Origin of the sequence: Streptomyces sp. NPDC088785 (assembly GCF_044750685.1) — a bacterium.
Classification (GTDB): domain Bacteria; phylum Actinomycetota; class Actinomycetes; order Streptomycetales; family Streptomycetaceae; genus Streptomyces.
Genome location: NZ_JBIVKH010000004.1, coordinates 451,495 through 509,165, shown reverse-complemented (window position 1 = coordinate 509,165; position 57,671 = coordinate 451,495). Strand labels below are relative to the sequence as shown.

Below are 57,671 nucleotides of genomic sequence, written 5' to 3'. Positions count from 1 at the left end.
ACGCATGAGGTCCCTGGAACGGCATCGTGACGCGGGCGCCTACGCCCTGGGGGTTCTCGACCCGGCGGACCGGTTCCGCTTCGAGGACCATCTGGGCGACTGCGCCGCGTGCACCGCACAACTCGGTGAACTACGGCCCACGACGGGCCTGTTGGCGCGGTACGCCCGGGCGACGCCGCCGTGCGTGGAGTGGTGTGCGCGGCCCGCGCCGACGCTCGTCGAACGGGCGGTGGACCGGCTCGCCGCCCTGCACCGGCGGGCGCGCAGGCGGGCGTGGGCGGCGGTGGCCGTGCTCGCGCTGCTCGTGACGGCGGCCGGGGCGGGCGCCGCGCTGCGCTCCCCGGCGGCGGGAGGCGGCGGGCTCGCGCTGGCCGGACGCGACCGCGCCTCGGGGGTGTCGGCCCGGCTCACGGCGGGCGGGCGCGCCTGGGGCAGCGAGGTCGCCCTGGTGGTCCGCGATCCGGGCGGGCCGCGGGTGTGCCGGCTGGTCGCGGTGGGCCGCGACGGGTCGGAGCAGACGGTGGCGGGCTGGGCGGTGCGCGGGGGCGGGGAACGGGTGGCGGTGACGGGCGGGGCGGCGCAGCGGCCGGACGCCATCGCGCGGTTCGAGGTGCGGGCGGTCGGCGGCGAACGGCTGCTGTCCCTGCCGGTGCCTTCGTGACCGCCGGGTCGCGCCTGCGGCGGGCGGCTACTTCAGCAGTCGGGACATCCGGCGGTCGGCCAGCGGACGGCCGCCCGTCTGGCAGGTCGGGCAGTACTGCAACGAGCTGTCGCTGAAGCTGACTTCACGGATGGTGTCGCCGCAGACGGGGCACGGCTCACCGGCGCGCCCGTGCACCCGCAGGCCGCTCTTCTTCTCGGCCTTGAGGCGGCCCGCGGCGATCCCCCGGGAGCGTTCCACGGCCTGCGTGAGGGTGCTGCGCAGCGCCTCGTAGAGGGTGTGGACGTCGTCGGGGGTGAGGGTGGCGGCCAGCTTGAAGGGGGACATCCTGGCCGCGTGCAGGATCTCGTCGCTGTAGGCGTTGCCCACGCCCGCGATCAGCCTCTGGTCCCGCAACGCGCCCTTGATCTGCCGCCGTTCGCCGTCGAGCAGTGCGGCGAGGGCCCGTTCGTCGAAGGTGTCGGCGAGCGGGTCGGGGCCGAGGCGGGCGATGCCCGGGACGTCACCGGGGTCCCGGACGACGTACACCGCGAGTTTCTTGGTGGTGCCGGCCTCGGTGAGGTCGAAGCCCTCCCCGGTGGCGAGGGCGACGCGCAGCGCGAGCGGGCCCTTGCCGGGGCGGGGCGGGCCGTCGGGGAGCCGGTCCCTCCAGTGCAGCCAGCCGGCCCGCGCCAGGTGGGTGACGAGGTGCAGCCCCCCGGCGTCGATGTCGAGGAACTTGCCGTACCGGGCGACGGCGGTGACGGTGCGGCCCTCCAGGGCGGTGGGCGCCGGGTCGTAGGTCTTCAGGACGCTGATCGCGACGGGCAGGACGCGCACGATCTCGCGTCCCGCCAGGTGGTCGGCGAGGAAGTCCTTCAGGGCCTCGACCTCGGGCAGTTCCGGCATGGGTTCCTCCTCCTGTCAGCCGCGGGCGCGCACCACGAACTCGCACCACACGCACTTGCCCCCGCCGCGCGCCTCGACGCCCCACACGTCGGCGAGCCGGTCGACGAGGAGCAGGCCGCGGCCCGAGACGCCGTCCTCGCCCGCCTCGCGGCGGCGGGGCAGGGCGCTGGAGGTGTCCTCGACGTCGACCCGCAGCCGCCGGTCGGTTCCGGTCAGCACGCGCAGGGTGACGATGGCGGGGCCCTCGGTGTGCATGAGGGCGTTGGTGACGAGTTCGTCGGCGACGAGTTCGATCTCGTCGGCGCGGTCGGCCGCGCCCCAGGCGCGGACGGCGGCGCGGATCATGTGCCGGGCGGCGGTGAGGGCGCCGGGGTCGCCGGGCGGCACGTGTTCGGTGAGCCGGCCGCCGGGGCGGGCCGCGCCCGCGCCGCGGCGGCGCAGCAGCAGGAGCGCCACGTCGTCGTCGCCGCCGCGGTCGTCGACGGAGCCGCACAGCCGGTCGGCGAGCTGTTCGATGTCGGAGGGCCCGTTGCCGACGAGCGTGGTGAGGATCTGGAGTCCGTCGTCGAGGTCGGTGCCGGGCTGCTCGACGAGTCCGTCGGTGCACAGCAGGAGGGTCTCGCCGGGGTCCAGCTCGACGGTCGTGACCGGGTAGTCGAGCCGTCCGAACTCGGCGGACAGGCCGAGCGGCAGCCCGCCCTCGACGGGCACCTTGCGGCACATGCCGTCGGTGCGGCGCAGCAGCGGATGGAGGTGGCCCGCGCGGACGAACTGGACGACGCCGGTGGACAGGTCGGTCTCGGCGTACAGGCAGGTGGCGAAGCGTTCGGTGTCGAGTTCGTGGAGGAAGACGGAGGCGCGGGCCATGACGGTCGCCGGGGTGTGGCCCTCGGCGGCGTAGGCGCGCAGCACGATGCGCAGCTGTCCCATGACGGCGGCGGCGTGCGTGTCGTGCCCCTGGACGTCCCCGATGACGGCGCCGACCCGGCCGCCGGGCAGGGGTATCACGTCGTACCAGTCGCCTCCGATGTCCCGGCCTAGGGACGCGGAGCGGTAGCGGACGGCGATGTCGGCGCCGGGCACGTCGGGGATGGTGCGGGGCAGCATGGCCTGCTGGAGCCCCTGGGCGAGGTCCTTCTCCTGCTCGTAGAACATGGCGCGCTGGAGGCTCTGCGCGATGCTGCTGCCGAGGGCGACGAGGACGTTGCGCTCGGACTCGGAGAAGCCCTTGCGGTCGTGGTAGAGCAGGCCGACGACGCCGATGGGGCGGGCCTGTGCGATGAGCGGCAGATAGGCGGCGGAGCGGATGCCGAGGTGGGTGATGTGCGGCCACAGCAGGGGGTACGAGGCCGCGAAGTCCTCCGGCGAGTCGATGAACCGGGGGGTGAGGGTGCGCACGACCTCGCTCATCGGGTACGGGTCGTCGATCCGGGTCACGTGGGTGCCGGGCACGAAGCTGCCGCGCGGGCCCTCGGCGACGAGGTGGATGCGGCCCGCGCGCACCAGGCCCATGACGAAGCTGGTGGCTCCCAGGTGTTCGATGCCGTGGGTCTCGCGCAGCACGTCGATGACGTCGCTGACGGTGCGGGCGTGCGCGAGGGCGGCGGTGGTGTTCTGCACGACGCTGGTCTCGCGCCGGCGGACGGCCGCGCGGGCGGCGCGTTCGTGCTGGACGGTCGCGTCGTTCAGCTCGTCGGTGGCGTCGCGCACGACGCCGACGATGCGGCGCGGGCGGCCCTGGTCGTCGCGGCGGATGTAGCCGCGGGTGTGGGTCCAGCGCAGTTCGCCGTCGCGGGTGCGGATACGGAAGTACGCCCCGTAGTTCTCCTCGCCGCTCTTCAGCGCCTGGGAGACGATCGCGTCGAGGCGTCCGGCGTCCCGCTGCGGGACGCGCACCCCGAGGCCCTCGGGGCGCCCGTCGTACTCGTGCGGCAGCAGGTCGAACACGTCGTGGGCGTTGCCGTCCATGTGCATCAGGCCGCTGGCGAGGTCCCATTCGAAGCTGCCCATGCGCAGGCCGCGTCCGTACGCCTCCAGGAATCCGCGCGACGTGTCGTCCTCGGGGAGCTCCCTGCCCGGGGAGCCCACGGGCTCCTCGCCGCCCCCGCTGTCCGCGTCCATGACGCCACGCTAAACGCAGGCCCGGGGGGCCGCACGTCTGCGCACGGTCACGGTGAGGTGCCGTCCGGGGCGTCCGGGACCAGGCCGCCGCCGTCGGGCCGGTCGGGGCTGTCGGGGACCGTGTCGGGGCCGGTGTCCTCGTCCGGGGTGCCGCTGCCGGAGGTGTCCCCGGTGGTGCCGGTCGACTCGTCGGTGCCCGGGGTGTCGGAGGTGGGCACGTCGCCGGAGCCGTCCGGGGACGCGTCGGTGCCGGAGCTGGTCGGGCGGGAGGTCCGCGGGGTGGGTGTGGGGCAGCCGGACGGCGCGGGCGAGGGTCTTTCGGTCGTGGTGGCCGTGGGGCAGGCGGTGCCGGAGGTGGTCCCGCTCGGGGTGTCGCCGGCGCTCCGCGACGCCGAGGTGCCGGTGCCGGGCGAGGTCGCGCCGGGCGACGTGCTGCTCGGGGCCGTGGCGGTCGGGGCGGGGGACGTCGTCGTGGGTGTCCCGGTCGGCGTGCGGGTGGGGGCGGGCGGCGGGACCAGGCGGTCCTGGTGTCCGTCGTCGCCGGTCCTCCGCTCGATCCAGGTGTGGTCGACGACGTTCACGAGGGTGATGTGCTGGATGACCGTCGGCGCGGGGGTCACGACGACCACCCTGGTCGGCTCGTAGCCGTGCCACGGCTGCCCCTGCCGGCTCGGACCGCCGCCGAGGGCGCGGGGCTGCCGCAGCGGGTTGCCGCAGGCGCAGCGCACGCGGGGCGCGCCGCGTCCGTCGACCATGACGGCGGTGCCCGTCTGGAGCACGGACTGGAATGTGGTGGCCCGGCCGTCGCGGTAGCCGTGGTTGGTGACCCGCGTGTCGGCGCGCAGCACGACCGGGGTGAGGCCGCGCAGGAAGCCGGGGACGTCGGCCCGGGAGACCCCGGCGGCCTCGGCGAACGCGCCGGCCCTGGCCCGGTCGGCGGTGAGGAAGCGGACCTGCTTCTCGACGTCGCAGCTGCCCAGCGCGCGGGTGCCGCCGTACAGGCCGGGGGTGGCGCCGGAGATCTCGCGGGCGCCCTGCCGCCCGGCCGAGGGGGTGCCGGTCGGGGAGGGTTGCGGCGTTCGGGTGACGGGCGGGCTGCTCGCGGGCGTGGCGGCGGTGGAGTCGGTGAAGGGGTCGGGGCCCCGGGCGGCGACGGGCTGGAGGAACAGCTCGCCCTTGCTGTCGGCCGTGTTCTTCGCCCCGTCCCCGGAGCAACCGGCGAGCAGCAGGGCCGCCGCTATGCCGAGGGCCGCGACGTAGGTCCTGGTTCTGATCCGTGCGCGCACGCAGCTCTCCCACCTGTGCACCGGCGATGTGTCCCTCCCTGTCTGGGCCCGGCGCGCGCGAGCCGCAAGTCGTGCCCGTCGCGGGGCGCGGGCCGGCCGCTGTGTACGTCGTGGCGTTCGCCGGGGCGGCGCTCCACTTCCGGGCGCTGATCGGGGAGCGCGGGATGCTGCCGGTGCCCCGGTTCCTGGCGACGACGAGGTCGCGCCGCCGGTGACGGTGCTGTTCCTGCTGCGGTGGGTGCTGTTCCGCCTGGGGTTCGGGGCCGGGCTGATCAAGCTGCGCGGGGACGCCTGCCGGCGGCGGCTGACCTGTCTGTACTTCGATCACGAGGGTGCTGGCCGCCGCGCTACGTGCGGGCGCGGGTGTTCCGCTACCGGTACGCGAGCCGGAGCGAGCGGCGGGCGTCGGGGGCCTGGTGGGAGCGGACCTATGTGCGGGAGTTCCCGGCGCCGACGCGGTTGAGGTAGATCCGTCCGGCGGTGCGCGCGAACACGTCCTCGTCGTGGCCCCCGACCAGCTCCACCGCCGTGTCGACGACCTGCCGGTAGGTCGCGGCGAGGGTGCACACCGGCCAGTCGGAGCCGAACAGGACGCGCGGGGCGCCGAAGGCGTCCAGGACCGTGTCGGCGTAGGGGCGCAGGGTGTCGGCGGTCCAGGTGGCCGGGTCGGCCTCGGTGGCCAGGCCGGAGAGTTTGCAAGCGGTGTTCGGCAGCGCCGCGAGCGCGCGGATCCGGGCCCGCCAGGGGTCGAGGCGCCCGGCCGCGATCTCCGGTTTGCCCGCGTGGTCGAGGACGAAGGTGAGGTCCGGGTGCTCGGTGGCGGCCCGGACGCAGGCGGGCAGCTGGTGGGCCCGCACCAGGAGGTCGCAGACGAGTCCGGCGTCGGCGACCGCGGCGAGGCCGCGCCGTACGTCGGGCCGCAGCAGCCAGCCGGGGTCCGGCTCGCCCTGCACCGGGTGGCGGATGCCCACCAGGCGGTCGCCGCCGGGGAGTCCGCGCAGCCGGGCCAGCTCCTCGGCGATGTCGGGCCGGGTGAGGTCGGTCCAGCCGACGACGGCCGCGACGAGCTCGCCGCCCGCGGCCAGCGCCAGCAGCTCGGGGGTCTCCTCGGCGACCGGCACCGTCTGCACGAGGACGCTCGCCGCGACGCCCGCGGCGCGGGCCTGCGGCAGCAGCTCGCCGAGGGTGAAGTCGCGGCGGATGGGGGCGAGTTCGGGGCCGGTGATCCAGTCCTGGTCGCGTACGGCGAGGTCCCACACGTGGTGGTGGGCGTCGACGGTCCCGGTCATGGCAGCTCCCAGACGACCGGCAGGCCGGCGTCCGCGCCCTCGGCGGAGTAGTCGTGGACCACGTCGAGGAGTTCGCCCATGCGGGCCTGCCAGGCGATGTTCACCGGCAGCCGGTCCAGGGCGGCCAGCAGGCGGGCGTAGTCGGCGCAGTCCAGGACGTGGAAGAGGTCGGTGCCGCTGCGCCAGATCGTCCATCGCTCGGCGCCCGCCGCGCGGATCGCGGCGACGAGTTCGGCGGGGACCTCGCGGTGGGCGGCCTCGTACGCGGCGACGCGGTCGGCGCGGACCGTGGTGTGCAGGGCGACTCTCACGCGGGCCGCTCCTCTCCTGGGGGCGTGGGGGTGGGTACGGCGGCGGGGAGCAGGTGTGCGGCGCGGGCCTCCTGCCAGAACGCGGCGGGCACCGGGGCGGTGAACTGGCGTACGGTGTCGGCGACTTCGGCGGCGGAGCGGGTGCCCACGAGGACGCCGGTGACGGCCTCGTGCCCGTACGGGAAGGCGAGGGCGGCCGCCCGCAGGGTGATGCCGTGGCGCCGGGCGAGGTCCTGCCAGGCCAGGGCCCGCTCCACGGCGTCGGCCGGGGCGAGGGCGTAGTCGAAGGTGGCGCCGGGCCCCGGGTCGGCGAGCAGCCCCGAGTTGAAGACGCCGCCGACGACGACGGACACGCCGCGCTCGGCGGCGGCGGGCAGCAGCGCGGGCAGGGCCCGCTGGTCGAGGAGGCTGTAGCGGCCCGCGCAGAGCACCACGTCGACGTCGGTGTCCCGCACGAACCGGGTGAGCATCGCGGCCTGGTTCATGCCCGCGCCGATGGCGCCGACGAGGCCCTCGGCACGCATCCGCTCCAGTTCCGGGTAGGCCTCGCCGAAGGCCTGCCGGGCGTGGTCGTCGGGGTCGTGGAGGCAGACCACGTCGATCCGGTCGAGGCCGAGCCGCTCCAGGCTGTCCTCCAGGGAGCGGCGCACGCCCGCCGCGCTGAAGTCCCAGACGCGGCGGTGCGCGGCGGGGGTCGCGAAGCCGGCGGCGCTGTCGTCGGCGGCGCCCGCGCGGGCGGCGGGCTCCAGGATGCGGCCGACCTTCGTGGACAGGGTGTACGAGCCGGGCGGGCGGGTGCGCAGGAAGGCGCCGACGCGGCGCTCGGACAGGCCGACGCCGTAGTGCGGCGCGGTGTCGAAGTAGCGGACGCCGGCGTCCCAGGCGGCGGCGAGCGCGGCGTGCGCCTCGTCGTCGCCGACCGGCGTGTACAGGTTGCCGATCGCGGCGGCGCCGAACCCGAGGCCGGTCACGGGGACGCGGGTGCGGCCCAGGGTGCGGGTGCGCATCGGGGTCACTGTCCCGCCGGGCGCAGCCGCAGTCCCTGCATGCCGCCGTCGACGGCGAGGGCGGTGCCGGTGGTGGCGCCGGAGAGCGGGCTGGCCAGGTAGGCGACGGCGCCCGCGACCTCGTCGGCCGAGACCAGGCGGCCGGTGGGCTGGCGCGCTTCGAGGGCGGCGCGTTCGGCGGCCGGGTCGTCGGCCTTGTCGAGGAGGCGGCCGATCCACGGGGTGTCGGCGGTGCCCGGGTTGACGCAGTTGACGCGGATGCCCTCGCGTATGTGGTCGGCGGCCATGGCGAGGGTGAGGGAGTACACGGCGCCCTTGGAGGCGGCGTACAGGGCGCGTTGCGGCAGGCCGGCGGTGGCGGCGATGGAGCAGGTGTTGACGACGGCGGCGTGCGCGGAGGCGCGCAGCGCGGGCAGGGCGGCGCGGGTGACGCGGACCATGCCGAGGACGTTGACGTCCAGGACGCGGTGCCATTCGGCGTCGTCGTTGTCGGCGACGGTGCCCTGGGCGCCGATGCCCGCGTTGTTGACGAGGATGTCGAGCCCGCCGAGGTCGGTGACGGCGGCGGCCACGGCGGCCCGTACGGTCTCGTCGTCGGTGACGTCGGCGGCGTACCCGCGCAGCGGCTCGCCGACGGTGGTGATGTCGCGGTCGAGGACGGCGACCTCGGCGCCGCGGGCGAGGAGGAGTTCGGCGGTGGCGCGGCCGAGGCCGAAGGCGCCGCCGGTGACGAGGGCCCGGCGGCCGGTGAAGTCCTTGAGGGGGGCGCTCATGCGGCGGCTCCGTTCGGGTGGGGGGCGTGCTGCCCGGCGCGGTCGCGGACCCAGAACGCGCCGTCGGGGAAGGTGTATTCGGCGATGGACTCGGCCCGCATGGTGGCGGAGAAGCCGGGTGCGGCGGGTGCCGTGTAGTGGCCGCCGGCCATGACGACCGGGTCGACGAAGTGGTCGTGGAGGTGGTCGACGTACTCGATGACGCGGTCGTCGGTGGTGCCGGACAGGGCGACGTAGTCGAACATCGACAGGTGCTGGACGAGTTCGCACAGGCCGACGCCGCCGGCGTGCGGGCAGACGGGGATGCCGAACTCCGCGGCGAGCAGCAGGATCGCCAGGTTCTCGTTGACGCCGCCGACGCGGGCCGCGTCGATCTGCACGATGTCGAGGGCGCCGGCCTGGAGGAGCTGTTTGAAGACGATGCGGTTCTGGACGTGTTCGCCGGTGGCGACCTTGACCGGGGCGATCGCGCGGCGGATGGCGGCGTGGCCGAGGACGTCGTCGGGGCTGGTGGGTTCCTCGACCCAGTAGGGGTCGAACTCGGCGAGCGCGCGGGTCCATTCGATGGCCTCGTCGACGTTCCAGCGCTGGTTGGCGTCGATGGCCACGCGGATGCCGGGGCCGACGGCCCGGCGTGCGGTGCGGCAGCGGCGGATGTCGTCGGCGAGGTCGGCACCGACCTTCAGTTTGATCTGGGTGAAGCCCTCGGCGACGGCCTCGCGGGCGAGCCGGTCGAGTTTGTCGTCGCTGTAGCCGAGCCAGCCGGGGGACGTGGTGTAGCCGGGGTAGCCGTGGGCGAGGAGGTCCGCCGCCCGGCCGGTGGCGCCCTGGCGGCCGGCGCGGAGCAGTTCCAGGGCGCGCCGGGGGGTGAGGGCGTCGGCGATGTAGCGGAAGTCGACCTGGGAGACCAGCCACTCGGGGTCGGCGTCGCAGAGCAGCCGCCACAGCGGCTTGCCCGCGCGTTTGGCCGTGAGGTCCCACACCGCGTTGACGACGGCGCCGATCGCCATGTGCATCACGCCCTTCTCCGGTCCCAGCCAGCGCAGTTGGCTGTCGCCGACGAGGTCGCGGTGGAGGGTGCCGGGGTCGGCGCACAGCTCGTCGACCGGGCGGCCGACGACGTGGTGGCGCAGGCTGCGGATGGCGGCGACCTGGACGTCGTTGCCGCGGCCGATGGTGAAGGTGAAGCCGTGCCCCTCGTGGCCGTCGGCGGCGTCGGTGCGCAGCACGACGTAGGCGGCGGAGTAGTCGGGGTCGGGGTTCATGGCGTCGGAGCCGTCGAGTTCCCGGGAGGTCGGGAAGCGGATGTCGAAGGTGTCGACGGCGGTGACCGTGGGGACGCGGGCGGTGGTCGGTGGCACGGAGGGCCTTTCGGGGTGCGGGGGCGGGGATCAGTCCTGGGCCCGGCCGGACGTGAGACGGGCGATGATCAGCGCGAGCAGGATGATTCCGCCGTAGATGGCGTCGATCCAGAAGGACTGCACCTGCGCCATGGTCAGCATGTTCTTGACGACACCGAGCAGCAGGATGCCGGTGAGGGCGCCGAGCAGGGATCCCTTGCCGCCGTCGAGGCTGATGCCGCCGATGACGGCCGCGGCGAAGACGGTGAAGATCCAGTTGTTGCCCTGGTTGGCGCCGATGGCTCCCACGTAGCCGGTCTGCATGATGCCGCCGACGGCGGCGAGCGCGCCGGCCAGCACGAAGACGCCGAGCATGACGCGGTCGACGCGGATCCCGGCGGCGCGGGCCGCCTCCCGGTTGCCGCCGATCGCGTACAGGGAGCGGCCCCAGCGGTGGTACTTGAGCAGCAGTCCGGCCACGAGGTAGCAGGCGCCGGCCACCCAGACGGACAGCGGGATCCTCAGGAACGTGGTGGTGGCCAGGGTGAAGAACGGGTCGGGCAGGCCGAAGAGGGTCTTGCCCTTGGTGGCGCCGACGAGCAGGCCGCGCAGGATGATGAGCATGGCGAGGGTGACGATGAAGGCGTTGAGCCGGAGCTTCACCACCAGGACGCCGTTGACGGCGCCGATGGCCGCGCCGACGACGAGGATCGCGGGGATCGCCAGCCAGGCGGGGAACTCGGTGCCGAAGCCGGACCGCGCCGCGGGCAGGAGCAGCAGGGCGCCGACCGCGGGGGCGATGCCGACGACGGATTCGAGGGAGAGGTCGAACTTTCCGCTGATCAGGACGAGGGACTCGGCGAGCACCACCATCGACATGGCGGCCGACGCGCTGAGGATGGAGATGAGGTTCGCCTCGGTGAAGAAGGCGTCGTTCAGGACCGAGCCCAGGACGAGCATCAGGATCAGGGCGGGGACCAGGGCGAGTTCGCGGGCCCGGCGCAGCAGCGCGGTGCGCGGCGTGCCGCCCGGGCTCGCGGAGCGGCCCCGGCCGGCCGGGGCCGTCGGGGCGTGGGTGTCGGCCACGGCGGGTTCCTTCCCTGCGGGGCGTGGGGCGGGGGCCGGGGCGGCGCCCCGGGGTCCGAGGTCAGTCACGGCCCACCCCTTCGATGGAGGCGATGAGTGCGTGGTCGGACCAGCCGGCCGCGTGCTCGGCGACGACGCGGCCGTGGAAGAGCACGAGCACCCGGTCGCAGCGGCGCAGGTCGTCGAGTTCGTCGGAGACCACGAGGACGGCGGTGCCGTCGTCGCGGGCGCTGTCGACGCGGCGCAGCAGCGACTCCTTGGACTTCACGTCGACGCCGGCGGTGGGGTTGATGAGGACGAGGAGGTGCGGGTCGGAGGCGAGGGCGCGGGCCATGACGACCTTCTGGGCGTTGCCGCCGGACAGGTCGGAGACGGGCTGGTCGGGGCCTTCGGTGTGGATGTCGAGGCGGTCGATCAGGTCGCGGGCGACGCCGCGCCGGCGGTCGGTGCCGATGAATCCGCCCCGGCCCAGGCGGCCGAGGACGGACAGGGTGGCGTTGTCCCCGACGGTCATGCCGGTGACGAGGCCCTGGCCGTGCCGGTCGCGGGGGACGCAGCCCACTCCGGCGGCGAGGGCGGCCGGGACGTCGCCGAACGGCAGCTCGGCGCCGTCGAGCCGGGCGGTGCCCGCGGTCGGGGTGTGCAGTCCGGCCAGGGACTCGGCGAGCGCTATCTTGCCGCTGCCGCTGGATCCGGCGAGGCCGACGACCTCGCCGCGGCGCACGGTCAGGTCGACGCCGGTGTACGTGTCCGAGGTGAGCCCCTCGACGGAGAGGACCACCGGGGCGTCCACGCCGTCCTGTTCGACGACGGCCTCCGCGGCGGCGGCCGCCTGCTCGGCGACCGTCTCCCCGGCCATGGCCTCCACCAGGGCGGGGCGCGGCAGTTCGGCGACGGGTGCGGTGGTGATCCAGCGGGCGTCGCGCAGCACGGTGACCGTCTGGCACACCTCGTAGACCTCTTGCAGGTGGTGGGAGATGAACAGGAAGGTGACGCCGGAGTCCTGGAGGGCGCGCATGCGGGCGAAGAGCCGCTCGATCTCCCTGTTGTCGAGCTGTGCGGTGGGCTCGTCGAGGACGATGAACCGGGCGCCGCCGCTCAATGCCCGGGCGATCTCGACCATCTGCCGGTCCTCGACCCTGAGGTCGGCGGTGCGCGCGTCGGGGTCGACGGGGATGTCCCAGGTCCGCAGCAGCCGTTCGGCCTCGGTCCGCAGCCGCTTCCAGCTGAAGAAGCCGTGCCGGGACTCGGGCTGCCGGTTGATGAACAGGTTCTCGGCGACGGTCAGTTCGGGGACGACGGTGGGCTTCTGGTAGACGCAGGCCACCTTGGCCCGCCAGGCCGTGCGGTCCGCGAGCGGGGGCGCGGGCTCGCCGTCGAACAACAGGGTTCCCGCGTCCGGTGCCTGAAGGCCCGTCAGGACGGTGACGAGGGTGGACTTTCCGGCGCCGTTGCGGCCGACCAGCGCGTGGGACTCGCCGGCGCGCACGGTCAGCCGGCCGTCGGCGAGGGCGACCGTGGGCCCGTACCGTTTGGTGATGCCGCTCGCCTCGACCAGCGGCGCGGTGGAAGCCGTCATGTGACCGTGTTCCCCCACAGCTCGGGGTCGTCGACGTTCTTCTTGGTGACCAGCGGGGCGGGCAGCTGGTCCTCCAGGGTGCCGTTCGGCAGTTCGACGATCGTGGAGCCGTGATCGGTCGGCCCGGGCCGGAACGTCTTCCCGCGCATCGCCGCCCTGATGTAGTACATGCCGTACTTGGCGTAGGCGTCGGCGGGCTGGGAGACGGTGGCGTCGATCTGGCCCTTGCGGATGGCGTCGAACTCCTGCGGGATGCCGTCGTTGGACACGATCGCGATGTGCCCGTCCGTGCCCGCCTTCTTCAGCAGGCCCTTGGACTTGAGTGTCTGAAGGGTGGGCGCGAGGTAGACGCCGCCCGCCTGGAGGTAGATGCCCTTGATGTCGGGGTTGGCGTTGAGGAGGGTGTCGAGCTTGGAGGCGGCGGTGTCCGACTCCCACTTGGCGGGGATCTCCAGGACCTTCAGCTTCGGGTACTTCTTCCTGACGCAGTCGCGGAACGCCTTGGACCGGTCGCGGCCGTTGACCGACGCCAGGTCCCCCATGATCTGCACGACCTTGCCGGAGGTGACCTGTCCGCCGAGGTAGTCGCAGGCCTTGTCGCCGTACGCGACGTTGTCGGCGCGCACGACCATGGCGACCTTGCCCTTCTCTGGCGCGACGTCCACGGCGACGACGGGGACGCCCTTGCGCTCGGCCTGGTCGAGTCCGGCGGCGATGGCGGCGCTGTCCAGCGGGGCGACGACGAGCCCCTTGACGCCCTGGTTGAGCTGGTTGCCGATGTCGGTGATCTGCTGCGAGGGGTCGCTGTTGGAGTTCACCGTCTTGAGCGCGTCGACCTTCTCGGCCTTCGCCATCTTCGGCACGTAGTCGTTGTACGACTGCCAGAACGGCGAGGTCAGGAGCGGCAGGATCACGCCGACCCGGCCCGTGCCGTCGCCGCCCGCCCCGCCGGAGCCCGCCGCGTCGTCCTTCGTGCTGCCGCAGGCGCTCAGGGCGAGGGCGACGCAGCCCGCGACGGCCGCCGCGCGCAGGGTCCGCCCGCTCGGTCCGCGGGCGGCTCTCGAACTCTTCGTGCCTTTCGTGGTGCCAGTCATCGGACCGCTCCTCGGCTCCGGAGGTCAGGGGGGACCGGCCGGTTCCTGCCCGTCCAGACACCGGCCGCGCCCAGAGATTTATCAGACCACTTCGCTCCCCCAACACCCTCCGGCGGCATTTTTCTCGGCTTTCCGCCCCCCAGAGTCGCGGAAAGGTCGGACCACCTCGGTAGTGGTCGTACCACTGGGCTGGTTAGACTGCGCGGCATCCGGCAGCGGACCCTGCGTGGGAGGACGACGTCATCGTGGAGCGGACCGCACCCCAGCGGGGCACTGTCACCGACCGGGCCATCGAGCAGATCAAGGCGATGATCGGCGGCGGCCGCCTGGAGCCGGGCCAGCGGCTGCCCACGGAGCGCGATCTGGCGACGCGGCTGGGCATCTCGCGCTCGTCGATGCGGGAGGCGATCCGGGCGCTGACCGTGCTCGGCGTCCTGGAGGCGCGGCACGGCTCCGGCATCTACGTCACCCAGCTGGAGGCCGGCGACCTGCTGGAGACCTTCGGGGTCGTCGCCGACCTGTCGCGCGGGCCGCAGCTCGTCGAACTCCTGGAGGTGCGGCGGGTCCTGGAGTCGACGGCCACCGCGCTCGCCGCCGCCCGCATCACCGCGTCCCAGCTCGCCGAGGTGGAGGAACACCTGGCGGCGATGGAGGCCACCGACGACCCCGAGGAGATCCTCTCCCACGACCTGGCCTTCCACCGGGCCATCGTGGCGGCGGCCGGGAACGGGACGATGGCGGCGATCCTGGAGGGGCTGTCGTCACGGACGTTCCGGGCGCGGGTGTGGCGGGGCTACCAGGAGGAGGGCGCGTTCGAGCGGACCCGGCGGGAGCACTCCCGGATCCACCGGGCACTGGTGGCGCGCGACCCCGAGGCGGCGCGGGCCGCCGCCGCGGCGCACGTGGGCGAGGTGGAGGCCTGGTTGCGGGGTCGACTGGGCTGATCCCGGCGACGCGCCCTAGCCCCGATCCTCCCCCGGCGCCGCCGCGGCCAGCGCGGCCAGCATCAGGTCCAGCGCGGTCTCGAACGAACTCCCCGCCATCGACGGCAACTCCGCGCGCACGGCGGCGAGATGCGGATGCCCGGCGGCGGACAGCTCCGTGTACACCCCGGCCCACGCCCGGTCGTCGGCCTCCCGCCGCTCCACCGGCAGGGCCAGGTGCGCGGCGTCCAGCGCGGCGTGCCCCAGCACCGTGTCCACGAACGCCGCGTAGTGCCGGACGGCGTCGGCGCCCGCGAACCCGGCTCGCCGCAGCAGCCCGATCCCGGCGTCCACGGCCCGGAACTCGTGCGCCCGCCGGGTCACCCGGTACGCGGCGAGCGCGGCGACCCGGGGCTGTTCCCGGTATCCCCGGTGGATCCGCAGCGCCATCTCGCGCAGCGCGTCCCGCCACGGCAGGGCGTCGGGCTCGAACCCGGCCATCGCGTCGCCGATGATCCGGTCGGCGACGGCCAGCAGCAGATCGTCGGTGTTGTGGAAGTACCGGTACAGCGCGCTCGGGTCGCAGCCCAGAGCGGCGCCGAGGCGCCGCACGCTCAGCGCGTCGGGCCCGTGCTGCCCGACGAGCCGGAGCGCGCAGTCGACGATCACCTCCTCGGACAGCAGCACGCCCGACCTGGTCGGTCTGCGTCGGCGTCGTTCCGTGGGAATCCGCCCGTCAGCCATGGTGTGCGCCCCTTCCTCCCGGTCCCGCTCCCGGCCCCGCCGGCCTTATGTCAACACCATTGACGCAACGTTGACAAGGCCGGTTTGATCGCAGCCTCCTCCCACACCTCCCGTTCTCCGGTCCCAGGAGTCTGTCCATGAGAAGTGAACCGCCAGGCCTGCGTCGTTCCCTCGGTGTCGTCGACGGTGTCGCCATCGCGGCCTCCAGCACCGCGGCCACCACGAGCATCGGCATCGGCATGGGCTCGCTCGCCGCGACCGTGGGTCTCCAGGCGCCGGCGATCCTGCTCGTCGCGTTCGTGCCGATCCTCGGCATCGCCACCGCGTACGCCCGGCTGAACCGGGTCGAGCGGAACATGGGCAGCGGCTATGTGTGGGTCGGCCGCTCGCTCGGTCCCTGGCTGGGGTTCCTCACCGGCTGGGTCACGCTGGTCGGCACCCTGATCTTCATGGCGTACACGAGCGCGGTGACCGGCTCGGTGTTCCTCCAGTTCGCGAACAAGGCCCACCTGGACGCGGTGGGCGGCCTGCGGCTCGACCCGAATTCGACGGCGCTGTCCACCGTCGTCGGCCTGGTCGTCCTGACGGCGGTGACGGTCACGGCGGTCACCGGGGTGCGCAAGGCGACGCGGCTCCAGGCGTGGCTGCTCGTCTTCGAGTACGCGGTGCTGCTGGGCTTCTGCGGCTGGGCGCTGGTCACCGGCTCGCACGGCTTCTCGTGGGCGTGGCTGAACCCGTTCGCCGTGCACGACGGCACCGGGTTCGCCCAGGGGCTGGTCCTCGCGGTGTTCTTCTTCTGGGGCTGGGACGCGGCGTTCAGCGTCACCGAGGAGACCACGGACGTACGGGACGCGGGGCGCGGCGGCTTCATCGCCCTGTTCACGATGCTGGCGCTGTTCCTGTACGGGTCCGTGGCCTTCCAGCGCGAGATGTCGCTGCCCGAGCTGATGGAGCAGGGCCCGCAGGCGCTCACCTATCTCGGCGCGAAGCTCGCGGACGAGCCGTGGGCCGGCCTGCCGCTGCTGGCGCTGCTGTTCTCGGCGGTGGCGTCGTTGCAGTCCAGCGTCATCCCGACGGCCCGGGGCCTGCTGGCGATGGGCCGGGACCGCACGATGGGGCAGGTGTGGACGAGGATCAGCCCGCGCTACGGCTCCCCCGCGATCGGCACGGTCCTCGTCACGGCGGTCTCGGCGGCCGTGGCCCTGCTGGCGCTGGCCATCCCGAAGCTGAACGAGATGATCCTCGCGGCCGTGAACTCCATCGGTCTCGTGGTCGCCCTGTGCTACGGGCTCACCGCCCTCGCGTGTGCGGTGCGGTTCCGCGGGATGCTGGGCACGGCGCCGCGCGAGGCGCTGCGGGCGGTCGTCGCGCCCGGCCTGAGCGGGATCGCGCTGCTGGGCATCGGCCTCTATCTCGGGCGCGACTACGCGACGATGAGCGACCACTTCGCGCTCAGCCCGGACAACGGCTGGTTCATGCTGTCGGTGCCCGCGGCGATCCTGCTGTCGGGGCTCGCGATGGCGGCCGTCGCCAAGTACCACCGCCGCTCGCCCTACTTCGTCACCGGCCGGGGCACCGACGCCGACGCCGTCCCGCTGGCCGCGACCGAGACCCCGTAGCACCCGCGTGGCACCCGCGACGCGCGAGACCCCTGGAACCCGTACCGAAGCAAGGAGTTGCCGCACATGCCCGACCCCACCACCACCGCCGATCTCGTTCTCACCGGCGGCCCGGTCCACACGGGCGCGCCCGCCCGGTCCCGGGCGACCTCCGTGGCCGTGCGCGGCGAGCGCGTCGTGGCCGTCGGGCACGACGAGGTGCGCGAGCTGATCGGCCCGCGCACCGAGGTCGTCGAGCTGGCCGGCAAGCTGCTGGTCCCGGGCTTCCAGGACGCGCACGCGCACCCCGTCGGGGGCGGCCTGGAGATGGGGCAGTGCGACCTGAGCGGGGCGACGACCCTGCCCGAGTACCGGGAGACGATCACCGCATACGCCCGTGCGCACGGCGACGCCGAGTGGATCACCGGGGGCGGCTGGGCGATGGAGGCGTTCCCGGGCGGCCTGCCGACCGCCGCCGAGCTGGACGCCCTCGTCCCCGACCGGCCGGTCTACCTGGTGAACCGGGACCACCACGGCGCCTGGGTCAATTCCCGGGCCCTGGAGCGGGCCGGCCTCGACGCCCGTACCCCCGATCCCGTCGACGGCCGGATCGAGCGGCATCCCGACGGCAGCCCGACGGGCATGCTCCAGGAGGGGGCCGCGAACCTGGTCGGCCGGCTGGTGCCGGCCGTCACCCGGGAGGAGCGGGTCGCCGGGCTGCTGCGCGCCCAGGCGCTCCTGCACTCGCTGGGCGTCACCGCCTGGCAGGACGCCCTCCTCGGCGAGCACGCCAACCTCAGCGACCCCACGGACGCGTATCTGGCGTGCGCCGACGACGGCACCCTGACCGCGCGGGTCGTCGGCGCCCTGTGGTGGGACCGGGCGCGTGGCACCGAGCAGATCGAGGAGCTGCTGGCCCGGCGCGTCGCGGGCACCCGGGGGCGGCTCCGCTCGACGACCGTGAAGATCATGCAGGACGGGGTCGCCGAGAACGGCACGGCCGCGCTGCTCGGCCCGTACCTGGACGGCTGCGGGTGCGTGTCCGACAACAGCGGGATCAGCTTCGTCCCGCCGGAGGACCTGAAGAAGTACGTCACCGAGCTCGACGCCCACGGCTTCCAGGTGCACTTCCACGCGCTGGGCGACCGCGCCGTGCGCGAGGCGCTGGACGCGGTGGAGGCGGCCCGGCGGGCCAACGGGTGGACCGGCACCCGGCCGCACCTCGCCCATCTCCAGGTGGTGCACCCGGACGACGTCGGCCGGTTCCGGGCGCTGGGCGCGACGGCGAACATCCAGCCGCTGTGGGCGGCGCACGAGCCGCAGATGGACGACCTGACCATCCCGTTCCTGGGCGCGGAGCGGGCCGGGTGGCAGTACCCGTTCGGGGCGCTGCTGCGGTCGGGGGCGACGCTCGCGGCGGGCAGCGACTGGCCGGTGAGCAGCCCGGACCCGCTCCAGGGCATCCATGTGGCGGTGAACCGGGTGGCGCCGGACGCGCCCGCCGGGACGCCGGTCTTCCTGCCCGGGGAGCGGATCGGCCTGCTGGACGCGCTCACCGCGTACACGGCGGGCAGCGCGTACGTGAACCACCTCGACCACGAGACGGGCACGGTCGCCGAGGGGTTCCTGGCGGATCTGGTGGTGCTCGACCGCGATCCGTTCGCGGGGCCGCCCGAGGAGATCGGCGCGACGAGGGTGGAGCAGACCTTCGTAGGGGGCCGGCGGGTCTTCGGCTGAGGTGCGGGCCGGGCGCCGGCGGGGCCCGGCAAGACGCGCGCCCGCGCCCCTCGTCGTCGGGGGGTGCGGGCGTGGGCGTGCGTCCCGGGGCGGCGTCGCCCCGGAGGTCAGTCGACGCTGGGCAGGATGTGCGGCTCGGCGAGGTCGTCCTCGTAGCCGGCCAGCCGGATGGGCGCGGACCTGGCCCAGACGTCCAGGCTGCCGAGCTTCTCCGGCCCGCGGCCGGCGCGCTCCATGCGGTCCTTCGGGCGTTGTTCGAGATTCGTCGTTTCTGGTGTCACCGCGCACTCCTCGTGTGTCGGGTAACCCGCTCCGGCGTGACGGGCCCAGCATCGTGCGGGGCACCGGACGCCCGATCAGGTGTGAGTAGAAGGCCAGTTCGGGCGCGGTGGCGCCGGTTGCGCTGGTGGGATCGGCCGTGGTGACCGGCCTCTCCCCGGACGGAACCATGGGTACGGGTGGAACCCACGTGCGGTAACCGTCCGGCTACAGAGTAACCAAATGAGCGGGGGTCCGCTCGATGGCGCTGCTTTCCGGCGTCCTCTCGCGGGTCGCCGGGTGTTCATTCAGCCATGCCGTTCCGTTCCGGCGCGACCGGATTTGCCTCCGGCCGGGCTCCGGTCCGGGGCGCGCGGGTCAGGAGGTGGGGGCGGGGCGGTCGGTGTTGATGGTGCGGCCGTCGTCCTGGGTCGGCTCCGCCGACGGCTGCGAGGTCACGGCCGGATCGCCGGTGGGCCGGGCGGGGTCCGGCGGGTCCGGGGCCTGCCCGTTCGGCGGGGGCGGGCCGGTCGGGCTGGCGGTGGCACCGTTCGCCGCCTCGTCGGCGATCGCGTCGAAGTCCACGTCACCCGTGTTCTCCAGCATCGTGATGTGGTCGAGGACGGTCTGGTTGGCGTCGGTGGCCAGTTCCCGCACCAGCGCGTTGCGGGTGGTGTGGCGGATCTGGGCCAGCAGCGCGAAGACCTTGCCGTGCGCGTCCCGCAGCAGATTGGCGAACTTCCGCTCGTAGTCCTTGCCGCGCGCGGCCGTCAGCTCGTCCAGCCAGCCCTGCTGCTGCGCGTTGGGCTGGTTGGGGAGTTCCACGCCGAGCTTCGCGGCCACCGAACGCACCCGCTGGTCGAGGTCGGTGTGCCCGACGACGAGGTGGTCGCCCGCGTCCCTGATCGCCCGGGTCGGCGCGCGCTCCATGGCCTGCTGACCGGCCGGGATCTCCCACAGCCCGGCGAGCCTGACCCGCACGACGAAGTCCCGGTCGCTCGCCGACAGCGGGCCCCACCGGGTCGCCACGGTGCCCGCCTGCAGGTTCGCCTGGCCGGTGCCCGAGCGGCTGGCATACGACCAGATCGGGAACGCCAGGGCACCGACGGTGGCGAGCAGCGCGGCGAGGATGAGGGCGGTGCCGTTGACGCGACGCAAGCGGTCCTCCCGGAGACCGAGTCCGGCCGCCCGGACGGCGGGCCGGTGGTGACACGGGAAGATACGCACGGGACGGGCCCGGTGTTCAGTGCCCTGCGGGGTTCACGGGGTTTCACAGGGGTCGGGGGCCGCTGTCCGCTCCCTCGGGGGAGCCCGCCGCCCCGCACTCCCCCGCGCGGGCGGGCCGGACCGTGCACGGGCGTTCACGTGCCGTTGACCGGTCGGTCAGCTGCGCATGGTCTGCTGCCGGACGAGCCTCGGAAGATCCTCGGGAGGAGTCGTCCATGGACCGGATCACCCTGCGCACCGTCGACGCGTTGATGGCCGCGCTGCACGCCTGCCGGGGCGCGTGGGACACCCCGGACCGCAGCGGCGACCCCGTCGATCTGCACGACCACGCGCTCCAGACGGCGGCGCTGCTGCGCCGCTCCCACCCCAGCGACAAGGAGTTGCAGGTGGCGGGCCTCGTCCACGACCTGGGGCACCTGCTGCGCCCCGGCGACGACGCCGGGCACGCGCGGACCGCGGCCGACGCGGTGCGCGGGCTGCTGGGCGACCGGGTCGCGCACCTGATCCGCCTGCACGTCCCGGCCAAGCGGTACCTGGCCGCGGTGGAGCCGTCCCGCGCCCTGTCGCCGCAGAGCGCGCTGACACTGGCCGCGCAGGGCGGCCCGATGACGCCCGCCGAGGTGGCCGCGTACGAGGCGGACCCGCACGGGGCGGCCGCGGTGGAGCTGCGTCAGGCGGACGACGCGGGCAAGGTCGTCGGCCTGGACGCGGGCCTGCTGGAGGACTGGCGTCCGCTGCTCACCCTGGTCGCGGAGCAGCACCGGCGGCCCGTGCCGCTGCGGGCCCGCTGAAGGGACGGGCGGGGGTCGCGCGCATCCCACAGAACCCCCACCGACCCCCCACGGTCACCACACCGCTGACTGATCGTCACACGGGCGCCGGCCGTGAGACCGTACGCGCATGACGTCGCAGCGCTCCCTGACAGGCCGGGCCGCCGTCGTGACCGGCGCCTCGCGCGGCATCGGCCGGGCCGTCGCCGAGGAACTCGGCCGTGCGGGCGCCCGGTTGTGCGTCACCGCGCGCGACCCCGACGGCGTGCGGGACGCCGTCGCGGCGCTGCGCGCCCAGGGGGTGGACGCCGTCGGCGCGGCGGGCACGGTCGCCGACCCCGCGCATCTGTGGGAGGTGACGGAGCGGACCCTGGACGCCTTCGGCCGCGTCGACATCGTGGTGAACAACGCGGCGACGAACCAGCCCTACGGCCCGCTCATGGACGCCGACCCGGACGCCTGGCGCGCCGCCTTCGCGGTCAACGTCGAGGCGCCGCTGCGCCTGGTGCAGTGCGCGTGGCGGGCCTGGATGGGCGAGCACGGCGGCACTGTGGTGAACGTGTGCACCGAGGGCGCCGCGCACGTCGGCCCGAACGTGGGCGCCTACGGCACGAGCAAGGCCGCGCTGCGCCACCTGACGGCGCAGCTGGCGGGCGAGCTGGGACCGGCGGTGCGGGTCAACTCCGTCTCCCCCGGTCTGGTCCGCACCGAACTGGCCCGCTTCGTGTGGGAGGGCGCCGAGGAGGCCGTCGCGGCGGGCCTGCCGGCCGGCCGGATCGGGGAGCCGCCGGACGTGGCCCGCGCGGTGCGCTGGCTGGTCTCCGACGAGGCGGCGTGGATCACCGGCGCCGACCTGGTGGTGGACGGCGGCACGCGCGTCCGGGCCGCCTCGACGACCGGGGACGCGCACGCCGTGCAGCGGAGGCTGCGTCACCACTTCCCGGGCGCGTAGTCCTTCAGGAAGACGCCGTACACGTCGTCGCCCGCCTCGCCGCGCACCACCGGGTCGTAGACGCGGGCGGCGCCGTCGATCAGGTCGAGCGGGGCGTGGAAGCCCTCCTCGGCGAGGCGCAGCTTGTCGTAGTGCGGGCGCTCGTCGGTGATCCAGCCGGTGTCGACGGAGGTCATCAGGATGCCGTCGGTCTGGAACATCTCCTGGGCGCTGGTGCGCGTCACCATGTTCATCGCGGCCTTGGCCGCGTTGGTGTTCGGGTGGCCCGCGCCCTTGTAGCCGCGGCCGAAGACGCCCTCCATCGCCGAGACGTTGACGACGTAGGCGCGTCCGCTCCTGGCGTTCTTCGCGGCCTCGGCCATGGCGGAGCGCAGCTTGCTGATGAGGATGAACGGCGCGGTGTAGTTGCACAGCTGCGTCTCCAGCAGCTCCACCGGGGAGATCTGCTCGATGCTCTGCACCCAGGTGTTGCTGTCGACGACGTCCGGCACCAGGCCGCCCGCGTCGATGGCGGTGCCGTCGAGGTGCCGCTCCACGCTGGCGTTGCCCGCGACGAGCGCCAGGTCGGCGACCCGCTGCGGGTCCATGCCGCCGGTGCCGATGGGCAGCGCGGCGATGCCGTCGACGGCGCCCGAGTTGAACGCGCCGATGACGGAGTACGGGGGCAGTTCCCCGGCGGGCAGCGGGGCGCTCTCGCCGTCGACGAGGGCGGCGTACGCGGACGGCAGCCGCCGCACGGTCTGCGTGGCGTTGTTGATCAGGATGTCGAGCGGGCCGGCCGCGGCGACCCGGTCGGCCAGCGAGACGGCCTGCGCGGGGTCGCGCAGGTCGATGCCGACGACCTCCAGGCGGTGGATCCAGTCGGCGGAGTCCTCCATCGCCGTGAAGCGGCGGATGGCGTCCTTGGGGAAGCGGGTCGTGACGGTGGTGTGGGCGCCGTCGCGCAGCAGCCGCAGCGCGATGTACATGCCGATCTTGGCGCGGCCGCCGGTGAGCAGGGCGCGCTTGCCGGTCAGGTCGGCGCGGACGTCGCGCTTGTCCCGGTTCAGCCGGGCGCAGTCGGCGCAGAGCTGGTGGTAGAAGTAGTCGACCTCGACGTAGCGGGTCTTGCAGGTGTAGCAGGAGCGCGGGCGCTGGAGTATCCCCGCGATCCGGCCCGCCTCGGTGACGGACGACGGGAGCAGGCCCTCGGTCTCGTCGTCGATGCGCTGCGCGGAGCCGGTCGCGGTCGCCTCGGTGACGGCCTTGTCGTGGGCGGTCTTGGCGGCGCGGCGCTCCTGGCGGCGGCGCTGCTTCACGGTCCGGTAGACGCCCGCGGTGGCGCGCCGGACCTCGATCGCGTGCGGGTGGTCGACGTCGATCCCGTCGAGCTCCGCCAGGACCGAGAGGCAGACGGCGAGGCGCTCGGGGTCGATGCCGGGACCGTACGCGATCTCGTCGCCGGCCCCCGGGGCCTCATGGTTCTCTGTCACCGTCATCGCCGCTGCTTCCTGGAGTCCGCGTGCCGCGCGAACCGCGCACGCTGCCGAAAGCGGAATTTTACGTAGCGGTGCCGGGTGTCTCCAAACCCGTTCCCGGAACGGGTGCGCAGGCCGCCGTCAGGGCCGCGACCTCGGCGGTGATCGCGCGGGCCAGCCGGTCGAGGTCGGGCACGGCCTCCGCGTCGGCGACGAGCCCGTACTGCACCCTGCCCCGGTAGGTGGAGACGGCGACGGCCAAGGACTGGCCCTGGGCGAGCGGGGCCAGCGGGAAGACCTCGGTGAGCGGGCAGCCGCCGAGCCGCAGGCCGATGCCGGGCAACGGGACGCTGGTGACCAGGAGGTCGAAGAGCAGCCGCGCGTTGCGGCCGACGAGCGCGCCGCCGAGCCGGTGGCCGAGGGGCGGCACGTGGTCGGCGAGCAGGGCCACGGCCCCGGCGCCGCGGTGCGGGCCGCGGTCCTTGTGCCGGTCCATCGCGGTGCGCACGGCCCGCAGCCGCTCGACGGGGTCACGTTCGGCGACGGGCAGTCGCAGCAGGTAGCCGGAGAGCCGGTTGCCCTGCGGGTGGGCGGTGCGCGGGCGGCGGCGGGAGACGGGGACGAGGGCGCGCGGCTCGACGCCCGCGCTGCCGTCGCCGCGCTCGTCGAGCCAGCGCCGGACGGCTCCGGCGACGACCGCGATCAGGACGTCGTTGACGGTGCCGCCCGCGCTCTTGCGGATCCGGTGGACGTCGTCGAGGTCGAGGACGACGCCGGCGGTGCGCCGGGTGCCGGTGGCGCCCGCGGCGAGGGCGGGCGAGGTGCGCACGTCGAGGGTGGCGCGGGCCACGGAGGCGCCGATGGAGACGGCCTGGGTGGCGGCGCCGGCGACCGCGCGCACGTGCTCGGGGTAGCGGCGCGGGTCGAGGTCGCCGAGGCTGAGGGCGCGCAGGCCGGGGAGCGGCAGGCGCAGGCCGCCGCGCGGGGCGGGCAGCGGCTTCGGGGCGCGGGCGGCGGGCAGGTCGGCGGGGTCGAGGAGGGCGGCGGCCAGGGCGAGGGCGCGCAGCCCGTCGGCGAGGGCGTGGTGGAACTTGAACAGCACGGCGAAGGAGCGGCCGTCCGCGGCGGGCAGGACGTGCGCCTCCCACGGTGGTCTGCCGCGGTCGAGGGGGCGTTCCATGAGGGCGCCCGCGGCGGCGTGGAAGTCGGTGACCGGCTCGGCGATCCGCACGTGGTCCAGCGGGTCGAGGTCGGTGACGGGGATCCGGGCGGCGCCGCCGACCGGGACGAGCACCCCGGCGATCCGCATGCGCAGGCCGGGCACGGCGGGCGCGCGGACGGCGAGCAGTTCCGCGGCGTGCCGGGCGGCGTCGGGGGCGTCGGCCTCGAACACTCCCAACGCGCCCAGGTGCATGGGGTGTTCGGCGGTCTCGATGTTCCAGAACGCCAGGTCGAGGGGGGCGAGCAGATCCGGGCTCTTCGCAGTCATGGAGTGCTCTCGCGTCGACGATCGGGGAACGGTGAACAGGGGCCGGGGGCCGGGGGCCGGTGAGCAGGGAACGGGGAGTCGCAGTCAACAGCCCACGGTCGATTACGGTCAAGTACGATCCCGGCACGCTCAGTTAACAACAGGTTAAGACCCGCCACGCGCGCGTTCTGTGCGCGTGGCGGGTCTCGTGCGACGGGTGTGCCGCGTCCGGGTCGGGTCTAGTGCGTCACTTCACCACCGGGGGCGCCGCACCGGCGCCGGTGCCCCAGGCCGAGGGCCGGGCGCCGACGGTGAACGACAGCTCGCTGGTGCGGCGCAGGTCCGCGGTGGTCAGGTACGTCCTGCCGTAGGCCGCGCCGCCGACCCGCGCCGCCTGGATGTAGCGGTCGGTGTCCGAGGTGCCGGGCGCCCGCACGGTCAGCCGGCCCCTCGGGTAGTAGCGCCGGTCGAGCGTGAGGTCGACCCGCTCGAAGACGGGCGTCGACAGTCCCCAGGTGTCCGTGCCCGGCTGCACCGGGAAGATCCCGATGGAGGAGAGCACGTTCCACGCGGACATGGTGCCGAGGTCGTCGTTGCCGGTCATCCCGGTCGGCAGGTCGGTGAACAGGGTGAGGGCGCCGTGCACGACGTCGGTCGTCTTCCACGGCTGCCCGGTCGACAGGTACGTGTAGGGCGCGATCAGGTCGGGCTCGTTCTGCGGGTTGTACTTGTCGGCGTTGTAGTAGTCGTACGGTCCGTTGACCCACACCTCGCGGGCGGTCCTCGCCGGGTCGGCGACCAGCTGGTCGTAGGCGAAGAAGGAGTCGAGCCGCCGGTTGGCCGCGTCCTCGCCGCCGATCAGCGCGACCATGCCGGGCAGGTCCTGCGGGACGAGCCACTGGTACTGCCAGCTGGTGCCCTCGTGGAAGCCCTCGCTCCGGGCGGGGTCGGCGGGGCCGGTGAAGTTCCCTGCGGCGTCGCGGGCCCGGAAGAAGCCGGTCGAACTGTCGTAGATCTTGCGGTAGTTCTGGGCCCGCTCGGTGTACCGGCGCGCGTCGGCGGTGTGGCCGAGTTCCCTGGCCATCCGGCCGAGCATCGCGTCGGCGAGGGCGTACTCCAGGGTGGCCGAGGCCCCGTGGTCGTAGTCGGAGTCGCCGGGCTTCGCGTGCGCGCGGTCCTTCAGGTACGGGGCGAACCCGTCGGCGAGGTACTCCTTGTTGGCCTCGCGGCCCACGGGCGCGGAGTCGGCCGGCGGCACCCCGTCGGCGTTCTTCTTCAGCGCCCGGTACGCCTCCTCCTCGTGGCCCGCGAGCAGGCCCTGCTCATAGGCGTTGGTGAGGAAGGGGGTGACCGGGTCGCCGGTCATGATGTTCGTCTCGACGGTCCCGTAGCCCCACTTGGGCAGCCAGCCGCTGTCCTTGTCGATCCGGATGACGGACAGCGCCATGTCCCGCGACTCCCGCGGCGCGAGCAGCGACAGGAGCTGCGCCTGGGTGCGGTAGGTGTCCCACAGGGACCAGTTCTGGTAGTAGGTGAACCCCTTGGCGCGGTGGATCCGCTGGTCCCAGCCGGTGTAGCGGCCGTCGGCGTCGCTGCCGACGTTCGGTGCGAGGAAGGACCGGTAGAGGGACGAGTAGAAGGTGCGGCGCCGGGTGTCGTCGCCGCCCTGGGCGCGCACGTCGCCGAGCCGGTCCTCCCAGGCGTCCCGCGCCGCGTCGCGCACCTTGTCGAAGGAACGGCCGCCCTCCGTGCGGAGGTTGAGCGCGGCTCCCTCGGCGTCGACGTAGGAGATGGCGGTGGTCGCCTCGACGGTGCGGTCCCTGCCGGTGTCGAAGCGGACGTAGGCGCCGGTGCGGTCGGCGTCCGCCTCGGCGGTCGTCGCGCCCGCGGTGACGGTGTCGCCCCGCCAGGTGCCGGACGCCGTGAACGGCCGGTCGAAGCGGGTGATGGTGTACACGGTGTACGGCTTGGTGTCCTGGCAGAAGCCGCTGCCGGTGATGGCGGTGCGCACGGTGCGGCTGTCGAGGATCTCGACCTCGGTGTGCACCGTCCGGTGCAGCGACTGCCCGGCGTTGATGAGGACGTTGGCCTTGTCGGTGGCGGGGAACGTGTACCGCTGGACACCGGTGCGCCGGGTGGCGCTCAGCTCGGCCTCGATGCCGGTCTTCAGCCCCACCTTGTAGAAGCCGGGGGACGCCGTCTCGTCGTCGTGGCTGAACTCGGCGGCGTAGGAGGCGTAGTCGGTCGAGGTGATGTCGCCGGTCGTGGGCAGCACGGGCAGGTCGCCGCCGAGACCGCAGCCGACGCCCGAGAGGTGGACGGCGGAGAACCCGCGGATGTGGTTCTCGGAGTAGTCGTACCCGGTGTTGTGCCCGGTGTCCGGCGACAACTGCACCATGCCGAACGGCACGGCGGCGCCGGGGTAGGTGTTGCCCTCGTTCTCGGTCCCGATGAACGGGTTGACCAGGTCGGTCAGCCGGCCGGCTCCGCCGGTGACGGCCTGGGCCGCCGGGGCCGCCAGCCCGGTCCCCAGCAGCACGGCCGCGCCGAGGGCTCCCAGGGCGCGGCGGACGCGCGTGCCCCTCGGGCGTGTTCTCGTCGTACGGGTTCTCATGCGGGCCCTCTCGACAACGTTGTCAGCAAGCGCGGTCATTCTTCGTCGGAGCCGACGGCCCGTCAAGACGTCAGACGCCACAGGTGGTCCTCCGTCCCGTTGTCGGCGAACTGCACCACCTGGGCGCTGTTGTCGGTGGACATCCCATTGACGCCGAGCACCTTTCCGCTGTGCTCATTGCGCAGCAGGAACCAGCCGTCGCCCCGCTCGACACGGGTCCACAGCAGGTCGGGGCGGCCGTCGTCCGCGTGCTGCACCACCCGGGCGCTGTCGGCGGTCGAGCCCGCCTCCACGGCGAGGAACCTGCCGCTCTGGCCGTTGCGGACGCGCCACCGGCCGTCGCCCGCGTCGAGCAGTTGCCACGCGTGGTCGCCCGTACCGGAGTTGTCGAACTGCACGACCCGGGCGTCGTCGGCGGTGGACATGGAGTCGACGGCGAGGACCTTCCCGCTGTGCTTGTTCTGGATGCGCCGGTAGGGCGGTTCGGGGGTCCACGGGTGGCCGTCGGGGGCCGCCGTCGGGAAGGCGGTGATCCGCAGCCGGGCCGCGCCCATCGGGACCAGCGTCACCGTCTCGACGCCCGCCCGGCTGCGCGCCGGACTGGCCTGCAACGGCGCGACGACGTGCTCGTCGTCCGCGATCCACTCGGGCAGTCTCCGCGCCTGCGCCGTCAGGGTGAGCGGGGTGCCCTCCAGGGTGAAGGGGTTGTCGGCCGGCGGCCCGGACCGGCGGCGCAGCCGGGGTGAACCGCCGGGTACGAGACCGTAGTTCCAGGGCGAGGCGGCGTGCACGTCGTACTCGGGGAAGGCGTCGGTGCCGCCGGTGCGGACGTACTTCTCGGTGATCCTCAGCGAGTAGGTGAGCGGGCCGTGGTCGACGCTGACGCTGTCGTGGTTGCCGCTCCAGGTGCGCAGGGTGGTGCGCTGGGGCAGCCGCAGCGTGACCCGGTCGCCGCTCCGCCAGGTGCGGCGGACCTCGGTGAAGCGGGGGCCGGGACCGGCGCCGACGGTCCGTCCGGCGACGGTGAGGCGGGGTGCCTCGCACCAGCCGGGGACGCGCAGCCGGAGCGGGAACGCGACGGGCCGGTCCACGCTCACGGTCAGGGTGACGGTCTCGCCGAACGGGTAGTCCGTCTCCTCGCGCACGGTCACGGTCGCGTCGCCGATCCGGGTCGTGACCTCGCTCGGGGCGTAGAGCGCGGCGGCGAGTCCGCCGTCCGGCGTCGCCAGCCACAGCTCCTCGGTGAAGTAGGGCCAGCCCATTCCGTAGTTGTGCGGGCAGCACCGGTACTGGTCGATGCCGGGCCGGAACGCCTGCATGGCGAAGCCGTTCTGGAACTGCCCGTCCGTCTTGCGGGTGTTGTCGAGGTCGACGCCGTTGGCACTGGTGACGTAGTGGACGCCCTTACCCTGCGGGTCGAGGGCGGCGGGCAGCATGTTGAACGCGAGGTCCTCGCAGCGGTCGGCCCAGACGGGATCGCCGGTGATGCGGGTCAGCAGTTCGTGGCTGGCCATGAACTCGACGATGCCGCACGTCTCGAAGCCCTGCCGGGGGTCGCCGAAGCCGGGCCTGACGTTCTCGTCGCCGGCGATGCCGCCGCCCGGGAACTGCCCGTGGTCGTGCAGCACCCGGTCGTACGTGCGGTACGTGGCCCGCACCAGGGCGTCGGCGCCGCTGTCCGCCCACTGGGCGTACTGGGCGGGTTCCCGGAAGCCCTGGGCGATGTTCACGTTGTGCGGGGTGGGCAGGTCGCCCGTCCAGTCGGCCCCGTAGCGGTGCATCTTGCCGACGAGGCCCGCCAGGAACGCGTCGCCCGTACGCGCGTGCAGCCAGCGCGCGGTGTCGATGCCGTCGCCCCAGCGCACGGAGACCCAGCTGGAGTCGAAGGCGCCCTCGCCCTGCGCCTCCATGAACCTCAGGAAGCGGGTCAGGAACGGCACGATGCGCGCGTCGCGGGTGTACTCCTGGTAGGTGCGCAGGGCCATCAGCAGCGGCAGGAACGGCCAGAAGTCGGGCCCGCCGTTCAGCGAGGTGCGCAGGGCGCGCGGGCCGAAGAAACCGTCGGGCTGCTGGGTGGCGAGGATCGCGTCGATCCAGCGCCCGCAGGTGGCGAGCGCACCGGCGTCCCGGGTGGCGATCGCGAGGGGGACGAATCCCCGCAGCCAGTACGGGAGTTCTTCCCAGCCGTCGAGTTCGGGGTGGACCCAGCCGCTGGTGTCCATGACGAGGAAGTGGGACGTCTCGGCGTAGCGACCGCACAACCCGGCGAGCTGGAGCCCCAGTTGCCCGGCGAGCCAGCCGCGTGCGGTGATGCTGCCGACGGGCAGACGGGTGAGGGCGTCCGCGGCGGGGGCGGCGCCGGCCGCCCGGGCCGCCGCGGTGGGCAGGGCGCCGAGCGCGGTGGCGGCGGAGGCCACCGTCGCGGCTCGCAGCACGCCGCGTCGTGTCACGGTCATGAGTGTGCTCCCACGAGTGAGAGGGGGGCGGGCCCGGCGGTGCGGGCCCGCCCCGGGGGACGTACGGGTCAGGCGCAGTTCGCCACGGTCGGCCGGGAGGCGTCGTCGATCAGCTGCCGCTGGGCGTCGTGCAGGCGCTTCACGTCCGGCTTGACGACCCTGCGGTCGTAGGTGAGCAGGCCGTTCAGCTCGCCCTCCACGTCGGATATCTGGGTGTAGACGGCGCCGTTGGAGCCCTGGCAGGCCAGCTTGTGGACCTCACCGAGCTTCTCGATGTAGTCGTCCGTGTACGTCGACGGGTCCACGTCCACGTAACTCTGCTGGACCGCCCACGCGTGTCCGGGCACGGCCAGTCCGAGGCCGCCGTACTCGCCGGAGACCAGGGCCCTCCTGCCGTCGGGGTGGGGTGGCAGGGCGGGGCTCGGGTAGCCGTGCTCGTCGATGATGTCGCCGGTGCCGCCGTCCCGGCCGAGGTTGATGCCGGACATCGAGTTGACCAGGCGGGTGGGGTCCCAGGACTTGGCCTGGTCGGCGAGGCGGGCCTCGTCGTACTGGCCCCAGCCCTCGTTGAGGGTGACCCACATCATGACCGACGGGTGGTTGTAGTGCTGGTCGATCATCGTCTTCATCTCGCGCTCGAACTCGGCGCGGGCGGCCGTGGACGGGTTGGTCCCGGCCTCCATCGCCGGCATGTCCTGCCAGACGAGCAGGCCCAGCCTGTCGGCCCAGTAGAACCAGCGGTCGGGTTCGACCTTGATGTGCTTGCGCACGGAGTTGAAGCCCATCCGCTTGTGCATCCTCAGGTCGGAGGCGAGGGCCTCGTCACTGGGTGCGGTGTGCAGGCCGTCGGGCCAGAATCCCTGGTCGAGGGTGGCCATCATGAAGGTGGGCCTGCCGTTGAGGACGGTGCGCGGGGTGCCGTTCACGTTCTGGACCTCGACGGTCCGCATCCCGAAGTAGCTGCCGACCCGGTCGCCGCCCACGCTGACCTTGAGGTCGTAGAGGTACGGGTCGTCGGGGGTCCACAGGCGCGGGTCGTCGATCTTCAGGGTGAGGTCCGTGCCGGAGGTGCCGGTGGCGGTGGCGACCTTGCGCTTGCCCGCGTAGGCGGTGGCGGTCACCGGCAGCCCGTCACGCACGCCGCTCGCCCCGACGGTGAGCCGGCCGCTGCCGTCCTCGGCGAGGGCCGGCGTCAGCCGCACGTCGCTGACGTGGTCGGCGGCGACCGGCTCCATCCACACCGTCTGCCAGATGCCGGACGAGGGGGTGTACCAGATGCCGCTGGGGTCCAGGCGCTGCTTGCCCATCGGCGGGTTCTCGCCGTCGGCGGCGTCCGTCGGGTCGTAGACGCCGACGATCAGCTCCTGGGTGCGGCCCGGCTTCAGCGCGTCGGTGATGTCCGCGCTGAACTTGTCGTAGCCGCCCTTGTGGTCCGCGACCTTTCTGCCGTTGACGTAGACCTCGGACTGCCAGTCGACGGCGCCGAAGTTCAGCTGGAGGCGCTTGCCGCCGCCGATCTTCCAGCCGGCCGGCACGGTGAAGGTGCGCCGGTACCACATGCGGTCCTCGTGCCGCTCGATCCCGGAGAGCTGGGACTCCACCGGGTAGGGCACCAGGATCTTCTCGCCGAGCTTCTTGCCGACGGGGACCGCGTCGCCCTTGTCGGCGCCCGCGAACTCCCAGGTGCCGTTGAGGTTCTGCCAGTCGTCGCGGGTGAGCTGGGGGCGCGGGTACTCGCGGTGGGCGTTGCCCGGCGTGACGTCGTCGCCCCACTTGGTGCTCAGCTCGTACGTGGAGTGGTTGGGGCCGCTGGACCAGAAGGAGCCGACGGCCGTGCCGTCCCCGGCGGTGAGGCCGCCCTTGCCGTCGTAGGTGACGTCGGCGAGGCCGTCGGCGTCGCCCTTCTTGTTGCCGACGACCGGCTCCTTCAGGCCCACGAGCAGGGCCCTCGGGTCGTTCGGGTCGGCCTTGACCCTGCCCAGCGGCCATGTCGCGCCGCCGATGACGGCGGACAGATGGGTGCCGACGCCGCCGGGCACCTTGCCGAGCTTCTGCGCGAAGTCGAGCTTGAGGCTGCGGCCGTCGCCCAGGACGGTGGTGCCGATGGCGCCGTCGTACTTCCAGTCGGCGGGCAGCCGGAACGCGGAGGACGGGATGGCCTCCTTCGTCCCGCCCGGCTCGGTCCAGCGCAGGTGCAGATTGGATCCGCCGAAGTGCTCGAAGTACTCGACCTTGATGTCGACCGCCTTGCCGGCGGTCAGGTCGACGGGGGCCGAGGCCTGCTCCTTGTCCCAGTCGTCGACCCAGTGGTCGACGACGAGCCGGTCGTCGACCCAGAGCCGGAAACCGTTGTCCCCGATGAGGGAAAACGTTGTCGAGCCGGACTTCTCCGGGACCAGTTGCCCGGTCCAGCGCACGGTCGCGTCGTCGGCGCTGCCGGTGGCGGACTGGAGCCGGGAGTCCAGGCTGCCGAAGTCGATCTGCGGGTCGAACCCGGTGGCCTTCAGCGTGTCGAAGTCGAAGGCGCCGGGGGCGGATTGGGTGTAGTACTCCCCCTTGAGCCCGTGCGGGACCACGGGTTCGTCGGCGGTGGGGTGCGCGGCCTTCGCCGTGCCGGCCGTGGCGTGCGGTGCCACGGAGAGCGCGGTGAGTCCGAGTGCCGCGGTGAGCAGCAGGGCCAGCGGTCGGCCCTGGTGTCTGAAGCTACTGATGCGCACGGATCCTCCTGGTGTGGAACGCGGTGAGGCGTCGAGGAAGGGTGGCGGCTCGCCGCTCTAGTCGGTACAACTCGTTTGTACATCGTTGGAAAGAACGGCAGTTGGCATGACAGCACGCGTCCCGGCGCGCTGTCCAGGGTCATGACAAGCGCGTCCGAAGAGCGGGCGCGGTGAGCCGAAGGAGATTCCGTGCGGGTGAGCCTGAAGGATGTCGCGGAGCGCGCGGGCGTCTCGATCAAGACCGTTTCGAACGTCGTGAACAACTACCAGCACGTCACGCCCGCCATGCGGGCCCGGGTCCAGGAGGCCATCGACGAGCTGGGCTACCGGCCCAACCTGACCGCCCGCAACCTGCGCAAAGGCCGTACGGGCATCATCGCCCTGGCCCTGCCCGAGCTGGGCAACCCGTACTTCGCCGAGCTGGCCGGCGCGGTGATCGACGCCGCCGCCGAGCACGACGTGACGGTGCTGCTCGACCACACCCGGGGCGAGCGCGAGCAGGAGCTCCTGGTCAGCCAGGGGTTCCGGGCGCGGGTGATCGACGGGCTGATCCTGAGCCCGCTGGAGCTTGAGGCGGACGATCTGCGCGGCCGGGACGGCGACGAGGTGCCCCTGGTGCTGCTGGGCGAGCGCGAGTACGGCCTGCCCTACGACCACATCGCCATCGACAACGTGGCCGCGGCCCGCACCGCGGTGCGCCATCTGATCGGCCGGGGCCGCACCCGGATCGCCTACCTGGGCGAACGCACCGATTCGGCGAACCAGCCGGCCCGGCTGCGACTTGCGGGCTGGCGCGCGGAGTTGACCGGCGCGGGGCTGCCCGCGCCGGAGACGCTGGTGGGCGCGACGGGCGGCTGGGACCGCGGGGACGGGGCCGAGGCGATGGCCCGGATGCTGGACTGCGGGGTCCGGCCCGACGCGGTGTTCGCGTACAACGACCTGGTGGCGATCGGGGCGATGCGGGTGCTGCACGAGCGGGGCCTGCGCGTTCCGTGGGACGTCGCGGTGATCGGGTTCGACGACATCGCGGAGGGGCGGTTCGGGGCGGTCACGCTGACCACCATCTCGCCGGACAAGCAGGCCATCGCCCGGCTCGCGGTGCAGTCGCTGCTGGGGCGGCTCGACCGCCCGGTGGAGCAGGCGGGGCGCGAACTCACGGCGGAATTCCGGCTGGTGGAACGGGAGAGCACCCTGGGGCGGCGCTGAGACCGGATCGGCGCCCGCGCCCGCACCGGCGTTGCGCGACCCCTTTACAGCGTCCTTCCAACGATGTAAAAACCTCCCCTGTACCGCCGATGCATCTTTCGATCCGACAGGTCGAACCTCCAGCCATCGCACCACTCGACCCACCCCGTAGCCGCGTATCCGCGCCGGGCCGTGCCGTTTTGGGGACCTGATCATGACGCAGACCGTGCTCCACCGTCGCCGACGTACCTCCACCCGGGCCCTGTTCGCCGCCGGCCTGGTCGCGAGCCTCGCGCTCGCCACCGGCTGCGCCAAGTCGGAGGACGACGATTCCGGCTCCGACAAGGCGAGTTCCAGCGCCGGGAGCGACAACGCCGGGCAGGAGGTCGCCTCCCCCGGCACCGGCGAGACCTGTGACATCGCCACGTTCGGCGGCAAGAAGCTCGACCTGAAGAACGCCACCGTCGGCTTCTCGCAGTCCGAGAAGGAGGCCAACCCGTTCCGGATCGCGGAGACGGCCTCGCTCAAGGCCGAGGCAAGCAAGCGCGGCATCAAACTGCTCACGGCGAACGCCCAGTCGCAGTTCTCCAAGCAGATCAGCGATGTCCAGGACCTGATCGCCAAGGGCGCGGACCTGCTGGTCATCGCGCCGCTGAACTCGGACGGCTGGGAGCCGGTGCTGCGTGCGGCGGGCGCCAAGCACATCCCGATCGTCACGGTCGACCGCAAGATCAACGCGACGGCCTGCAAGGACTACGTGTCGTTCATCGGCTCGGACTTCGTCGAGCAGGGCAAGCGGGCGGCCGACCGGATGATCGAGGCGACCGGCGGCAAGGGCACCGTCGCGATCCTGCTCGGCGCGGCGGGCAACAACGTCACCACCGAGCGCACCAAGGGCTTCGAGGACCAGCTCAAGGCGAAGGCGCCGGGCCTGAAGGTCGTCTTCAAGCAGACCGGCGAGTTCGCCCGGGAGAAGGGCCAGCAGGTCACCGAGCAGCTCATCCAGTCCAAGCCGGACATCACCGGGATCTACGCCGAGAACGACGAGATGGGCCTCGGCGCCGTCAACGCCCTGAAGGGCGCGGGCAAGAAGGCCGGCGCCGTGAAGATCGTGACGGTGGACGGCACGCGCAACGCGGTCCAGGGCATCGTCGACGGCTGGATCTCCGGCGTCATCGAGTCGAACCCGCGCTTCGGCCCGCTGGCCTTCCAGACCCTGGACTCCTTCACCAAGGGCGACAAGGTCGGCCAGGACATCGTCATCAAGGACAGCGCCTACACGGAGGACAACGCCAAGACGGACCTCGACAAGGCGTTCTGACATGTTGTCGGTGACAGGTCTCAGCAAGACGTTCCCCGGCGTGCGCGCCCTCGACGGTGTCGACTTCACCGCGCGCGCCGGGGAGGTGCACGCGCTCATCGGGGAGAACGGGGCGGGCAAGTCCACGCTCATCAAGGTCCTCACCGGCGTGTACCGGCCGGACCCGGACGCGGGTGAACTCAGCTACGACGGCGAGCCGGTCGCCTTCGCCACCCCGCTCGACGCGCAGCACGCGGGCATCTCCACGATCTACCAGGAGGTCAATCTCGTCCCCCTGATGAGCGTGGCGCGCAATCTCTTCCTCGGCCGCGAGCCGCGCGGCCGGCTCGGCCTGATCGACTTCCGGCGCATGAACCGGGAGGCGGACGCGGCGCTGCGCGAGCTGGGCGTGCGGGTGGACGTCCAGCGGCCGCTGCGCGAACTCGGCGTCGGCGCCCAGCAGATGGTGGCCCTGGCCCGCGCCGTCTCGGTGGACGCGAAGGTCGTCATCATGGACGAGCCGACGTCGTCGCTGGAGCCGCGCGAGGTGCGGACGCTGTTCGGCGTGATCCGGATGCTGCGCGAGCGGGGCATCGCGGTCGTCTACGTCAGCCACCGGCTCGACGAGCTGTACGAGGTCTGTGACACGGTCACCGTGCTGCGCGACGGCAAGGTCGTGCACACGGGGAACCTCGCCGACCTGGACCGGCTGGCCCTGGTGTCGCTGATGCTCGGCCGCGCGATCGGCGACGTGCGGGACGAGGGGCTCACGAAGTTCTCCGGCGAGCACGACGCCGCCGCCGAACCCATCTTGCGCGCGCAGGAACTGACGGTCCGCCATCAGCTGCACGGGGTGTCGCTGGAGGTGCGGCCCGGCGAGGTCGTCGGGCTCGGCGGGCTGCTCGGCTCCGGCCGCAGCGAGACCGCGAAGGCCATCGCGGGCGCGCTGCCCACGGACAGCGGCCGGGTGCTCGTGGCCGGCTCGCCGGTCCGCTCGGGATCCACGCCCGCGGCGATCCGGGCGGGCATCAGCCTGCTGCCGGAGGACCGCAAGGCGGAGGGCATCGTGCCGGGCCTCTCGGTGCGGGAGAACATCGCGCTCGCGGCGCTGCCGGGGCTGTCCCGGTTCGGGCTGGTCGACGAGGCGCGGATCGACCGGATCGTCGACACCTTCGTGGCGCGGCTGCGGATCAAGACGGCGGGCCCGCACCAGAAGGTCGGCGAGCTGTCGGGCGGCAACCAGCAGAAGGTGCTGCTCGCCCGCTGGCTGGCGATGAACCCGAAGGTGCTGCTGCTGGACGAGCCGACGCGCGGTATCGACGTCGGCGCCAAGGCCGAGGTCCAGAAGCTCATCGACGAGCTGGCGGACGACGGCCTCGGGGTGCTGCTGATCTCCTCCGACCCGGAGGAGCTGATCGAGGGCTCGGACCGGGTCGTCGTCCTGAAGGACGGCGCGGTGGTCGCGGAGCTCGCCGGAGACGCGGTGACGGAGGATCGTCTGATGCGCGCGATCGCCGCGACTCCCTTTGAAGGGAAGCACGTTGAGTGATCTGACCCTGGGCAGGGCCGGTGTCGACCGCGACCGGCTGCTGCGCCTCCTCCAGGACTACGGCGTGTACGCCGGTGTCGCGGTGCTGCTCCTGGCGAACATCGCGTTCACCCCGCACTTCCTGTCGGCGGAGAACTTCCGCACCCAGGCCGTGCAGGTGGCGCCGGTGCTGATCGTGGCGCTCGGCATGGCGCTGGCGATCGGCAGCGAGGGCGTGGACCTGTCGGTCGGCTCCGTGATGGCGCTCGCCACCTCCGTCATCTCCCTCTATCTGGGCTACGGCGTGGTGGTCGCCGTCGTGGCGGCGCTGGTCGGCGGGGCGCTGGTGGGGGTCGCGAACGGCGCGCTGGTGGCGTTCATCGGCGTCCAGCCCATCGTCGCCACGCTGGCGCTGATGGTCGCCGGGCGCGGGCTCGCCCTGGTGCTGCTGCCGCAGCTGAAGGACGTGCGGGATCCGGGGCTGCGCTCGCTCGGCACCGGCGACGTGCTCGGCATCCCCTATCTGGTGCTGATCGCGGCGGCGCTGGCCCTGCTGGTCGCCTTCGTGGTGCGCCGCACCACGTTCGGCCGGCAGCTGCTGGCCATCGGCGACAGCCGCCCGGCCGCGCGGCTCGCGGGACTCCCGGTGCGGCGGGTGCTCGTCCTCGTCTACGTCGCGTCGGGTGTCCTGGCGGCGATCGCCGGGGTGCTGGCGACGGCGCGGCTCACCGCGAGCGACCCGACGTCGCTCGGCAATCTGATGGAACTCTCCGCGATCACCGCGGTGGTGGTCGGCGGCACGCCGCTGACCGGCGGCCGGGTGCGGATCGGCGGCACGGTCGCGGGCGCGGTGCTGATCCAGCTGCTCACGGCCACGCTCATCAAGCACGACCTGCCGCCGTCGTGGACACAGATCGCGCAGGCCGTGGTGATCGTGCTCGCCGTCTACGCGGCCAGGGAGCGGGGGAAGCGATGACGATGACGGACTCCACAGCGCCCGGGACGACCGGGCCGGCCAGGACGGTCGACGAGGAACCGCCGGGCGCGACGCGCGCGGAGCGGCTGAGCGCGCTCGCGCAGCAGCACGGCGCGCTGGTCACGCTGGTGATCGCGGTGATCGCCGCGTCGCTCTCCTTCGACACGTTCCTGACCGGGGACAACCTGGAGAACATGGCGCTGTCGTCGGCGTTCCTCGCCGTCGTGGCGCTCGGCATGACCTTCGTGATCGTCACCGGTGGCATCGACCTGTCGGTGGGCTCGCTGTTCGCGCTCGGCGGGGTGCTCGCCGCGTGGGGTTCGCGGTACGGGACGGTGGTGGCGCTGCTGCTGCCGCTGGCGGTGTGCGGGCTGATCGGGCTGGTGAACGGGCTGCTCATCGCGCGCTCCCGGCTCGCCCCGTTCATCGTGACGCTCGCGGCGATGCTCGGCGCGCGCGGGCTGCTCCTCGCGATCACCGACGAGGGGTCGACCACGTATCTCGTCGACAAGTCCACGTTCTTCGCCACGCTCGGCCAGGGCCGGCTGCTCGGGATCGGCGTCCCGGTGTGGATCACCCTGGCGCTGTTCGTCGGCGGCGCGGTCGTGCTTCGGCGGTCCCGCTTCGGCCAGTACGTGTACGCGGTCGGCGGCAACGAGGACGCGGCGGCGCTGATGGGCGCGCCGGTGGCCCGCACGAAGATCGGCGTCTACACCGTGTCGGGGCTGTGCGCGGGGCTCGCCGGGGCGCTGAACGCGGCGTGGCTGGTGTCCGGGGTGACCATCCTCGGCTCCGGCATGGAGCTGGAGGCGATCTCGGCGGTCGTCATCGGCGGCACGCTCCTGACGGGCGGCTTCGGGTTCATCAGCGGCTCGCTCGTGGGCGTGCTGCTGCTGAAGGTCATCCAGAACGTCATCAACCAGATCGGCTCGCTCGACTCCGCGTACCAGCAGGTGGTCAGCGGGGCGTTCCTGGCGGTCGTGGTGATCGCCCAGACCTGGCTCGGGAGGCGCCGCCGGGTGCTGTGAGCCCGGGGTTTCACCGGTTTCGCCGCGGCTGAAACCGGGCTGAGGCCGCGCTGAGAGCGGCGTGCCGCACGCTCTGCGGCATGACGACAACGACCAAACCCCCGCTCGCGGTGGCGGCGCACGGGCTGCGCAAGTGCTTCGGCGACAAGGTGGTCCTCGACGGCATCGACCTGACGGTGCCGGAGGGGACGGTCTTCGCGCTGCTCGGACCGAACGGCGCGGGCAAGACCACCGCCGTGAAGATCCTCTCCACCCTCGTCACCGCCGACGCCGGCGCCCTGCGGGTCGGCGGGCACGACCTCGCCACCGACCCCCGGGCGGTCCGCGCCCTGATCGGCGTGACCGGGCAGTTCTCCGCCGTCGACGGACTGATCACCGGCGAGGAGAACATGCTCCTCATGGCCGACCTGCACCACCTCTCCAGGGGCGAGGGACGCCGGGTCACCGCCGAACTCCTGGAGCGGTTCGACCTGGTGGAGGCCGCGAAGAAGCCCGCCTCCACCTACTCGGGCGGCATGAAGCGCCGCCTCGACCTCGCCATGACCCTCGTCGGCGGGCCGCGCGTCATCTTCCTCGACGAGCCGACGACCGGCCTCGACCCGCGCTCCCGCCACACGATGTGGGGCATCATCCGCGAGCTGGTCCGCGACGGCGTGAGCGTCTTCCTCACCACCCAGTACCTGGAGGAGGCCGACGAGCTCGCCGACCGGATCGCCGTGCTGCACGACGGCAGGATCGCCGCCGAGGGCACCGCCGAGGAACTCAAGCGGATCGTCCCCGGCGGGCATGTGCGGCTGCGCTTTACCGACCCCGACGCCCACCGGTCGGCCGCCGACGCCCTGCGCGAGGCCACCCGCGACGACGAGGCACTGACCCTCCAGATCCCCAGCGACGGCAGCCAGCGCGAGCTCCGCGCCATTCTCGACTGGCTCGACGCGGCCGGCGTCGAGGCCGACGCGCTGACCGTCCACACGCCGGACCTGGACGACGTGTTCTTCGCCCTGACCAGCACCGACCCGTCGAAGGAGACCGTCCGATGAGCGCCCTGGGCCTCGCCGTCCGCGACACGCGGACCATGCTGCGCCGCAATCTGCTGCACGCCCGCCGCTACCCGTCGATGACCCTGAACCTGCTGCTCACCCCGATCATGCTGCTGCTGCTCTTCGTCTACATCTTCGGCGACGTGATGAGCGCGGGCATCGGTGGCGACGACCGCTCCGACTACATCGCCTACCTCGTCCCCGGCATCCTGATGATGACGATCGGCGGCACGGTGATCGGGGCCGCGGTGTCCGTCGCGACCGACATGACCGAGGGCATCATCGCCCGCTTCCGCACCATGGCCGTCTTCCGCGGTTCGGTGCTCATCGGGCACGTCGTCGGCTGTGTGCTCCAGTGCGTGGCGAGCGTGGTGCTCGTCGGCGCCGTGGCGGTGGCCATCGGTTTCCGGTCGCACGACGCGACGGTCCTGGAGTGGCTGGCCGCGTTCGGGCTGCTCGTCCTCTTCGCCCTGGCGCTGACCTGGATCGCGGTCGGCATGGGGCTCGCCAGCCCCACCCCGGAGGGCGCGGCCAACAGCGCGCAGCCGCTGATCCTGCTGCCGCTGATCTCCAGCGCCTTCATCCCGGCGGACACGATGCCGGGCTGGTTCCGGCCGATCGCCGAATACCAGCCCTTCACCCCGGCCATCGAGACGCTGCGCGGCCTGCTCCTGGGCACCGGGATCGGCCACAACTGGTGGATCGCGCTGCTGTGGTGCGTGGCGCTGACCGCGCTCGGCGGGCGCTGGGCGACGGCGTCCTTCAACCGCGACCCGAAGTGAGGGCGCGGGCCGCGGCCCCCAGTGCGTCCCGGTCCAGGGCGGCGTACTCCGACACCGCGTCGTGGTACGCCGCCCGGTCGGCGGCCTCGGCCGCGCTCCGGGCCCGGGACGCGGACATCGTCGGCTGGAACTCCCGCCCCACCCCCAGCCGTTCGGCCAGCGCGATCATCCGTACGGCGCGGGCGGCGTCGGTCCCGATGTCGGCCAGGCCGAGCGCGTGCAGCACCGGGCCGAGGACGTACAGGTCCGCCGGTGCGCGGGTGGGGCCGGCGAGCGTAGTGCGCAGCCACTGCCGCAGCCGGCCGACCGTCGCCGCGACCGCGTCGAGCCGCCCGGCGTGGGCGTGCGCGGTCACCGACACCGACTGCATGATCAGTGCCCACGGTTCGAGCGCGGCGGCGGTGCCGGGCCGGGCCCGGCGGCGATGGTCCGCTCGACGGCGCCGCGCCACAGTCCGAGACCGACCTCGGTGAGCCCGCGGGCCAGGGCGATCTCGGCGCGCCCGGCGAGGTCCGGGCGGTAGGCGGCGTCCTGCGCGGGCGCGGTGTCCTGCTCGGTGCGGCGCAGCCAGTACTCGGCCTCGTCGGGGTCGCCGCGTTGCAGGCAGGCGAGGACCAGGTGGCGGCGGATGAAGATGTAGTCGTGCCCGTCGTTGAGCCGCGGCACCACCGCGAGGACCGTGCGGAGGTGTGCGTACGCCTCGTCGCCGCGTCCGGTGCGCAAGTACAGCTCGGAGAGCCGGGAGTGGCCCATGAGCTGGACGGACGGGTTGTCGGCCGGGGCCAGTTCGGTGAGCGTGCGCTGGGCCGAGGCGATCGCGCGGTCCAGGTCGTGCGCGTACTCCCAGACGTACGTGGCGATGCTCTCGGCGATCCCGGCGACCAGGGGCTGTGCGTCGGCGCAGAGGCGGCGCAGCACGGCGTGGTCGGGGGGCCGCATGTCGGGGACGGCGCTCAGTACGACGGCGGTGGCGCGCAGCAGGGTGTCCGGCGGGGCGGCGGGCAGTCGGCGCAGGGCGACGAGCTGGCGGACGGCGCTGACGCCCGAGCCCATGAGCAGGGCGGCGACGCAGAGCACGGCCGCGGCGCGGGCGACTTCGGCCTGGCCGGGGGCGGGCCGGTAGTGGGAGAGCAGGGGGCCGGTGTCGGCGGCGAGGGTGGCGAGGCGGGAGTAGTGGGCGTCGTTGGACCACAGGGTGGCGAGGACGGCGGTCAGGGCGGCGACGGTGGGGCCGTCCTCGCGGGCGAGGGCGTGCCGCAGGGCCAGGACGAGGTTGTCCTGCTCGGCCTTGATCCGCTCCCAGCCGGGCAGCGGCTCCGAGCCGAATATGACGTCGTGGTGCGCCTCCCCGAACTCCCGTGCCCACTCAAGCAGTCGGAGCACGGCGTGCTCGTCCTCGCCCGCCTCGGCGCGCCGGGCCGCGCTGAACTCCCGTACGGTCTCCAGCATCCGGAACCGCACCCCGGCCGGCGTGTCGGTGGCGGTGACCAGGGACTGGCCGGCCAGCTCCTCCAGGAGGAACAGCGCGTCGGCGCCCAGGATCCGCTCCGCCGCCGCGCCGAGGAAGCCGCCGGGGAAGACGGACAGGGTCCGCAGCGCGGCCCGGGCGTCCTCGTCGAGGAGGTTCCAGCTCCAGTCGACGACGGCGTGCAGGGTGCGGTGCCGCTCCGGGGCGTCCCGGGCGCCGCCGCGCAGGAGGGCGAAGCGGTCGCCGAGGCGGCGGGCCAGCTCCGGCACGGACAGGGCGCGGACCCGGGCGGCGGCCAGCTCCACGGCGAGCGGCAGCCCGTCGAGGTGGCGGCAGAGCGCGGCGACGTCGTCCGGCGGCAGCTCCACGCCGGGCCGGGCGGCGCGGGCGCGCTGGGTGAACAGCTCGACGGAGGTGGCCAGTCGCAGCTCGGGCAGCGCGTACACGGCCTCGGAGGTCAGGCCGAGCGGGGCCCGGCTGGTGGTGAGGATCCGCAGGTCCTGCGACGACGCGACGAGGGCCCGGACGAGGTCGGCGGCGCCCCGCACGACCTGTTCGCAGTTGTCGAGGACCAGCAGGGCGGGGCCGGGGCCGAGCGCGGCGAGGATGCGGGGGACGGAACGCGACGGCGCGTCCGGCGCGTTCGGGGTGTCCGGGGGGCTCGGGGTGTCCGGGGCGCCGCCCGCGCCGAGCGCGGAGGCCACTTCCGCGGCCACGTCCTGGTCGGCGGTGACGCCGGCCAGCGGCACGAAGTGGACCACGCGCTGGGCGGCCCGGCGGCTGACGGCGTGTGCGAGGCGGGTCTTGCCGAGGCCGCCGGGGCCGACGACGGTGACGGCGCGGGAGGTGGTCAGGAGGGTCCGCACCGCCGCGATGTCGTCGTCGCGGCCGAGCAGCCGGTTCGGCTCGTGGGGGACGCCGTGCCGGACGGGGGGTGCCTCGCCGCCCAGCAGCTCCTGCTGGACGGCCCTGAGCCGGGGTCCGGGGTCGGTGCCGAGGGCGTCGCGCAGTGCGCGGCGGTGGGTCTCGTAGCGGGCCAGTGCGGCGGAGGGGCCCGCGGTGGCCGCCTCGCCGCGCAGCAGTTCGGCGAGGACCTCTTCGTCGTGCGGCTGCCGGGCGGCGGTCTCGGCGAGCGGTCCCGCGGCCTCCGCGTGCCGGCCGAGCCGGGCCAGGGCGAGCGCCCGGGCGCGGGCGAGCGCGGCGCGGACGGGGGCGCGTTCGGCGCGCAGCGCCGCGACGGGGTCGGCTCCGCCGTCGTCCGGGGTGCCCTCCCACAGGGCGAGGCCGGCCTCTGCGGCGGCCAGGGAGCCCGCGTGGTCGCCCGCGCGGGCCCGGTCGGCGCTCGCGGCGGCGTGCAGGAGCAGGGCGGAGCTGTCGATCCGGTCGTCGGCGAGGGCGAGCCGGTAGCCGGCCGGGGTGCTCTCGATGACGTCGGCGCCCAACTGCGCCCGGGCGCGGGAGACCAGGACCTGCACCGCTTTTCCCGGCCGTTCGGGCAGGGCGTCCGGCCACAGGCCGGCGACGAGCCGCTCGGTGCCGCAGCCGGTGCGCGGGTCACCGGCGAGCAGGGCGAGCAGTCCGCGCAGCCGGGGCGCGGTGATCTCCTGTCCGCGCCAGGCGACGCGCGGCAGGAGGGTCAGGTCACAGGTCACGCGTGCAGGTTAACCAGGGCGGTCGCAGACCGGCCCCGCCGGGGCGGGAACGGCCGGGACAGCCGGGACAGCCGGGACAGGGGCCGCGGATCGCCGTGGGCCCGCGCCGAGTTGGACCAGGACCGCGAGCGCGCAGGCCGCCGCGCCGCCGGCCCAGACGGTCAGGTAGGCGGTCAGGGACGGGGTGTCGGTCGCGCCGATGACGAGGGAGCCGAGCGCGACGGAGAAGACGGCGCCGCCGACGCTGCCGCCGAGGGTCTTGAGGTTGTTGTAGACGGCGGTGGCGCTCGCGGTGCGGTCGGCGGCGCTGCCCTCCACGACGACGGTGGGCAGTCCGCCGAGCGCGAGGCCGCAGCCGACCCCGACGAGCGCGTTGGCCACCGCGAACGGGGCGAGTCCCGAGTGCACCGCGAGCAGTGCGGTGTGTCCGACGGTGAGCAGGGCGAACGCGCCGAGCAGCAGGGTGCGGTAGCCGATCCTGGTGGCGAGCGCCGCGCACAGGGCGGAGCCGGCGAAGGCCATGATGTTGGGGATGACGCCGTAGAGGCTGATCTGCCAGGCGGCGAGGCCGAATCCGTACCCGGTCGCGTCGGGGGACGCGGCCATGAAGCTGACGGCGACGGGCTGTCCGCCGAGCATCACGGCGCCGAGCACGAACCCGGACGCGTAGAAGGGGGCGCTCTGCCGGCGGGCCACCGCGCGGACGTCCACCAGGGCGTCCGGCCGGCCGAGTTGCGTCCTGGTCCACGCGGCGAACAGCGCGGCGGCCAGCAGCAGTCCGCCGAGGACGGGCGCGGAGGTCCAGCCCCGGGAGGAGCCGCGCGCCACCGTGCCGAGCAGCGTGACCAGGGCGAGGGCGAGGAGGGCGGCGCCGGACCAGTCCATGCGGCCCCGGCCGCGGGTGCGGGACTCCGGGATCGCGGTGAAGGACAGGGCGAGGCAGCCGACGGCGGCGACGGCGAGCACGGCGAGGGTGGGGCGCAGGGCGCCGAGGAGGCTGAGCAGCGGTCCGACGAGTCCGTGCCCGAGGACGGTGCCGAGGGTGAGGGCGCCGACCAGCAGGCCGACGGCGCGGCGGCCGCCGTCGACGCTGAGCCGGTCCCGTACGAGGCCGATCTCCAGGGGCAGCAGCGCGGCGAGCGGGCCCATCAGGGCGCGGCCCAGCAGCAGCACGCCGAGGTTCGGGGCGCAGGCGACGAGGACGGTGCCCGCCGCGACGACGGCGAGGGACAGCCGGAGCATCCGCCGGTGTCCGTACAGGTCGCCGAGGCGGCCGAGGGCCGGGACGGCGACGGCGGCGGCGAGCAGCTGGACCGAGGTGAACCACTGGGCGGTACCGGTGCTGACGCCCTGTCCGTGCTGGATCTCGGGGACCAGCGGCACGGCCGCGCCCTGGAGGAATCCGCTGACCAGCTCGAAGGCGACGAGCAGCCCGACGACCGCCCGGACCTTCGGCGGTCCGGTGTCCGGGGCGGCGCTCCCCCGGGCGCTCACGCGGTGGCTCCGCGGGCCAGGCGGCGCTCGGCGAGCGCGGCCAGCAGGGCGGCCTGCCGGGCGAGGACCGTGTCGTCGAAGACGGCGAGCGGGGAGTGGTTCATCGGGGCGTTCGCGACATCGGTGCCCGCGGGCGCGGCGCCGACCATGAGCATCGCGCCGGGGACGCGCTGGAGGACGAACGCGAAGTCCTCGGAGCCGTTGGAGGGGTTGGGGGCCTGCCAGACCTCGCCCGCGTCGAACAGGTCGCGGGCGGTCTCCAGCGCGAAGGCGGTCTCGTCGGGCGCGTTCACGGTGACCGGGTAGCTCACCTCGTACGTCACGTCGGCCTCGACGCCGTGTGCCTCGGCGATCCCGCGCACCAGGCGGGGCAGGCCCTCGACGAGGCGTTCGTGGGCGGGCTCGGAGTAGCTGCGGACCGTCGCTCCGAAGGTCGCGGTGTCGGGGATGACGTTCTGCTGGGTACCGGCGTGGAAGGTGCCGACGGTGACGACGGCGGGGTCGAACAGGTCGAAGCGGCGGGTCACCCAGGTCTGGATCGCGGTGACGATCTCGCAGGCGACCGGGATCGGGTCCTTGGCGCTGTACGGCGTCGAGCCGTGGCCGCCTCTGCCGCGTACGGTCACGCTCAGCCGGTCGGAGGCGGAGGTGACGGTGCCGGGGCGGGTGGCGATCCAGCCGCCGGGCAGGGTGTTCGAGGCGACGTGCAGCGCGTAGGCGGCGTCGAGGGGCCTGCCCGCCGCGTCGAGCACCCCCTCCTCGATCATCAGGCCGGCGCCGTTGTGGCCCTCCTCCCCCGGCTGGAACATGAGGACGACGTCGCCGTGCAGGTCCGCGCGGCGCTCGGCGAGCAGGGTCGCGGCGCCGACCAGGCCCGCGGTGTGCAGGTCGTGGCCGCAGGCGTGCATGGCGCCGGGGACCCGGGAGGCGTAGTCGACCCCGCTGCCCTCGGTGACGGGCAGGGCGTCCATGTCGGCGCGCAGCAGGACGGCGCCGCCGGGCCGCCCGCCGCGCAGCACCGCGGTGACGGAGCTGAGGCCCGTGCCGGTGGTGATCTCCAGGGGCAGGTCCGCCAGGGCGGCGAGGACCTTCTCCTGGGTGCGGGGCAGCCGGAGGCCGAGTTCGGGTTCCTGGTGCAGGGCGCGGCGCAGCCGGACGAGGTCGGGCTGGAGTTCCTGGGCGCGTGCGGTGAGCGACATGCGGGGGTGAACCTCCTGGTACGGTCCGGCTGATCGCGGTGGAGCGTGCGCGGAATGGCGTCAGGGTGCCGCCCTGCCGCAGGACCGGACCGGAAAACGCAGGGAAAACGCGAGGATGCAGCGGTGACGCAGGATTTCGGCAGGCAGGCCCTGGACGGGCTGGACCAGGCGCTGGTGCACGCCCTCCAGATCGCGCCCCGGGCCGGGTGGGCGCGGATCGGCGCGGTGGTGGGGGCGGACCCGGTGACGGTGGCCCGGCGCTGGCAGCGGCTGACCCGCGACGGGTCCGCGTGGATCGGCTGCCATCCGGGGCCCGCCGCCGCCGAGTCCGGGCAGGGCTGCCTGGCGTTCGTCGAGGTCGACTGCGCGAACGGGCGGCTGACCGAGGTCGCCCGGGCGCTCGTGGCGGAGGCCCACGTGATCACCGTCGAGCACGTCAGCGGCGGCCGTGACCTGCTGCTGACGGTCCTCGCGCCCCGGCTGTCGGCGCTCACCCGGTGGGTGACGCACCGGCTCGGCGCGCTGGAGGGCATCGTCGGCACCCGCACCCATCTGGCGAGCACCGTGTACACGGAGGGCAGCCGATGGCGGCTGCGCGCCCTGGGCGGTGAGCAGATCGCCCGGCTCGCCGAGGACGCGGCGCCCCGCGCGGACGGGGCCGCCTTCGCGCTGACCGATCTCGATCACGCGCTGCTCGCCGAGCTGTCCGTGGACGGCCGGGCGAGCCACCGGGCGCTGGCCGAGCGGTGCGGGACCGGCCCGGACACGGTCCGGCGCCGGCTGAACCGGCTGCTGGCGTCCAACATGGCGCAGTTCCGCTGCGAGGTGGCGCGGCCGCTGTCGGAGTGGCCGGTCTCGCTGATCCTGTGGGGCCGGGCCGCCCCCGCCGAGCTGCGCGCGGTGGCCGAGCAGGTCACGGGCGCGCGCGAGGTGCGGCTGTGCGCGGGCGTGATCGGCCGGCACAACCTCAAGCTGGTCGCCTGGGTCCGCTCGCTCGACGACGCCCAGCGCTTCGAGGTCCGGCTCGCCGAGCGGGTGCCCGCGCTCACCGTCGTCGACCGGGCGGTGGCCCTGTGGCCGATGAAGCTGAACGGGAACCTGCTGGACGAGCGCGGCTACCGCACCGGCGCGGTGCCGATCGACGTGCGGGCCGTGGGCGGCTGAGCCTCAGCGCACGGACTGGGCCTTGCCGAGCGCGATCACCCCGCCTTGGGAGACGGTGTACAGCTCGGCGTCCCGGCCCGGGTTGACGCCGATGGTGGCGCCGGCCGGGACCTCCACGTTCTTGTCGAGGACCGCGCCGCGCACCACGGCCCCGCGCCCGACGCGGACGTTGTCGTGCAGCACCGAGCCCTGGACGACCGCGCCGTCCTCGACACTCACGCCGGGCGACAGCACGGACCGGGTGACCTGTCCGCGGATCACGCAGCCGGGGCTGACGATCGACTCGCTGGCGATGCCGGCCGCGCAGAACCGTGCGGGCGGCAGCTGCCCGGCGTGGGTGTAGATCGGCCAGAGCCGGTTGTCCAGGTTGAAGGCGGGCCGGTCGGAGACCAGGTCCATGTGGGCGTCGTAGTACGTGTCGAGCGTGCCGACGTCACGCCAGTAGCCGTGGTCGCGTTCGGTCTCGCCCGGGACGTGGTTGGCGTCGAAGTCGTAGACCTGGGCGACCCCGCGCTCGGTGAGCAGCGGCAGGATCGAGCCGCCCATGTCGTGCGCGGAGTCGTCGTCCTCGGCGTCCTGGAGGAGGGCGTCGACGAGCGTCTTGGTGGTGAAGAGGTAGTTGCCCATGGAGGCGAACACCTCGTCCGGCGAGCCGGCCAGCGGCGGCGGGTCGGTGGGCTTCTCCAGGAACGCCTCGACGCGCGTGCCGTCGCCCGCGGGGGTGATGACGCCGAACGCGGACGCCTGGGAACGCGGCACCCGGATCCCGGCGACGGTGACGCCCGCACCGGACTCGATGTGCTGGGTGAGCATCTGGCGCGGGTCCATCCGGTAGACGTGGTCGGCGCCGAACACCGCGATGAAGTCGGGCTGTTCGTCATGGACCAGGTTCAGCGACTGGAGGATGGCGTCGGCGCTGCCCGAGTACCAGCGCGGGCCGAGCCGCTGCTGGGCGGGGACCGGCGTGACGTAGTTGCCGAGCAGGCTCGACATCCGCCAGGTCGTCGTCACGTGCCGGTCGAGCGAGTGCGACTTGTACTGCGTCAGGACGCAGATCCGCAGGATGTCGGCGTTGACGAGGTTGGAGAGCACGAAGTCGACGAGGCGGTACATGCCGCCGAACGTCACCGCGGGCTTCGCCCGGTCCGCGGTGAGCGGCATCAGCCGCTTGCCCTCTCCTCCCGCCAGTACGATCCCGAGCACCGAAGGCCCACCGCGCATGCCCAACCCCCCATGTTTCAGGCGCCGTCAAGGATCTCCTCGTATACCCCGACCGTGCGCCTGGCTATCGCGTCCCAGCCGAATTCCGCGGCCGCCCGCTCGCGGCCCGCCGCGCCGAGCCCGCGGGCCTCGGCGGGGTCGGCGACCACCGTGTTCAGCGCGTCGGCCAGGCCGCGCTCGAAGCCCTCCGGGTCCTGCTCCGCGTACGGGACGAGCAGGCCCGTCTCGCCGTGGGCCACCACCTCGGGGATGCCGCCGACCGCGGAGGCGACGACCGCGGTGCCGCAGGCCATCGCCTCCAGGTTGACGATGCCGAGCGGTTCGTAGACCGACGGGCAGACGAACGCGGTGGCGTGGCCGAGGAGTTGGACGACCTCGGAGCGGGGCAGCATGGACGGGATCCAGTGCACCCCGTCCCGCGTCCGCTTCAGCTCCTCCACCAGCTCCCGGAACTCGCGGCCGATCTCGGGGGTGTCCGGGGCGCCCGCGCAGAGCACGAGCTGGACGCCCTTGGTCAACTCGTGGGCGGCGCGCAGCAGATGGGGGACGCCCTTCTGCCGGGTGATGCGGCCGACGAACAGGACGTAGGGGCGGGCCGGGTCGACGCCGAAGCGGCGCAGCACGTCGGTGCCGGGGTCGGCCCGGTAGAGCGAGACGTCGATGCCGTTGTGGACGACGCGGACCCGCTTGGGCTCCAGCGCGGGGTAGCAGGCGAGGATGTCGTCGCGCATCGCCCGGGACACCGCGATGACCCCGTCCGCGGCCTCGATGGCCGTGCGCTCCGCCCAGGCCGACAGCGCGTAGCCGCCGCCGAGCTGCTCGGCCTTCCAGGGGCGCAGCGGTTCGAGGGAGTGGGCGGTCAGCACGTGCGGGATGCCGAGGTGGAGGGCCGCGAGGTGGCCGGCGAGGTTCGTGTACCAGGTGTGGGAGTGGACGAGCTGGCGGCCTTCGAGGGCGGCGGCCATGGAGAGGTCCACGGAGAGCGTGCGCAGCGCGTCGTTCGCCCCGTCCAGGGCCGGCCAGGCGCGATGCCGGCGCACTCCGTCGCCCGCGCCCTCGCCCCAGGTGTGCACGTCCAGGTCGACGAGCGGCCTGAGCTCGCGCGCCAGGAACTCGACGTGCACTCCCGCGCCGCCGTAGACATCCGGCGGGTATTCCCGGCTGAGCAGTCCCACTCGCACGCGCGACCCCCGTCATCGGTCGGGCACCACCGCTGTCAGGTCGCGACCGCCCTCGCTCCGCTGTCCTGCGAACCGCTGTTCGCCGGGCGCGTCCCATGGTCACCCATGAACGTCTTTCGCGGAAGAGTGCCGACACGTTCCGTGGTCCCCCGGCCACCCGCCCAGGGGATGACTCCGTCTCCGGCGTACTCCATCGGGAGTAGGACCCATTGCCTGCTCAGGTCGGACGACACGAATGGCCGGAACGAGAGATCGTAGAGGTATGACAACCGACCGTCGGCCGCACCGGACCCCCGGGAGCGCCCCATGAGCGCCCTGGCGCTGTCCGTGCTGCTGTCCCTCGTGTCCGCGGTGGCCTACGCGGGCGGGGCGATCGTGCAGGAGCGGGTGGCGGAGACCTCTCCGGAGACGGCGTACGCGCCGCTGCGCAGGCCCGCGTGGTGGGGTGCGGGCGGCCTGAACGGCCTGGGCGCCCTCCTGCACGTCGTGGCGCTCGCCCTCGGCCCGCTGAGCCTGGTGCAGCCGCTGGGCGCGCTGACGATCGTCCTGGCGCTGCCGATGGCCGCCCTGCTCGTGGGGCGTCGGGCGGGGGCCACGGCCTGGCGCGGTGCGATCATGGCGACGGCCGGTCTCGCGGGGCTGCTGGCGCTCACCGGGGGCGCCTCCGAGCAGTCCCTGGGCGGCCCGGAGCGGCTGCTGGTCGGCCTGATCACGGCCGGGGGCGTGCTGGTCCTGCTGACGTCGGCGCGGGCCGTGCACCGGCATCCGGTGGTGCGCTCGGTCCTGCTGGCCGTGGCGGCGGGCGGCGCGTTCGGCATGGCGTCGGTGTTCACGAAGTCGGTGGCCGTCGACTGGTCGGGCGAGCCGCTGGCGCAGCTCACGACGCTGCTGGCGATAGCGGGCCTCGCCGGCACCGGCATGCTGGTCTCGCAGGCCTCGTACCGGGACGCGGGCCTCGCCGTGCCGCTGGCGACGGCGACGGTGGTGAACCCGGTGGTGGCGGCGGCCGTCGGCATCACGCTGTTCGGCGAGACGTTCCGGCACGGCACGATCGGTACGGTCCTGGCGCTGGGCTGCGGTGTCGTCGCGGCGGGTGGCCTGATCCTGCTGACGACGGAGCGCATCGGGCACGGGCAGCCGGCGCGGCCCGTGTCCCGGGAGCCGGAGCACACCACGGAGAGTGACGCCCGGCCGGCGGTGCGCGTCCCGGACAGGAGGGCGGTTCCCGACGCCCCTGCGGTCTCGGACGCGGCACCGGACGGGCCGGCGGATCCCGGCGGCCCGCAGGCGCGGGACAGCCCAACGGTCCCGGACAGTCCCGCGGCGCTGGACAGCCTGCCGCGCCAGTCCCCGGACCGGCGCGACGGGCTGGGCAGTGCCTGCGGGGGCGGCCGGTCCTTCAGATTCTGACGCCGTGGGCCCGCAGATAGGCGAGCGGGTCCACGTCGCTGCCGAAGCCGGGCCCGGTCCGCACCTCGAAGTGCAGATGCGGGCCCGTGCTGTTGCCCGTGGACCCGGAGCGGGCGATGCGCTGGCCGGTGACCACGCGCTGCCCGGTCTTGACGCTCAGGGCCGACAGGTGCCCGTACTGGCTGTACTTGCCGTCGGCGTGCCGCAGCACGACCTCGTAGCCGTACGAGCCGCCCCAGCCGGCCGAGACGACCGTGCCGGCCTCGATCGCCTTCACCGAGGTGCCGGTGGGCACCTCGAAGTCGACGCCCGTGTGATAGCCCTTCGACCAGGAGGAACCGGCCGCGTGGTACGGCGTGCCGATGGACGCGGAGACCGGGGCGACGACGCCGCCCGACGCCTTCTGCCCGGTACTGGCCTTCTTCGCCTCGGGCTTCTTGGTCGCGTGTTCCCTGGGCTCGTGCTTCTTGGTCGCGTGCTTGTCGGTGCCGGGCTTCTTCGCGTCGGGCTTCTTCGCGTCCGGCTTCTGCGGGGCCGCCTGGTGGGCGTCGGGCCGCAGCGGCACGTTCTTGCCGTGGTCGGGGACCGTCAGCCGCTGGCCGGGGACGATGAGGTCCGGGTCGCCGCCGACGACCGTGCGGTTGGCGGCGTACAGGCGGGTCCAGCCGCCGCTCACCTTCCGGGTCTCGGCGATCCCGGAGAGGGTGTCGCCGTGGACGACGGTGTACATCTCGGAGCGGCCCCTGCTCGCCGTCGACTGCGGGATGACCTCGGGCTTGACGTCGCGGACGTCCTTGACGACCTTGGCGGACCCGACGTCCTTCGTGGTCCGCGCCGCGGCCTGGGCGGGACCGGGCGCCCCGCGGGACAGGCCGGCCCGCTGCGAGCAGACGGGCCAGGCGCCGGGCCCCTGGCCCGCCAGGACCTTCTCGGCGACGGCGATCTGCTGGTCCTTGCTCGCGAGGTCGGCGCGCGGGGCGTAGGCCCGGCCGCCGTACGCGGACCAGGTGGAGGCGGTGAATTGCAGGCCGCCGTAGAACCCGTTGCCCGTGTTGATGCTCCAGTTGCCGCTGGACTCGCAGGCGGCGACCTTGTTCCAGGTGCCGATGTCCGCGGCCTGTGCGCCGCCCGCGCCGATCAGCGGGATCGCCATGCCGGCGCCGCCCACGGTCACGGTGAGCGAGGCCCGGTTGACCCGGCTGGGCTGATACCGGCGGTGCCGGCCGCGTAATGCCATGAACGCCCCCTTGGCTGCCCTGAAATCCCACGGGCACACGTAGGAGCGGCAAATTAGCCGCTCCTACGCGCTGCTGACAAGGGCGCCGTCGGCCACCGTGGCCGTAATCAGCCCTTCAAGTGGCCCGGAATCCAACGGAGTTGGACCGCCTGCTGGAAGGCGCCGCCGCCCTCGTGGTCGTTGAAGGCATATACCTCCATCGAGCGCTCCGCACCCGCCCAGTGGTTGTACGCCGCGAACACGGTCGACGGCGGGCAGGTCAGGTCCTCCAGGGCGACCGAGAAGAGACCGGGGGCCGTGGCGCGTGCGGCGAAGTTCATGCCGTCGAAGTAGGAGAGCGTCCGGAAGACGCGCTCGTCCTCGCCGATGTGCGCCTTGAGGTAGAGCGCGATCTCGCGGTAGGGGTGCCGGTCGGTGAGCGTGGCCGCGCGGCGGAAGTGGCAGAGGAACGGCACGTCGGCCGCGACGGCCCGCAGGTCGGGGACCAGGCCGGCGACGGCGAGGGAGATCCCGCCGCCCTGGCTGCCGCCCACCACGGCGACCCGGGAGGCGTCGACCAGGGGGTGCGCGCGGGCGGCCTCGACGGCGCGCACCGCGTCCGTGTAGACGCGGCGGTAGAAGTGGTCGTGCGGGTCCTGGACGCCCCGGGTCAGGAATCCGGCGACCGCCGGCGCGCTGCCGACCGGGTCCGGGGTGTCCCCGACGGAGCCGCCGCTGCCCTGGCCGCGGGTGTCCATCACGAAGTGCGCGAATCCGGCGGCGGCCCACTGGAGGTGGGTGTGGGCGAGGCCCCGTCCGCCGTTGTAGCCGATGTACTGCACGACGGCCGGAATCGGCCGCTCGGTGCCCGCGGGAAGGATCAGCCAGCCCTTCACGGGGTGCCCGCCGAAGCCCGCGAACGTAACGTCGAAGACGTCGACCGCCGTGTACGGCACGTCGACGGGCTCGAACCGCGCGTCGAGCGCGTGCTCCCCGGCCTCGGCGAGCGTCTTCCCCCAGAAGGCGTCGAAGTCGTCGGGGGCCGTCAGCGCGGGCTCGTAGCTCCGCAGTTCGTCGAGCGGCAGGTCGAAATGAGGCACGCACGGCTCCAGGATCGTAAAGAGTGCAGACGGGCACGGCGGGTGGACGGTCTCGTGGGGGGACGAGCAGTCACGCTACGCCTTACGGTCAGAACTGAACAAGATCTTTCATTTTCCCAATCCAGGAGCGTCAGGCATGAGTACTACAGCCCAGATCGGTGTCACGGGTCTCGCGGTGATGGGACGCAACCTCGCCCGGAACTTCGCCCGGAACGGATACACCGTCGCCCTCCACAACCGCACCGCGTCCCGCACGCACCAGCTGGTCGAGGAGTTCGGCGAGGAGGGCATCTTCGTCCCGGCCGAGACCGCCGAGGAGTTCGTGGCGGCCCTGGAGCGGCCCCGCCGCCTGGTGATCATGGTGAAGGCGGGCGAGGCCACCGACGCCGTGATCCAGGAGTTCGCCCCGCTCCTGGAGTCCGGCGACATGATCATCGACGGCGGCAACGCGCACTTCGCGGACACCCGCCGCCGCGAGAAGGAGCTGCGGGAACAGGGCATCCACTTCGTCGGCACGGGGATCTCCGGCGGTGAGGAGGGGGCCCTGCACGGGCCGAGCATCATGCCCGGCGGCAGCGTCGAGTCCTACGCCTCGCTCGGGCCGATGCTGGAGAAGATCTCCGCGAAGGCCAAGGACGGCGCCCCCTGCGTCACGCACGTCGGCCCGGACGGCGCCGGGCACTTCGTGAAGATGGTGCACAACGGCATCGAGTACGCGGACATGCAGCTCATCGGCGAGGCGTACCAGTTGCTGCGCGACGTCGCCGGGTACTCCCCCGCGCGGATCGCGGACATCTTCCGTTCCTGGAACGAGGGCCGGCTGGACTCGTACCTCATCGAGATCACGGCGGAAGTCCTCTCGCACGTCGACGCGGCGACCGGCGAGCCGTTCGTGGACGTCGTCCAGGACCAGGCCGAGCAGAAGGGCACCGGGCGCTGGACCGTGCAGATCGCCCTCGACCTGGGCGTCCCGGTCTCGGGCATCGCGGAGGCGGTGTTCGCCCGCTCGCTGTCCGGCCACGCCGACCTGCGCGCGGCCTCCCGGCACCTGGCCGGTCCCGCGGTGGCGCCGCTGCCGGAGGCCGAGGCCGCGGCGTTCGCCGACCGGGTCGAGCAGGCGCTGTACGCGTCGAAGATCGTGTCGTACACGCAGGGCTTCCACGAGATCGCCGCGGGCAGCGAGACCTACGACTGGGACATCGACCAGGGCGCGGTGGCCCGGATCTGGCGCGGCGGCTGCATCATCCGGGCGGCCTTCCTCGACCGGATCACGGCGGCCTACGAGGCCGACCCCGGCCTGGTGAGCCTGCTCTCCGACAAGGAGTTCGCCGACGAGATCGCGGCGGCCCAGGACGACTGGCGGGCCGTCCTGGTCGCGGCGACCGTCCAGGGCGTCCCCACACCGGGCTTCGCCGCGGCGCTCGCGTACTACGACGCGCTGCGCGCCGAACGGCTGCCGGCCGCGCTCACCCAGGGCCAGCGGGACTTCTTCGGCGCGCACACCTACCGGCGCACCGACCGCGAGGGCTCGTTCCACACCCTCTGGGGCGGTGACCGGTCCGAGGTGACGGCCTGAACCGTCGGCCCCGGGGGTGTGGACACCCCCGGGGCCGACGGCGGCCCGTCCCGGAGCGCGCTCTCACGTCCGCCGGGTGAATCGCACGTCGAGGCCGCAGGCGACGTCGGGGTCGTCGGTCGCGCACAGGGTCCTCCCCCGGTCCACCACCGCGAGATCCACCGCGCAGTCCTCCTGGGCGAGACCGCGGAAGGAGAGCCCGATCCTGTCACCCGAGGTGGCCCGCTCGGACGTGCCGTACATTCCGTCGCCGAGGTCGGCGAAGAACTTCCAGCGTCCGCTCACCTTCCCGCCCGGGCAGCGCTTCCCGGCGAGCGGACCGGCGTCGAGTCCGGTCGCGGTGAAGGAGCGGTCCGCGCCGAGTGCCAGCTTCTCCCCGCCGGGCGCTGTCCAGTCGCCCACGACGCGCTCGCGCGTGACCGTCGTCTTCTCATCGCCCTCGGAGCAGGCCGAGAGGAGGAGCAGAGCCGCCGCCACGAGGGCGAGGGCACGGGTTCCGCCGGGCGGGGTGCGAGACATGCGCTCATGGTAGAGGCGGGTCCGGGGCCCGTCGGACGGGCCCCGGACCTGCCTGCGACGCGAGAGCGTCACCGCTGTGCGGCCATCAGCTGTACGGCCATCAGCTGTACGGCCATCAGTCGAGCCAGTCCGAGTAGTTCACGCATTGGTTCACGGGCCATTTCTCCTCCCAGGAGAAGTCCTCTGTGACGGCCGCACCGAAGGTGTCCTCGAAGGCGGGGTTCCACGATCGCGGGATGACGTGCGTCGCCGAACGCCAGTCCGAGATGTTCGTCGCAGTGAACTTCAGGGTGACGGTGTCGTCCTTCTTGTTGATCGATTTGATGCGGCCCGTGGCCGAGTAGCTGCCGAGCAGCGCGTCCGCCTGGTTGTCCGTGCCGAGGCCGCCGTTGGTCAGCACGCCGAGGATGTCGTTCGCCGCGCCGCGCAGTGAGTTGGCCTTGTACCAGGGGCTGCCCGGGTCCGGGCCCTTGTCCTGGTAGGCGAACTCGGCCGCCTCCTTCGCGAACGGCGCCTTCATTCCCTTGTCACGGGCCTGGCCGATGAGCGTGATGCGCCACTTCTCCATCGTGTCGTCGCTGGCGAGCATCTGCGTGAAGGCGTCCCCGCCCCGGAAGTCCTGGTGCTCCCGCATCGGATATCCGCCGCCCCACAGCCAGCCGAAGAACATCGACCGTGAGGACTCCCAGCGGTTGGCCGCCTTCGCGTCGGACACGATGCCCCAGTCGGGGAACTGGGCGAGGAAGTCCTTCATGCTCCCCTTGGGCTGGAACGGGAGGTCCCACGACTTGGTGATGAAGTTCCAGGTCGCGCCGGGCTGCCAGCCGCCCGCGGGCGCCGCGGTGTTGCCCCAGGGGCCGGTGGGCGCGGTGCCCCCGCCGCTGCCGCCGCTGAGCGAGCCGATCGCGTCCAGTCCGACTCCCACGGCGGTGATGAGGGCGCCGACGGCGCCGCCGACCACCGCTCCGATGATGCCGAGCAGGCTGCCGAGACCGTCCGACATGCCGGTCGGGTCGGCGTTGGTCACCGGGCTGTTGCCGGCGTAGGCATAGCCGTTGAGCGACTGCGGCTTCTCGGGTTCGAGCAGCGGGTCGACGCTCAGGAACGCGCCGGTCGCCGGGTCGTACTCGCGGGCTCCCAGGTGCGTCAGACCGGTGGTCCTGTCGGCGGGCTTGCCCAGGAACCCCTTGTCGTCCGGCCAGGCCGGGCTCTGCGGCCCGCGCGGCGCTCCGAACGGCGTCGTGTACCTCTTGCTGTACGCCAGCGTGTCCGCGTTCACGGCCAGGCCGGACGTGCCGTGCAGGTCGCCCGCGAGGAACGCGAGCCTGGTGCCCGTCTCCCCGGCGGCCGACGTCCGCACGGCGATCGTCTGCTCCCCGGCGCGGTAGGAACGCGCTCCGGACAGCGACTTGGTCGCGCCGTTGCCGCTCACCTTGAGCCGGACCTCGGTCGCGCCGAGGTAGAGCACGCTCTCCCCGTCCGTGGTCGTGGCACGGCGGATCAGCAGTTCACCGCTCGCGTCGTAGAGGTAGCCGGTCCCGGTCCCGGGCTTGCCGCCCGCGGCCGGCTCGCTCGCGCTCTCCAGCTTGCCCTCGGCGTTCCAGGTCAGCGTCTGGGGCGCCTGGGTGCCGGGACGGGTCGTGGTGTTGCCGGTGGCGTCGTAGGCGTAGGCGGTCGTCTTCCCTCCGGTCTCCGTCGAGGACAGGGCGTGCGGCTGGCCCTTGTCCGTGCCGTAGTCGTATCTGGTTGTCGTGTCCGCGGACCCGGCGTGCTCGGTCCCGGTCCTGCGCAGTCCGGCGTCGTTGTAGGTGTAGCTCGTCCAGTACGGGGCGGCGCCCCCGAGGTTGCCCCGAGTGCGCCCGGAGGCCGCGCAGTCGGCGGTCGTCGGCGTCCACGCCTCGCTCAGACGGCGGTGGCCGTCATAGGTGAAGCACTGGTAGTCCGGCTTCCCGGACCCGCCCAGGGTGGTGTCGTCGTGCACCGCGGTGACGTTTCCGGCGTCGTCCTGGGTGAACCTCAGCTCCTGGAGCATGTAGCCGTGCACGTCGTCGGTGACGTACGAGCGGGTGACGCGGCGGGTGCCGGCCTCGTAGTCGTTGTTGACGTACATCTTCTTCGCGGCCGTCGGGTCGGTGGCCAGCGTCATCTGGCGCACGTCGCCCAGCGGGGAGTAGGCGACGCCCTGGAGGTAGCCGGTGGCTCCCTTGGCCGTCAGGACCTGGCCGAGCGTGTCGTGGGTGTACGACACCGTCTCGGCGGGCAGGCCCGCCACCGCG

General features: G+C 73.5%; 43 protein-coding genes and 2 pseudogenes (1 of these 45 running past the window's edge). 17 read left to right on the top strand and 28 right to left on the bottom strand.

Annotation, left to right across the window (positions count from 1 at the left end; all coding sequences use genetic code 11):
* Positions 1-4: 4 nt before the first annotated feature.
* Positions 5-661, top strand: a complete 657-nt coding sequence (locus tag ACIP5K_RS16250) for a zf-HC2 domain-containing protein (RefSeq protein ID WP_401409888.1) — start codon at positions 5-7, stop codon at positions 659-661.
* Positions 662-688: 27 nt separating this feature from the next.
* On the opposite strand, the gene ACIP5K_RS16245 is transcribed toward ACIP5K_RS16250, so the two are convergent.
* The 3 genes from ACIP5K_RS16245 to ACIP5K_RS16235 are packed head-to-tail and all read right to left on the bottom strand — an operon-like array spanning position 689 to position 4,956.
* Positions 689-1,549 carry an Fpg/Nei family DNA glycosylase gene (locus tag ACIP5K_RS16245; RefSeq protein ID WP_401409886.1) on the bottom strand — a complete coding sequence of 287 codons (861 nt, stop codon included), beginning with the start codon at positions 1,547-1,549 and terminating at the stop codon, positions 689-691.
* A gap of 15 nt (positions 1,550-1,564) precedes the next feature.
* On the bottom strand, positions 1,565-3,670 hold the full coding sequence (locus ACIP5K_RS16240) for a SpoIIE family protein phosphatase (RefSeq protein WP_401409885.1): 2,106 nt from the start codon (positions 3,668-3,670) through the stop codon (positions 1,565-1,567).
* 47 nt (positions 3,671-3,717) lie between these two features.
* The gene (locus ACIP5K_RS16235) at positions 3,718-4,956 is read right to left on the bottom strand and encodes a DUF6777 domain-containing protein (protein WP_401409883.1); all 1,239 of its coding nucleotides are present in this window, start codon (positions 4,954-4,956) and stop codon (positions 3,718-3,720) included.
* A gap of 26 nt (positions 4,957-4,982) precedes the next feature.
* Between ACIP5K_RS16235 and ACIP5K_RS16230 the strand changes: the two are divergent.
* Positions 4,983-5,287 (top strand): annotated as a pseudogene (locus ACIP5K_RS16230) (lipase maturation factor family protein); the annotation flags it as partial.
* Positions 5,288-5,384: 97 nt separating this feature from the next.
* On the opposite strand, the gene ACIP5K_RS16225 reads toward ACIP5K_RS16230, so the two are convergent.
* The 8 genes from ACIP5K_RS16225 to ACIP5K_RS16190 all read right to left on the bottom strand — a co-directional run bounded on the left by ACIP5K_RS16225 (position 5,385) and on the right by ACIP5K_RS16190 (position 13,435).
* Positions 5,385-6,245, bottom strand: a complete 861-nt coding sequence (locus ACIP5K_RS16225) for an amidohydrolase family protein (RefSeq protein WP_401409881.1) — start codon at positions 6,243-6,245, stop codon at positions 5,385-5,387.
* Positions 6,242-6,556, bottom strand: a complete 315-nt coding sequence (locus ACIP5K_RS16220) for an L-rhamnose mutarotase (RefSeq protein ID WP_401409880.1) — start codon at positions 6,554-6,556, stop codon at positions 6,242-6,244. The genes ACIP5K_RS16225 and ACIP5K_RS16220 overlap by 4 nt, the downstream gene beginning before the upstream one ends.
* Entirely contained in the window at positions 6,553-7,563 is a 1,011-nt protein-coding gene (locus ACIP5K_RS16215; RefSeq protein WP_401409879.1) for an aldo/keto reductase, read from the bottom strand. The genes ACIP5K_RS16220 and ACIP5K_RS16215 overlap by 4 nt, the downstream gene beginning before the upstream one ends.
* Before the next feature lie 5 nt (positions 7,564-7,568).
* A complete protein-coding gene (locus ACIP5K_RS16210; RefSeq protein WP_401409877.1) occupies positions 7,569-8,336 on the bottom strand; it encodes an SDR family NAD(P)-dependent oxidoreductase in 768 nt (255 codons plus the stop codon).
* Positions 8,333-9,697: an L-fuconate dehydratase gene (locus ACIP5K_RS16205; RefSeq protein ID WP_401409875.1), complete on the bottom strand. Its 1,365-nt coding sequence runs from the start codon at positions 9,695-9,697 to the stop codon at positions 8,333-8,335. Before ACIP5K_RS16205 ends, ACIP5K_RS16210 begins: the two co-directional genes overlap by 4 nt.
* A gap of 30 nt (positions 9,698-9,727) precedes the next feature.
* Positions 9,728-10,762 carry an ABC transporter permease gene (locus tag ACIP5K_RS16200; RefSeq protein ID WP_401409873.1) on the bottom strand — a complete coding sequence of 345 codons (1,035 nt, stop codon included), beginning with the start codon at positions 10,760-10,762 and terminating at the stop codon, positions 9,728-9,730.
* A 61-nt stretch (positions 10,763-10,823) separates the two neighbouring features.
* Positions 10,824-12,341 carry a sugar ABC transporter ATP-binding protein gene (locus tag ACIP5K_RS16195; RefSeq protein WP_401409872.1) on the bottom strand — a complete coding sequence of 506 codons (1,518 nt, stop codon included), beginning with the start codon at positions 12,339-12,341 and terminating at the stop codon, positions 10,824-10,826.
* A complete protein-coding gene (locus ACIP5K_RS16190) occupies positions 12,338-13,435 on the bottom strand; it encodes a sugar ABC transporter substrate-binding protein (protein ID WP_401409870.1) in 1,098 nt (365 codons plus the stop codon). Before ACIP5K_RS16190 ends, ACIP5K_RS16195 begins: the two co-directional genes overlap by 4 nt.
* Before the next feature lie 245 nt (positions 13,436-13,680).
* Here ACIP5K_RS16190 and ACIP5K_RS16185 point away from each other — a divergent pair, with 245 nt between their 5' ends.
* The gene (locus ACIP5K_RS16185; protein WP_401409869.1) at positions 13,681-14,379 is read left to right on the top strand and encodes a FadR/GntR family transcriptional regulator; all 699 of its coding nucleotides are present in this window, start codon (positions 13,681-13,683) and stop codon (positions 14,377-14,379) included.
* Positions 14,380-14,394: 15 nt separating this feature from the next.
* On the opposite strand, the gene ACIP5K_RS16180 is transcribed toward ACIP5K_RS16185, so the two are convergent.
* A complete protein-coding gene (locus ACIP5K_RS16180; protein ID WP_401409868.1) occupies positions 14,395-15,102 on the bottom strand; it encodes a TetR/AcrR family transcriptional regulator in 708 nt (235 codons plus the stop codon).
* 137 nt (positions 15,103-15,239) lie between these two features.
* Here ACIP5K_RS16180 and ACIP5K_RS16175 point away from each other — a divergent pair, with 137 nt between their 5' ends.
* Positions 15,240-16,721, top strand: a complete 1,482-nt coding sequence (locus tag ACIP5K_RS16175) for an APC family permease (protein ID WP_401409866.1) — start codon at positions 15,240-15,242, stop codon at positions 16,719-16,721.
* 66 nt (positions 16,722-16,787) lie between these two features.
* The gene (locus ACIP5K_RS16170) at positions 16,788-18,437 is read left to right on the top strand and encodes an amidohydrolase (RefSeq protein ID WP_401409865.1); all 1,650 of its coding nucleotides are present in this window, start codon (positions 16,788-16,790) and stop codon (positions 18,435-18,437) included.
* A gap of 107 nt (positions 18,438-18,544) precedes the next feature.
* Here ACIP5K_RS16170 and ACIP5K_RS16165 read toward each other — a convergent pair whose 3' ends face one another.
* Together ACIP5K_RS16165 and ACIP5K_RS16160 are read right to left on the bottom strand one after the other, a co-directional pair.
* Positions 18,545-18,718 carry a hypothetical protein gene (locus tag ACIP5K_RS16165; protein ID WP_401409864.1) on the bottom strand — a complete coding sequence of 58 codons (174 nt, stop codon included), beginning with the start codon at positions 18,716-18,718 and terminating at the stop codon, positions 18,545-18,547.
* Between the two features lie 355 nt (positions 18,719-19,073).
* Entirely contained in the window at positions 19,074-19,853 is a 780-nt protein-coding gene (locus ACIP5K_RS16160; protein WP_401409863.1) for a DUF4142 domain-containing protein, read from the bottom strand.
* Positions 19,854-20,137: 284 nt separating this feature from the next.
* Between ACIP5K_RS16160 and ACIP5K_RS16155 the strand changes: the two genes are divergently transcribed.
* Positions 20,138-20,713, top strand: a complete 576-nt coding sequence (locus ACIP5K_RS16155; RefSeq protein WP_401409861.1) for an inositol oxygenase family protein — start codon at positions 20,138-20,140, stop codon at positions 20,711-20,713.
* A 109-nt stretch (positions 20,714-20,822) separates the two neighbouring features.
* The gene (locus ACIP5K_RS16150; protein WP_401409859.1) at positions 20,823-21,644 is read left to right on the top strand and encodes an SDR family oxidoreductase; all 822 of its coding nucleotides are present in this window, start codon (positions 20,823-20,825) and stop codon (positions 21,642-21,644) included.
* On the opposite strand, the gene ACIP5K_RS16145 is transcribed toward ACIP5K_RS16150, so the two are convergent.
* From ACIP5K_RS16145 to ACIP5K_RS16125, 5 genes are all read right to left on the bottom strand, one after another.
* Complete coding sequence (locus ACIP5K_RS16145) at positions 21,623-23,122, bottom strand: SDR family NAD(P)-dependent oxidoreductase (protein ID WP_401409858.1); 1,500 nt, start codon at positions 23,120-23,122, stop codon at positions 21,623-21,625. The genes ACIP5K_RS16150 and ACIP5K_RS16145 overlap by 22 nt on opposite strands.
* A 61-nt stretch (positions 23,123-23,183) precedes the next feature.
* Positions 23,184-24,590, bottom strand: a complete 1,407-nt coding sequence (locus ACIP5K_RS16140) for a wax ester/triacylglycerol synthase family O-acyltransferase (protein WP_401409856.1) — start codon at positions 24,588-24,590, stop codon at positions 23,184-23,186.
* 226 nt (positions 24,591-24,816) lie between these two features.
* On the bottom strand, positions 24,817-27,183 hold the full coding sequence (locus ACIP5K_RS16135; protein ID WP_401409854.1) for a GH92 family glycosyl hydrolase: 2,367 nt from the start codon (positions 27,181-27,183) through the stop codon (positions 24,817-24,819).
* Between the two features lie 62 nt (positions 27,184-27,245).
* Positions 27,246-29,639, bottom strand: a complete 2,394-nt coding sequence (locus tag ACIP5K_RS16130; RefSeq protein ID WP_401409853.1) for a beta-L-arabinofuranosidase domain-containing protein — start codon at positions 29,637-29,639, stop codon at positions 27,246-27,248.
* A gap of 68 nt (positions 29,640-29,707) precedes the next feature.
* Positions 29,708-32,356 carry a PA14 domain-containing protein gene (locus ACIP5K_RS16125; protein ID WP_401409851.1) on the bottom strand — a complete coding sequence of 883 codons (2,649 nt, stop codon included), beginning with the start codon at positions 32,354-32,356 and terminating at the stop codon, positions 29,708-29,710.
* A 189-nt stretch (positions 32,357-32,545) separates the two neighbouring features.
* On the opposite strand from ACIP5K_RS16125, the gene ACIP5K_RS16120 reads away from it, so the two are divergent.
* The 7 genes from ACIP5K_RS16120 (at position 32,546) to ACIP5K_RS16090 (ending at position 40,195) form a co-directional block, all read left to right on the top strand.
* Entirely contained in the window at positions 32,546-33,562 is a 1,017-nt protein-coding gene (locus tag ACIP5K_RS16120) for a LacI family DNA-binding transcriptional regulator (RefSeq protein WP_401409850.1), read from the top strand.
* 193 nt (positions 33,563-33,755) lie between these two features.
* Positions 33,756-34,862, top strand: a complete 1,107-nt coding sequence (locus tag ACIP5K_RS16115; RefSeq protein WP_401409848.1) for an ABC transporter substrate-binding protein — start codon at positions 33,756-33,758, stop codon at positions 34,860-34,862.
* A 1-nt stretch (position 34,863) separates the two neighbouring features.
* On the top strand, positions 34,864-36,390 hold the full coding sequence (locus tag ACIP5K_RS16110; protein WP_401409847.1) for a sugar ABC transporter ATP-binding protein: 1,527 nt from the start codon (positions 34,864-34,866) through the stop codon (positions 36,388-36,390).
* Positions 36,383-37,345, top strand: a complete 963-nt coding sequence (locus ACIP5K_RS16105) for an ABC transporter permease (RefSeq protein WP_401409846.1) — start codon at positions 36,383-36,385, stop codon at positions 37,343-37,345. The genes ACIP5K_RS16110 and ACIP5K_RS16105 overlap by 8 nt, the downstream gene beginning before the upstream one ends.
* A complete protein-coding gene (locus ACIP5K_RS16100; RefSeq protein WP_401409844.1) occupies positions 37,342-38,373 on the top strand; it encodes an ABC transporter permease in 1,032 nt (343 codons plus the stop codon). The genes ACIP5K_RS16105 and ACIP5K_RS16100 overlap by 4 nt, the downstream gene beginning before the upstream one ends.
* An 80-nt stretch (positions 38,374-38,453) precedes the next feature.
* A complete protein-coding gene (locus tag ACIP5K_RS16095) occupies positions 38,454-39,413 on the top strand; it encodes an ATP-binding cassette domain-containing protein (protein WP_401409842.1) in 960 nt (319 codons plus the stop codon).
* Positions 39,410-40,195 carry an ABC transporter permease gene (locus tag ACIP5K_RS16090; RefSeq protein WP_401409840.1) on the top strand — a complete coding sequence of 262 codons (786 nt, stop codon included), beginning with the start codon at positions 39,410-39,412 and terminating at the stop codon, positions 40,193-40,195. The genes ACIP5K_RS16095 and ACIP5K_RS16090 overlap by 4 nt, the downstream gene beginning before the upstream one ends.
* Here the strand turns inward: ACIP5K_RS16090 and ACIP5K_RS16085 are convergent.
* The 3 genes and pseudogenes from ACIP5K_RS16085 to ACIP5K_RS16075 form a co-directional block, all read right to left on the bottom strand.
* Positions 40,176-43,315: pseudogene (locus tag ACIP5K_RS16085) on the bottom strand (ATP-binding protein). The gene ACIP5K_RS16090 and the pseudogene ACIP5K_RS16085 sit on opposite strands and share 20 nt — an antisense overlap.
* Before the next feature lie 9 nt (positions 43,316-43,324).
* Entirely contained in the window at positions 43,325-44,809 is a 1,485-nt protein-coding gene (locus tag ACIP5K_RS16080) for an MFS transporter (RefSeq protein ID WP_401409839.1), read from the bottom strand.
* Entirely contained in the window at positions 44,806-46,008 is a 1,203-nt protein-coding gene (locus ACIP5K_RS16075; RefSeq protein ID WP_401409837.1) for a M20 family metallopeptidase, read from the bottom strand. Before ACIP5K_RS16075 ends, ACIP5K_RS16080 begins: the two co-directional genes overlap by 4 nt.
* A 123-nt stretch (positions 46,009-46,131) precedes the next feature.
* On the opposite strand from ACIP5K_RS16075, the gene ACIP5K_RS16070 reads away from it, so the two are divergent.
* Positions 46,132-47,172, top strand: a complete 1,041-nt coding sequence (locus tag ACIP5K_RS16070; RefSeq protein WP_401409835.1) for an Lrp/AsnC family transcriptional regulator — start codon at positions 46,132-46,134, stop codon at positions 47,170-47,172.
* Between the two features lie 3 nt (positions 47,173-47,175).
* On the opposite strand, the gene glgC is transcribed toward ACIP5K_RS16070, so the two are convergent.
* Both glgC and glgA read right to left on the bottom strand, forming a co-directional pair.
* Positions 47,176-48,393, bottom strand: a complete 1,218-nt coding sequence (glgC, locus tag ACIP5K_RS16065) for a glucose-1-phosphate adenylyltransferase (protein WP_401409833.1) — start codon at positions 48,391-48,393, stop codon at positions 47,176-47,178.
* Positions 48,394-48,410: 17 nt separating this feature from the next.
* A complete protein-coding gene (gene glgA / locus ACIP5K_RS16060; protein ID WP_401410223.1) occupies positions 48,411-49,568 on the bottom strand; it encodes a glycogen synthase in 1,158 nt (385 codons plus the stop codon).
* Positions 49,569-49,880: 312 nt separating this feature from the next.
* Here glgA and ACIP5K_RS16055 point away from each other — a divergent pair, with 312 nt between their 5' ends.
* Positions 49,881-50,984: a DMT family transporter gene (locus ACIP5K_RS16055; RefSeq protein WP_401409831.1), complete on the top strand. Its 1,104-nt coding sequence runs from the start codon at positions 49,881-49,883 to the stop codon at positions 50,982-50,984.
* Here ACIP5K_RS16055 and ACIP5K_RS16050 read toward each other — a convergent pair.
* Together ACIP5K_RS16050 and ACIP5K_RS16045 are read right to left on the bottom strand one after the other, a co-directional pair.
* Complete coding sequence (locus ACIP5K_RS16050; RefSeq protein ID WP_401409829.1) at positions 50,974-52,221, bottom strand: transglycosylase family protein; 1,248 nt, start codon at positions 52,219-52,221, stop codon at positions 50,974-50,976. The two genes, ACIP5K_RS16055 and ACIP5K_RS16050, sit on opposite strands and share 11 nt — an antisense overlap.
* A 107-nt stretch (positions 52,222-52,328) precedes the next feature.
* Positions 52,329-53,300, bottom strand: a complete 972-nt coding sequence (locus tag ACIP5K_RS16045) for an acetylxylan esterase (protein WP_401409827.1) — start codon at positions 53,298-53,300, stop codon at positions 52,329-52,331.
* Between the two features lie 136 nt (positions 53,301-53,436).
* Here ACIP5K_RS16045 and gndA point away from each other — a divergent pair, with 136 nt between their 5' ends.
* On the top strand, positions 53,437-54,876 hold the full coding sequence (gndA, locus tag ACIP5K_RS16040) for an NADP-dependent phosphogluconate dehydrogenase (RefSeq protein WP_401409825.1): 1,440 nt from the start codon (positions 53,437-53,439) through the stop codon (positions 54,874-54,876).
* Positions 54,877-54,939: 63 nt separating this feature from the next.
* On the opposite strand, the gene ACIP5K_RS16035 is transcribed toward gndA, so the two are convergent.
* The gene (locus ACIP5K_RS16035; RefSeq protein WP_401409823.1) at positions 54,940-55,395 is read right to left on the bottom strand and encodes a hypothetical protein; all 456 of its coding nucleotides are present in this window, start codon (positions 55,393-55,395) and stop codon (positions 54,940-54,942) included.
* Between the two features lie 115 nt (positions 55,396-55,510).
* Positions 55,511-57,671, bottom strand: partial view of an RHS repeat-associated core domain-containing protein gene (locus ACIP5K_RS16030; RefSeq protein ID WP_401409821.1) — the 3' end only. 4,415 nt of this gene lie beyond the right edge of the window; 2,161 of the gene's 6,576 nt are visible here — the last part of the coding sequence; the start codon falls outside the window, past its right edge; it ends in the stop codon at positions 55,511-55,513.

Coding starts and splice junctions, on each gene's coding strand:
- ACIP5K_RS16090 (WP_401409840.1), top strand. CDS start 39,410: ATGAGCGCCCTGGGCCTCGCCGTCCGCGACACGCGGACCATGCTGCGC.
- ACIP5K_RS16075 (WP_401409837.1), bottom strand. CDS start 46,008: ATGTCGCTCACCGCACGCGCCCAGGAACTCCAGCCCGACCTCGTCCGG.
- ACIP5K_RS16135 (WP_401409854.1), bottom strand. CDS start 27,183: ATGAGAACCCGTACGACGAGAACACGCCCGAGGGGCACGCGCGTCCGC.
- ACIP5K_RS16215 (WP_401409879.1), bottom strand. CDS start 7,563: ATGCGCACCCGCACCCTGGGCCGCACCCGCGTCCCCGTGACCGGCCTC.
- glgC (WP_401409833.1), bottom strand. CDS start 48,393: ATGCGCGGTGGGCCTTCGGTGCTCGGGATCGTACTGGCGGGAGGAGAG.
- ACIP5K_RS16055 (WP_401409831.1), top strand. CDS start 49,881: ATGAGCGCCCTGGCGCTGTCCGTGCTGCTGTCCCTCGTGTCCGCGGTG.
- ACIP5K_RS16195 (WP_401409872.1), bottom strand. CDS start 12,341: ATGACGGCTTCCACCGCGCCGCTGGTCGAGGCGAGCGGCATCACCAAA.
- gndA (WP_401409825.1), top strand. CDS start 53,437: ATGAGTACTACAGCCCAGATCGGTGTCACGGGTCTCGCGGTGATGGGA.
- ACIP5K_RS16245 (WP_401409886.1), bottom strand. CDS start 1,549: ATGCCGGAACTGCCCGAGGTCGAGGCCCTGAAGGACTTCCTCGCCGAC.
- ACIP5K_RS16140 (WP_401409856.1), bottom strand. CDS start 24,590: ATGACTGCGAAGAGCCCGGATCTGCTCGCCCCCCTCGACCTGGCGTTC.
- ACIP5K_RS16130 (WP_401409853.1), bottom strand. CDS start 29,639: ATGACCGTGACACGACGCGGCGTGCTGCGAGCCGCGACGGTGGCCTCC.
- ACIP5K_RS16100 (WP_401409844.1), top strand. CDS start 37,342: ATGACGATGACGGACTCCACAGCGCCCGGGACGACCGGGCCGGCCAGG.
- ACIP5K_RS16180 (WP_401409868.1), bottom strand. CDS start 15,102: ATGGCTGACGGGCGGATTCCCACGGAACGACGCCGACGCAGACCGACC.
- ACIP5K_RS16145 (WP_401409858.1), bottom strand. CDS start 23,122: ATGACGGTGACAGAGAACCATGAGGCCCCGGGGGCCGGCGACGAGATC.
- ACIP5K_RS16240 (WP_401409885.1), bottom strand. CDS start 3,670: ATGGACGCGGACAGCGGGGGCGGCGAGGAGCCCGTGGGCTCCCCGGGC.
- ACIP5K_RS16110 (WP_401409847.1), top strand. CDS start 34,864: ATGTTGTCGGTGACAGGTCTCAGCAAGACGTTCCCCGGCGTGCGCGCC.
- ACIP5K_RS16050 (WP_401409829.1), bottom strand. CDS start 52,221: ATGGCATTACGCGGCCGGCACCGCCGGTATCAGCCCAGCCGGGTCAAC.
- ACIP5K_RS16115 (WP_401409848.1), top strand. CDS start 33,756: ATGACGCAGACCGTGCTCCACCGTCGCCGACGTACCTCCACCCGGGCC.
- ACIP5K_RS16175 (WP_401409866.1), top strand. CDS start 15,240: ATGAGAAGTGAACCGCCAGGCCTGCGTCGTTCCCTCGGTGTCGTCGAC.
- ACIP5K_RS16095 (WP_401409842.1), top strand. CDS start 38,454: ATGACGACAACGACCAAACCCCCGCTCGCGGTGGCGGCGCACGGGCTG.
- ACIP5K_RS16150 (WP_401409859.1), top strand. CDS start 20,823: ATGACGTCGCAGCGCTCCCTGACAGGCCGGGCCGCCGTCGTGACCGGC.
- ACIP5K_RS16250 (WP_401409888.1), top strand. CDS start 5: ATGAGGTCCCTGGAACGGCATCGTGACGCGGGCGCCTACGCCCTGGGG.
- ACIP5K_RS16190 (WP_401409870.1), bottom strand. CDS start 13,435: ATGACTGGCACCACGAAAGGCACGAAGAGTTCGAGAGCCGCCCGCGGA.
- ACIP5K_RS16035 (WP_401409823.1), bottom strand. CDS start 55,395: ATGTCTCGCACCCCGCCCGGCGGAACCCGTGCCCTCGCCCTCGTGGCG.
- ACIP5K_RS16170 (WP_401409865.1), top strand. CDS start 16,788: ATGCCCGACCCCACCACCACCGCCGATCTCGTTCTCACCGGCGGCCCG.
- ACIP5K_RS16210 (WP_401409877.1), bottom strand. CDS start 8,336: ATGAGCGCCCCCCTCAAGGACTTCACCGGCCGCCGGGCCCTCGTCACC.
- ACIP5K_RS16155 (WP_401409861.1), top strand. CDS start 20,138: ATGGACCGGATCACCCTGCGCACCGTCGACGCGTTGATGGCCGCGCTG.
- ACIP5K_RS16225 (WP_401409881.1), bottom strand. CDS start 6,245: ATGACCGGGACCGTCGACGCCCACCACCACGTGTGGGACCTCGCCGTA.